At 63.4% G+C, this 56,099-nt stretch carries 53 protein-coding genes and 1 pseudogene (2 of these 54 only partly in view); 23 read left to right on the top strand and 31 right to left on the bottom strand.

The features are described 5' to 3' along the window. Positions 1-1,077 carry the 3' portion of an alanine racemase gene (locus tag AC5RVN_RS09725; RefSeq protein ID WP_494137785.1) on the top strand. It extends 21 nt beyond the left edge of the window, so the window shows 1,077 of its 1,098 coding nt (coding positions 22-1,098); the start codon falls outside the window, past its left edge; it ends in the stop codon at positions 1,075-1,077. Between the two features lie 10 nt (positions 1,078-1,087). On the opposite strand, the gene gdhA is transcribed toward AC5RVN_RS09725, so the two are convergent. Next, a complete protein-coding gene (gene gdhA, locus AC5RVN_RS09720; RefSeq protein ID WP_494137784.1) occupies positions 1,088-2,425 on the bottom strand; it encodes an NADP-specific glutamate dehydrogenase in 1,338 nt (445 codons plus the stop codon). Between the two features lie 197 nt (positions 2,426-2,622). Here gdhA and AC5RVN_RS09715 point away from each other — a divergent pair, with 197 nt between their 5' ends. The 3 genes from AC5RVN_RS09715 (at position 2,623) to AC5RVN_RS09705 (ending at position 6,147) form a co-directional block, all read left to right on the top strand. After that, a complete protein-coding gene (locus AC5RVN_RS09715; RefSeq protein WP_494137783.1) occupies positions 2,623-3,249 on the top strand; it encodes an AmiS/UreI family transporter in 627 nt (208 codons plus the stop codon). 47 nt (positions 3,250-3,296) lie between these two features. Beyond that, positions 3,297-5,192, top strand: a complete 1,896-nt coding sequence (locus tag AC5RVN_RS09710) for an amylosucrase (RefSeq protein ID WP_494137782.1) — start codon at positions 3,297-3,299, stop codon at positions 5,190-5,192. A 97-nt stretch (positions 5,193-5,289) separates the two neighbouring features. Continuing rightward, a complete protein-coding gene (locus AC5RVN_RS09705) occupies positions 5,290-6,147 on the top strand; it encodes a prephenate dehydratase (RefSeq protein ID WP_494137781.1) in 858 nt (285 codons plus the stop codon). On the opposite strand, the gene AC5RVN_RS09700 is transcribed toward AC5RVN_RS09705, so the two are convergent. Then, complete coding sequence (locus AC5RVN_RS09700) at positions 6,129-8,039, bottom strand: FAD-binding monooxygenase (protein ID WP_494137780.1); 1,911 nt, start codon at positions 8,037-8,039, stop codon at positions 6,129-6,131. The two genes, AC5RVN_RS09705 and AC5RVN_RS09700, sit on opposite strands and share 19 nt — an antisense overlap. A 219-nt stretch (positions 8,040-8,258) precedes the next feature. Here AC5RVN_RS09700 and AC5RVN_RS09695 point away from each other — a divergent pair, with 219 nt between their 5' ends. The 6 genes from AC5RVN_RS09695 (at position 8,259) to AC5RVN_RS09670 (ending at position 14,766) form a co-directional block, all read left to right on the top strand. Beyond that, positions 8,259-9,737 carry a fumarylacetoacetate hydrolase family protein gene (locus AC5RVN_RS09695; protein WP_494137779.1) on the top strand — a complete coding sequence of 493 codons (1,479 nt, stop codon included), beginning with the start codon at positions 8,259-8,261 and terminating at the stop codon, positions 9,735-9,737. Further along, a complete protein-coding gene (locus tag AC5RVN_RS09690) occupies positions 9,730-10,413 on the top strand; it encodes a GntR family transcriptional regulator (RefSeq protein ID WP_494137778.1) in 684 nt (227 codons plus the stop codon). The genes AC5RVN_RS09695 and AC5RVN_RS09690 overlap by 8 nt, the downstream gene beginning before the upstream one ends. Before the next feature lie 10 nt (positions 10,414-10,423). Beyond that, on the top strand, positions 10,424-11,962 hold the full coding sequence (gene hpaE / locus AC5RVN_RS09685) for a 5-carboxymethyl-2-hydroxymuconate semialdehyde dehydrogenase (RefSeq protein WP_494137777.1): 1,539 nt from the start codon (positions 10,424-10,426) through the stop codon (positions 11,960-11,962). 124 nt (positions 11,963-12,086) lie between these two features. After that, entirely contained in the window at positions 12,087-13,172 is a 1,086-nt protein-coding gene (hpaD, locus tag AC5RVN_RS09680) for a 3,4-dihydroxyphenylacetate 2,3-dioxygenase (RefSeq protein WP_494137776.1), read from the top strand. Positions 13,173-13,174: 2 nt separating this feature from the next. Further along, the gene (gene hpaH / locus AC5RVN_RS09675; RefSeq protein ID WP_494137775.1) at positions 13,175-13,960 is read left to right on the top strand and encodes a 2-oxo-hept-4-ene-1,7-dioate hydratase; all 786 of its coding nucleotides are present in this window, start codon (positions 13,175-13,177) and stop codon (positions 13,958-13,960) included. Then, positions 13,945-14,766: an HpcH/HpaI aldolase family protein gene (locus AC5RVN_RS09670; protein WP_494137774.1), complete on the top strand. Its 822-nt coding sequence runs from the start codon at positions 13,945-13,947 to the stop codon at positions 14,764-14,766. Before hpaH ends, AC5RVN_RS09670 begins: the two co-directional genes overlap by 16 nt. Positions 14,767-14,864: 98 nt before the next feature. Here AC5RVN_RS09670 and AC5RVN_RS09665 read toward each other — a convergent pair whose 3' ends face one another. Next, complete coding sequence (locus tag AC5RVN_RS09665; protein ID WP_494105004.1) at positions 14,865-16,166, bottom strand: Nramp family divalent metal transporter; 1,302 nt, start codon at positions 16,164-16,166, stop codon at positions 14,865-14,867. Positions 16,167-16,290: 124 nt separating this feature from the next. Then, positions 16,291-17,226: a dihydrodipicolinate synthase family protein gene (locus AC5RVN_RS09660; protein WP_494105003.1), complete on the bottom strand. Its 936-nt coding sequence runs from the start codon at positions 17,224-17,226 to the stop codon at positions 16,291-16,293. A 166-nt stretch (positions 17,227-17,392) separates the two neighbouring features. Here AC5RVN_RS09660 and AC5RVN_RS09655 point away from each other — a divergent pair, with 166 nt between their 5' ends. Next, positions 17,393-18,403 carry a LacI family DNA-binding transcriptional regulator gene (locus AC5RVN_RS09655; protein WP_494042532.1) on the top strand — a complete coding sequence of 337 codons (1,011 nt, stop codon included), beginning with the start codon at positions 17,393-17,395 and terminating at the stop codon, positions 18,401-18,403. On the opposite strand, the gene AC5RVN_RS09650 is transcribed toward AC5RVN_RS09655, so the two are convergent. After that, on the bottom strand, positions 18,366-19,676 hold the full coding sequence (locus AC5RVN_RS09650) for a saccharopine dehydrogenase family protein (RefSeq protein WP_494105002.1): 1,311 nt from the start codon (positions 19,674-19,676) through the stop codon (positions 18,366-18,368). The genes AC5RVN_RS09655 and AC5RVN_RS09650 overlap by 38 nt on opposite strands. Before the next feature lie 380 nt (positions 19,677-20,056). Between AC5RVN_RS09650 and AC5RVN_RS09645 the strand changes: the two genes are divergently transcribed. After that, positions 20,057-20,491: a DUF4192 family protein gene (locus tag AC5RVN_RS09645; protein WP_494105001.1), complete on the top strand. Its 435-nt coding sequence runs from the start codon at positions 20,057-20,059 to the stop codon at positions 20,489-20,491. Between the two features lie 138 nt (positions 20,492-20,629). Here AC5RVN_RS09645 and AC5RVN_RS09640 read toward each other — a convergent pair whose 3' ends face one another. Continuing rightward, the gene (locus tag AC5RVN_RS09640; protein ID WP_494137773.1) at positions 20,630-21,235 is read right to left on the bottom strand and encodes a recombinase family protein; all 606 of its coding nucleotides are present in this window, start codon (positions 21,233-21,235) and stop codon (positions 20,630-20,632) included. A 481-nt stretch (positions 21,236-21,716) separates the two neighbouring features. Between AC5RVN_RS09640 and AC5RVN_RS09635 the strand changes: the two genes are divergently transcribed. The 3 genes from AC5RVN_RS09635 (at position 21,717) to AC5RVN_RS09625 (ending at position 23,920) form a co-directional block, all read left to right on the top strand. Next, positions 21,717-22,496 (top strand): hypothetical protein, encoded by a 780-nt coding sequence (locus tag AC5RVN_RS09635; protein ID WP_494137772.1) that lies wholly within the window; start codon positions 21,717-21,719, stop codon positions 22,494-22,496. Between the two features lie 741 nt (positions 22,497-23,237). Further along, positions 23,238-23,642, top strand: coding sequence for a VOC family protein (locus tag AC5RVN_RS09630; protein ID WP_494137771.1), 405 nt, complete (start codon positions 23,238-23,240; stop codon positions 23,640-23,642). Then, a complete protein-coding gene (locus AC5RVN_RS09625; RefSeq protein ID WP_493969088.1) occupies positions 23,639-23,920 on the top strand; it encodes a winged helix-turn-helix transcriptional regulator in 282 nt (93 codons plus the stop codon). Before AC5RVN_RS09630 ends, AC5RVN_RS09625 begins: the two co-directional genes overlap by 4 nt. Here AC5RVN_RS09625 and AC5RVN_RS09620 read toward each other — a convergent pair. From AC5RVN_RS09620 to AC5RVN_RS09610, 3 genes and pseudogenes are all read right to left on the bottom strand, one after another. Further along, a complete protein-coding gene (locus AC5RVN_RS09620; protein WP_494137917.1) occupies positions 23,891-24,385 on the bottom strand; it encodes a transposase in 495 nt (164 codons plus the stop codon). The two genes, AC5RVN_RS09625 and AC5RVN_RS09620, sit on opposite strands and share 30 nt — an antisense overlap. Before the next feature lie 231 nt (positions 24,386-24,616). Next, a pseudogene (locus tag AC5RVN_RS09615) lies at positions 24,617-24,775 on the bottom strand (IS110 family transposase); the annotation flags it as partial. Positions 24,776-25,361: 586 nt separating this feature from the next. Further along, positions 25,362-26,303 (bottom strand): LysR family transcriptional regulator, encoded by a 942-nt coding sequence (locus tag AC5RVN_RS09610; protein ID WP_494137770.1) that lies wholly within the window; start codon positions 26,301-26,303, stop codon positions 25,362-25,364. A gap of 120 nt (positions 26,304-26,423) precedes the next feature. Here AC5RVN_RS09610 and AC5RVN_RS09605 point away from each other — a divergent pair, with 120 nt between their 5' ends. From AC5RVN_RS09605 to AC5RVN_RS09590, 4 genes are all read left to right on the top strand, one after another. After that, entirely contained in the window at positions 26,424-27,416 is a 993-nt protein-coding gene (locus AC5RVN_RS09605; protein WP_494137769.1) for a DUF1852 domain-containing protein, read from the top strand. Positions 27,417-27,436: 20 nt separating this feature from the next. After that, positions 27,437-28,483, top strand: coding sequence for a methionine synthase (locus AC5RVN_RS09600; protein ID WP_494137768.1), 1,047 nt, complete (start codon positions 27,437-27,439; stop codon positions 28,481-28,483). Positions 28,484-28,485: 2 nt separating this feature from the next. Next, positions 28,486-29,058, top strand: a complete 573-nt coding sequence (locus AC5RVN_RS09595; RefSeq protein WP_494042523.1) for a flavin reductase family protein — start codon at positions 28,486-28,488, stop codon at positions 29,056-29,058. A gap of 278 nt (positions 29,059-29,336) precedes the next feature. Further along, a complete protein-coding gene (locus AC5RVN_RS09590) occupies positions 29,337-30,101 on the top strand; it encodes a YoaK family protein (RefSeq protein WP_494137767.1) in 765 nt (254 codons plus the stop codon). A gap of 651 nt (positions 30,102-30,752) precedes the next feature. Here AC5RVN_RS09590 and AC5RVN_RS09585 read toward each other — a convergent pair. Further along, complete coding sequence (locus AC5RVN_RS09585; protein WP_494137766.1) at positions 30,753-31,490, bottom strand: GAF and ANTAR domain-containing protein; 738 nt, start codon at positions 31,488-31,490, stop codon at positions 30,753-30,755. A gap of 236 nt (positions 31,491-31,726) precedes the next feature. Between AC5RVN_RS09585 and AC5RVN_RS09580 the strand changes: the two genes are divergently transcribed. Both AC5RVN_RS09580 and AC5RVN_RS09575 read left to right on the top strand, forming a co-directional pair. Beyond that, positions 31,727-31,906 (top strand): hypothetical protein, encoded by a 180-nt coding sequence (locus AC5RVN_RS09580; protein WP_494137765.1) that lies wholly within the window; start codon positions 31,727-31,729, stop codon positions 31,904-31,906. Between the two features lie 154 nt (positions 31,907-32,060). Beyond that, positions 32,061-32,276: a hypothetical protein gene (locus tag AC5RVN_RS09575; RefSeq protein ID WP_494137764.1), complete on the top strand. Its 216-nt coding sequence runs from the start codon at positions 32,061-32,063 to the stop codon at positions 32,274-32,276. A gap of 448 nt (positions 32,277-32,724) precedes the next feature. Here the strand turns inward: AC5RVN_RS09575 and AC5RVN_RS09570 are convergent, their stop codons facing one another. The 13 genes from AC5RVN_RS09570 to AC5RVN_RS09510 all read right to left on the bottom strand — a co-directional run bounded on the left by AC5RVN_RS09570 (position 32,725) and on the right by AC5RVN_RS09510 (position 45,138). Then, positions 32,725-33,255 carry a gluconokinase gene (locus tag AC5RVN_RS09570; protein WP_494137763.1) on the bottom strand — a complete coding sequence of 177 codons (531 nt, stop codon included), beginning with the start codon at positions 33,253-33,255 and terminating at the stop codon, positions 32,725-32,727. Further along, complete coding sequence (locus AC5RVN_RS09565; RefSeq protein ID WP_494137762.1) at positions 33,252-34,364, bottom strand: L-idonate 5-dehydrogenase; 1,113 nt, start codon at positions 34,362-34,364, stop codon at positions 33,252-33,254. Before AC5RVN_RS09565 ends, AC5RVN_RS09570 begins: the two co-directional genes overlap by 4 nt. Continuing rightward, complete coding sequence (locus AC5RVN_RS09560; RefSeq protein ID WP_494104985.1) at positions 34,364-35,134, bottom strand: SDR family oxidoreductase; 771 nt, start codon at positions 35,132-35,134, stop codon at positions 34,364-34,366. The genes AC5RVN_RS09565 and AC5RVN_RS09560 overlap by 1 nt, the downstream gene beginning before the upstream one ends. Next, on the bottom strand, positions 35,131-36,075 hold the full coding sequence (locus AC5RVN_RS09555) for a 2-hydroxyacid dehydrogenase (protein WP_494104984.1): 945 nt from the start codon (positions 36,073-36,075) through the stop codon (positions 35,131-35,133). The genes AC5RVN_RS09560 and AC5RVN_RS09555 overlap by 4 nt, the downstream gene beginning before the upstream one ends. Before the next feature lie 49 nt (positions 36,076-36,124). After that, complete coding sequence (locus AC5RVN_RS09550) at positions 36,125-36,874, bottom strand: SDR family oxidoreductase (RefSeq protein WP_494104983.1); 750 nt, start codon at positions 36,872-36,874, stop codon at positions 36,125-36,127. A gap of 48 nt (positions 36,875-36,922) precedes the next feature. Beyond that, entirely contained in the window at positions 36,923-38,260 is a 1,338-nt protein-coding gene (locus tag AC5RVN_RS09545; protein ID WP_494104982.1) for an MFS transporter, read from the bottom strand. Positions 38,261-38,315: 55 nt separating this feature from the next. After that, the gene (locus AC5RVN_RS09540; protein WP_494137761.1) at positions 38,316-39,329 is read right to left on the bottom strand and encodes a 5-oxoprolinase subunit C family protein; all 1,014 of its coding nucleotides are present in this window, start codon (positions 39,327-39,329) and stop codon (positions 38,316-38,318) included. After that, positions 39,326-40,057: a 5-oxoprolinase subunit B family protein gene (locus AC5RVN_RS09535; protein ID WP_494104980.1), complete on the bottom strand. Its 732-nt coding sequence runs from the start codon at positions 40,055-40,057 to the stop codon at positions 39,326-39,328. The genes AC5RVN_RS09540 and AC5RVN_RS09535 overlap by 4 nt, the downstream gene beginning before the upstream one ends. 1 nt (position 40,058) lies before the next feature. Then, complete coding sequence (locus AC5RVN_RS09530) at positions 40,059-40,847, bottom strand: LamB/YcsF family protein (RefSeq protein ID WP_494104979.1); 789 nt, start codon at positions 40,845-40,847, stop codon at positions 40,059-40,061. A 307-nt stretch (positions 40,848-41,154) separates the two neighbouring features. Then, entirely contained in the window at positions 41,155-41,970 is an 816-nt protein-coding gene (locus tag AC5RVN_RS09525) for an ABC transporter permease (protein WP_494104978.1), read from the bottom strand. Between the two features lie 4 nt (positions 41,971-41,974). Beyond that, on the bottom strand, positions 41,975-42,892 hold the full coding sequence (locus AC5RVN_RS09520; RefSeq protein WP_494104977.1) for an ABC transporter permease: 918 nt from the start codon (positions 42,890-42,892) through the stop codon (positions 41,975-41,977). Then, positions 42,889-44,007 carry an ABC transporter ATP-binding protein gene (locus AC5RVN_RS09515; RefSeq protein WP_494104976.1) on the bottom strand — a complete coding sequence of 373 codons (1,119 nt, stop codon included), beginning with the start codon at positions 44,005-44,007 and terminating at the stop codon, positions 42,889-42,891. Before AC5RVN_RS09515 ends, AC5RVN_RS09520 begins: the two co-directional genes overlap by 4 nt. 48 nt (positions 44,008-44,055) lie before the next feature. Next, positions 44,056-45,138 carry an ABC transporter substrate-binding protein gene (locus AC5RVN_RS09510; protein WP_494137760.1) on the bottom strand — a complete coding sequence of 361 codons (1,083 nt, stop codon included), beginning with the start codon at positions 45,136-45,138 and terminating at the stop codon, positions 44,056-44,058. A gap of 319 nt (positions 45,139-45,457) precedes the next feature. On the opposite strand from AC5RVN_RS09510, the gene AC5RVN_RS09505 reads away from it, so the two are divergent. Beyond that, positions 45,458-46,378 (top strand): LysR substrate-binding domain-containing protein, encoded by a 921-nt coding sequence (locus AC5RVN_RS09505; RefSeq protein ID WP_494104974.1) that lies wholly within the window; start codon positions 45,458-45,460, stop codon positions 46,376-46,378. A gap of 512 nt (positions 46,379-46,890) precedes the next feature. Here the strand turns inward: AC5RVN_RS09505 and AC5RVN_RS09500 are convergent. Both AC5RVN_RS09500 and AC5RVN_RS09495 read right to left on the bottom strand, forming a co-directional pair. Beyond that, positions 46,891-47,568, bottom strand: coding sequence for a 4-carboxy-4-hydroxy-2-oxoadipate aldolase/oxaloacetate decarboxylase (locus AC5RVN_RS09500; protein WP_494104973.1), 678 nt, complete (start codon positions 47,566-47,568; stop codon positions 46,891-46,893). A 25-nt stretch (positions 47,569-47,593) separates the two neighbouring features. Next, positions 47,594-48,802 carry an aspartate transaminase gene (locus AC5RVN_RS09495; RefSeq protein WP_494137759.1) on the bottom strand — a complete coding sequence of 403 codons (1,209 nt, stop codon included), beginning with the start codon at positions 48,800-48,802 and terminating at the stop codon, positions 47,594-47,596. A 233-nt stretch (positions 48,803-49,035) separates the two neighbouring features. On the opposite strand from AC5RVN_RS09495, the gene AC5RVN_RS09490 reads away from it, so the two are divergent. Further along, positions 49,036-49,548 carry a hypothetical protein gene (locus AC5RVN_RS09490; RefSeq protein ID WP_494104971.1) on the top strand — a complete coding sequence of 171 codons (513 nt, stop codon included), beginning with the start codon at positions 49,036-49,038 and terminating at the stop codon, positions 49,546-49,548. Positions 49,549-50,049: 501 nt separating this feature from the next. Here the strand turns inward: AC5RVN_RS09490 and AC5RVN_RS09485 are convergent. The 6 genes in view from AC5RVN_RS09485 to AC5RVN_RS09460 are tightly spaced (at most 57 nt apart) and all read right to left on the bottom strand, a layout consistent with a single transcriptional unit that may run on beyond the window. Continuing rightward, on the bottom strand, positions 50,050-50,586 hold the full coding sequence (locus tag AC5RVN_RS09485) for a hypothetical protein (protein ID WP_494137758.1): 537 nt from the start codon (positions 50,584-50,586) through the stop codon (positions 50,050-50,052). 13 nt (positions 50,587-50,599) lie between these two features. Further along, positions 50,600-52,078, bottom strand: a complete 1,479-nt coding sequence (locus AC5RVN_RS09480) for a mannitol dehydrogenase family protein (protein WP_494137757.1) — start codon at positions 52,076-52,078, stop codon at positions 50,600-50,602. Between the two features lie 12 nt (positions 52,079-52,090). Next, entirely contained in the window at positions 52,091-53,086 is a 996-nt protein-coding gene (locus AC5RVN_RS09475; protein ID WP_494104968.1) for a carbohydrate kinase family protein, read from the bottom strand. A 57-nt stretch (positions 53,087-53,143) separates the two neighbouring features. Continuing rightward, positions 53,144-54,202: an NAD(P)-dependent alcohol dehydrogenase gene (locus AC5RVN_RS09470; protein ID WP_494104967.1), complete on the bottom strand. Its 1,059-nt coding sequence runs from the start codon at positions 54,200-54,202 to the stop codon at positions 53,144-53,146. Between the two features lie 41 nt (positions 54,203-54,243). Then, positions 54,244-55,167: a carbohydrate ABC transporter permease gene (locus AC5RVN_RS09465; RefSeq protein ID WP_494104966.1), complete on the bottom strand. Its 924-nt coding sequence runs from the start codon at positions 55,165-55,167 to the stop codon at positions 54,244-54,246. Next, positions 55,164-56,099 carry the 3' portion of a carbohydrate ABC transporter permease gene (locus tag AC5RVN_RS09460; RefSeq protein ID WP_494137756.1) on the bottom strand. The gene runs 33 nt beyond the window's last position, so the window shows 936 of its 969 coding nt (coding positions 34-969); the start codon falls outside the window, past its right edge — the gene reads right to left on this strand; its stop codon occupies positions 55,164-55,166. The genes AC5RVN_RS09465 and AC5RVN_RS09460 overlap by 4 nt, the downstream gene beginning before the upstream one ends.

Here is a 56,099-nt window from a genome sequence, read left to right as displayed (position 1 = left end):
GATACCCCGGAAATCCTGGTGGACGTGGAGGTCCTGGACCGGAACATTGAACAGATGGCCCAGGCAGTCCGGGCCAAGGGCCTTGCCTTGCGGCCGCATGCCAAGACCCACAAAATCCCGGAGATAGCGGCGCGCCAACTCGCTGCCGGTGCAGTGGGGCTGACAGTGGCAACCATCGGCGAAGCGGAAGTTTTCGCATCGGCCGGGGTGCAGGACATCTTCATCGCCTACCCCTTGTGGCTGTCGCAGGTAAAGGCCGCCCGGCTGGCGCGCCTGGCGGAAAAGGTTACGGTCGCCGTCGGCGTGGACTCCCCGGCTGGCGCCGCCGCGCTGGGAGCCGCCCTGGGACACGTCGCGGAGAACGTCAGCGTGCTGGCGGAGATCGACAGCGGCCACCACCGCAGCGGGGTGGTGCCGGAAGCCGCGGCTGCGGTGGCGCGGGCAGCCTCCGACGCCGGCCTGCGGGTAGCAGGTGTGTTCACCTTCCCGGGCCACAGCTACGCCCCAGGAATGCCGGCCGAGGCTGCGGCGCAGGAGCAGGCAGCCCTGAGGCGGGCGGCAGAGGCACTTGCCGAAGCCGGGTTCGAGGCGCAGGTCCGCAGCGGTGGATCCACCCCCACGGCGCTGCTCACGGAAGAATCCGCTGCCACCGAGGTGCGTCCCGGCGTCTATGTTTTTGGTGACGCCCAGCAATTAGAGCTTGGCCGGTGCGCCCTGGAAGACATCGCCCTTACCGTCGCCGCCACCGTGGTCAGCCACCATGACACTCCGGCGGGAGCCCCTGCGCGCTTCATTATTGACGCCGGCAGCAAGATCCTGGGCAGTGACCGCCCATCCTGGGCAACTGGATTTGGCCGGCTGATCGATCACCCCGATGCCCGCATCATAGCCCTCTCGGAGCACCACGCCACGGTGGAATGGAACGGCCGCGGGGCACCACCGCCCATCGGCACCCGGCTGAGGGCCATCCCCAACCACGTGTGCCTGGCGATCAACCTCGTGGATGAGGTCGCCGTCGTAAAGCAAGGACAACTCGCAGGCCGGTGGAGTGTGGCTGCCAGGGGCAGGAACCGATGAGGGGTTCCCGCTAGATCAACCCCTGGGCCAGCATCGCGTCGGCCACTTTGACGAACCCGCCGATGTTGGCGCCGAGCACGTAGTTGCCCGGGTCACCGTACTCGTCCGCAGTGGACGCGCAGCGGTGGTGGATGCCCACCATGATTTCGGTAAGCCGCTCCTCCGTATGCTCAAAGGACCAGGAGTCACGGCTGGCGTTCTGCTGCATCTCCAGGGCCGATGTCGCCACGCCGCCCGCGTTGGCCGCCTTGCCCGGACCGAACAGCACACCGGATTCCTGGAACACTGCCACGGCGCCCCGGGTGGACGGCATGTTCGCACCCTCGCCGAGGGCGAGGAGCCCGTTGCGGACCAGCCGGGCGGCAGCATCGCCGTCGAGCTCGTTCTGGGTGGCGCAGGGCAACGCCACGGTGGCGTTTACGTCCCAGACTGTGCCGCCTTCGACGTAGGAGGTGCCGCCGCGGCGTTCGGCGTAGTCCTTCAGGCGGCCTCGTTCCACCTCCTTCACCTCGCGGAGCAGGGCCACGTCAATGCCGGCCTCATCCACCACATAACCGGACGAGTCCGAGCAGGCCACCACTGTGGCACCCAGCGCCTGAGCCTTGGCAATCGCGTTGATGGCCACGTTGCCGGAGCCGGAGACCACAACTCGCTGGCCATCAAAGGACGTGCCCCGCGTCTTCAGCATCTCCTGGGTGAAGATCACGGTGCCAAAACCCGTGGCTTCGGGTCTGACCAGCGAGCCGCCCCAGGAGATGCCCTTGCCCGTGAGCACACCGGACTCGTAGCGGTTGGTGATGCGCTTGTACTGGCCGAAAAGGTAGCCGATTTCGCGTCCGCCCACCCCGATGTCGCCGGCAGGAACGTCTGTGTATTCGCCGATATGGCGGTAAAGCTCGGTCATGAAGGATTGGCAGAACCGCATGACTTCACCGTCGCTGCGGCCGCGGGGGTCAAAGTCGGAACCGCCCTTGCCGCCGCCGATTGGCATGCCGGTGAGCGCGTTCTTGAAGATCTGCTCAAAGCCAAGGAATTTAACAATGCCCAGGTAGACGGAGCGGTGGAACCGCAGGCCGCCTTTGTACGGTCCCAGGGCGGAACTGAACTCCACCCGGAAGCCGCGGTTGATCTGCACGCGTCCCGCATCGTCAGTCCACGGCACCCGGAAGATGATCTGCCGTTCCGGTTCGCAGAGCCGCTCCAGGATGGCCGCTTCGAGAAATTCGGGGTGTCTGTCGTGGACCGGCTCCAGGCTTTCGAAGACCTCTGTAATGGCTTGGTGGAATTCCGCCTCGCCGGGGTTACGGGCCAGGACCGTGTCCCTGATGGCCTCCAACCGTGCGTCCATGAACTATTCCTTACTGGGCCTGGCACGGGACGGCGAAGCGAGGCAGCGCTGTCCCGGTCTGGGTTTCGACTTATCCGATTACGACTTGAGCTCGTTAGGCGAGCACCCGAGCCCACAGCTAACCTCCATAATGTGATCACAAAATTCCACTTTATGAAACCCGCAGCGGCTGGGCCGGAAGGCGAGGGCGGGTTCTGATGCCGCACATATGCCTCCTCCTCTCCGGCGCCGCACTGCTGGTTAATGGCCTCGCCCTGCTGGGGCACCTGCCGCGCCGCGACGCGGCCGTGCTGAGCCTGGTGGTGGGCTCCATCCAACTGGTGCTGGCCGTCGTTTTCCTGGCTGAAGGCGGCCCTGCCGCCACTTTGCCCACCGCAGCGGGCATGGTTCTGTTCGGCCTGACGTACGTCTACGTGGGTTTGGACGTCCTGCTGAACCTGGGCTCGAAGGGATTGGGGTGGTTCTGCGGCATGGTTGCGTTTGTCGGGCTGCTGCTGGCCGCTTCCTGGCGTGGGACTGATCCCTTGCTGGCCGTATTGTGGCTGGCGTGGGCAGTTCTCTGGGCCTTGATGTTCGGATCAATGGCTTTGGGGCTGGGACGCCTGGAGCCGCTCATCGGGTGGGCCTTGGTCCTGGCCAGCCCGGCGACTGCCACGGTCCCCGCTTTCCTTGGCCTGGCGGGGATCTGGCCCCGAACCGTTGAGGGGGCCTGGCTGGCAGCGGTTGTCCTGGTAGCACTCTTTGCATCCGCATTGGTTCTGGCGCGTCGTGGAGCCGCTGCCCCGCTCGCGCACAGTGCCGCCCGCCGTGGCATACTGCCGTAACCAGTGCATGCCGGATCAGCCGGCCGGAGTGCGGAAGGGGAAAAGCAATGCAGGAATCCGTCAGCGTGGACGAAACGGCGCGGCAGCACGTCGTCCGCGCACTTGCAGGAGCGCACCTCACCGCAGGAGCTGACTTCGAGCAGCGGTTCCACCGGCACTTTCCTGACCTCTGCCGCCTTTTCCACTCGCTGTACGGCTCCCGCGCCGACTGGCTGGACCAGCTAACGGCGCTGGTCCTGCAAAGCGCCCGCTCCTGGCAGGAACGTCCGGAGGAGCTGAAGGTCCTCGACGCCGAACGGGAGGCCAAAAGCGGCTGGTTCCTGTCCAACGACATGCTGGGCGGGGTCTGCTACGTGGACCGGTACGCGGAAAGCCTGGAAGGAGTCCGCGCCCGCATCCCATACTTCAAGGAACTCGGGCTCACTTACCTGCACCTCATGCCGCTGTTCCTGGCCCCCGAGCCGCACTCGGACGGCGGCTACGCGGTCTCCAGCTACCGCGACGTGAACCCGAAGCTGGGAACGATGGAACAGCTGCGGTCACTGGCCGCCGAGCTGAGGGCGAACGGCATCAGCCTGGTAGTGGACTTCATCTTCAACCACACCTCCGACGAACACGAGTGGGCCAGGCGCGCCGCAGCCGGCGATCCGGAATACAGCGGCTACTACTGGATCTTCCCGGACCGGACCATGCCGGACGCCTACGAGCAGAACGTGCGTGAAATTTTTCCTGAGAACCACCCGGGATCCTTCATTCAGATGGAGGACGGGCGCTGGGTCTGGGCCACCTTCCACACCTACCAGTGGGACCTGAACTACGCCAACCCCGCGGTCTTCCGCGCCATGGCCGGCGAGATGCTGTTCCTGGCCAACCAGGGCGTGGACATCCTGCGCATGGATGCCGTGGCCTTCATCTGGAAAAAGCTCGGCACGCCGTGCGAAAACCTCCCGGAAGCCCACACCTTGCTCCAGGGCTTCAACGCGGTGTGCAGGCTGGCTGCCCCGTCGCTGCTGTTCAAGTCCGAGGCGATCGTCCATCCGGATGAGGTGGCGCTCTACATCGACCCCGCTGAGTGCCAAATCTCCTACAACCCGCTGCAGATGGCCCTGATCTGGGAATCCCTGGCCACCCGCGACGTCTCACTGCTGGCACAGGCACTGGAGCGCCGCCACAACATCCCCGAGGGCACGTCCTGGGTCAACTACGTCCGCAGCCACGATGACATCGGCTGGACATTCGCCGACGAGGACGCCGCAGAACTGGGCATCAACGGCTACGACCACCGCCGCTTCCTGAATTCCTTCTACGTCAACCGCTTCCCCGGCAGCTTCGCCCGCGGGGTTCCTTTCCAGGACAACCCCAAAACCGGTGACTGCAGGATTTCGGGTACGACGGCGTCGCTGTGCGGCATGGAGGTCAGCCCGGCTGAGGCGGTGGAGCGGATCCTCCTGGCCCACTCGATTGCCTTCAGCACAGGCGGGATCCCCCTGCTGTACCTGGGCGACGAGGTGGGCCAGGTCAACGACTACGGTTACGACCGGGAGGAGGGCCACGAAGCTGACAGCCGTTGGGTCCACCGGCCCCGCTTCCCCGAAGAGCAATACGAGCACCGGTTGGACCCGTCCACTCCGGAAGGTGCAATCTACGCCGGCATGAAACGCATGATCGAGGTCCGGGCAGCCACTCCTGAGCTGGCCGGCACCCGGCTGATCGACTTCGCCACCAACAACCGCTCCGTCCTGGCCTACCAGCGGCCCGGCGGGCCTACCCTGATTCTGGCACTTGCCAACTTCAGCGATGTGCCGCAGACCCTGCCGCCAGAAACCTTCGCACGTTACTCAGCTGCCGCCGTCGACCTCCTCTCCGAGGCCGTGCTGCAGCTGGACGAAGGCGTCACGCTCCTGCCACGGCAATACGTCTGGCTGCGCGTCACCTCCATCTGAGCGCCTCCCCAACAGGCCCTGGCGTTTTGACGCTCAAAAACGACACTTAGCGCTGCCAGTTGGGTCTGCAGGTGCGGGCCGTGAAACCATACGGATCATGCCTCAGAAGATTGCGTACCAGGGTGAGCCCGGCGCCAACTCCAATATCGCCTGCCAGCAGATGTTCCCCGGACTGGAAAGCGTGCCGTGCGCGAGCTTTGAGGACGCCTTCGAACTGGTGTCCGGCGGCGAGGCGGACTTGGCCATGATCCCCATTGAGAATTCGATCGCCGGCAGGGTGGCGGACATCCACGTTCTGCTGCCCCAGTCCAACCTGCAGATTGTGGGCGAGTTCTTCCTGCCCATCCACTTCGACCTGCTGGGCATCCCGGGCAGCACCATCGAGGACGCCACTGAAGTCCACAGCCATATCCATGCCCTTGGCCAGTGCCGCCGCCTCATCCGGAAGCACGGGCTCAAGCCTGTCATCGCCGGTGACACCGCCGGTTCCGCGCGCGAAGTCAGCGAGTGGAACGATCCCCGCAAGCTGTCCCTCGCTCCCCCGCTGGCCGCCCAGATCTACGGCCTGGAAGTGCTGGCCTCACGGGTGGAGGACGATCCCTCCAACACCACCCGGTTTGTGGTCCTTGCCCGGGAAACGGAACTGCCGGGACGGAACGAACTGCCCGGGCCGGCAGTCACCAGCTTTGTGTTCCGTGTCCGGAATGTCCCTTCCGCCCTGTACAAAGCTCTGGGCGGGTTCGCCACGAACGGCGTGAACATGACCCGGCTCGAAAGCTACATGGTGGGCAACGAGTTCGCGGCCACCATGTTCATGGCCGACGTTGAAGGACACCCCGAGGACCTGCCCCTGAAGCTGGCCCTCGAGGAACTGGACTTTTTCACCACCGAGGTGCGCGTCCTCGGCGTGTATGCGGCCGCCGAGTACAGGACACGTCAGACCGTCAGCGGCTGATCTGCTGTGTGGCGCGGCTTCAGCAGGGGTGCGAAAAATTCGCCCAGCTCAACCGTTGCCGACAGCGGCAGCACGTTCGCCACGTACTGGTCCGGCCGCACCACTACCACCACGCCGCCGCGGTCCAGGCCGCGCAGTTCGAAGATGTCGGCGGCCGGATCCGTGGCGTACACCTTTTCGTAGTCGGTCAGCTTGAACGGGCCCACCTGCGGCTTGAACACCGCGGGAACTGCGCTAATGTCCACGGCGGTGTGCGGCTGCTGGTAAATCACCTTCACGTCGAACCAAGCGTCAGGATCAGCGTCCGACGGCGTTGCGGCCAGCGGCGATTCCGGCGAGTCCGCGAGCCACCCGGCAAAGTCAGCCACACCTGTTGCCTCCCCCGCCGGCGCGGCGTCGGCGAAGACATAGATCCGCCACCTGCCGTCCGCCGTGGCGTGGTGGCCCAGGTGGATCGGGTTGGTGTCACCCACCCGTACAACGGGAGCGGACTTGAAGCGCTTGCCTACTGGGAAGCCGGTGGCCAGCTCTTGGTGGTGTGCGGTGCCCACCAGCATGGACGGCGCGTATTGGGTCATGAATCCGGCAGGGAATTCGGCGGTGCGGACGTAGAAGTCCTCCAGGTCCGAGGGGTTTTCGAACTCTTCGGGCTTCTTGGCCATCATGGCGGACCACTCTTTGTCGAAGTCGATGAGGTTCCTGGCCACCACCTGCCTCTCCTGGGAGTAGGTGGCCAACAGGCTTTCGGGGCTGCGGCCTTCAAGGACGTGACCCAGCTTCCAGGCAATGTTGAAACCGTCCTGCATGGAGACGTTCATGCCCTGGCCGGCCTTGGCACTGTGGGTGTGGCAGGCATCCCCGGTGATGAACACCCGCGGGGTGCGGGTGCCACGGTCCTCCGGCAGGACGTCGTCGAACCTGTCGGTAAGGCGGTGGCCCACCTCGTACACGCTGTGCCAGGCGACGTTGCGGACATCCAGGATGTAGGGGTGCAAAATGGCGTTGGCCTTGGCGATGATCTCCTCAATGGTGGTGTTGCGCACCGCGTGGTGAGTGGCGGGGTCTACCTGTCCCAGATCCACGTACATGCGGAACAGGTGCCCGCCTTCCCGGGGGATCAGCAGGATGCTGCCCTCGGCGCCCTGGATGGCGCACTTGGTGCGGATGTCCGGGAAATCTGTGACGGCGAGGGCGTCCATGACGCCCCAGGCGTGGTTGGCGGCGTCACCGGCGAGGGTACAGCCGATGGCCTGGCGCACCTTGCTGCGCGCGCCGTCGGCTCCCACCACGTATTTGGCCCGCACGATCCGCTCCTGGCCCTCGTTGGGACCGGCTGTCTGGAGGAGGGTCACGGCGACCGGGTAGTCGCCGCCGTCGGTGACCTCCAAACCTTGGAATTCGTAGCCGTAGTCGGGTTTCATCCGCGTAGGTGAATTGGCCATGACCTCGGCGAAGTAGTCGAGCACACGGGCCTGGTTGACGATGAGGTGCGGGAACTCGCTGATGCCCATCTCGTCGTCAACGGTGCGGGCGGTCCGGATGATGTTGGAGTGGTGGGCCGGGTCCGGCTTCCAGAAGGCCATCTCGGTGATCCGGTAGGCCTCGGCGATAATACGCTCGGCGAAACCGAAGGCCTGGAATGTTTCCACACTGCGGGCCTGAATGCCATCGGCCTGGCCGATTGCGAGCCGGCCGGGACGGCGCTCGATGATACGAGTGGTGATGTTCGGAAACTGGGAGAGCTGCGCGGCGGCGAGCATTCCTGCCGGGCCGGTCCCGACGATCAGCACGTCCACTTCGTCCGGAAGCCCGGCGGGGCGGTCGATGCCGACGCCGGCGGCGGGCTTTATCCGCGGGTCTCCGGATACATAACCGTGGTGGTGAAACTGCACGGAATTCCTCACTTCATTGTGCGGCTTTGCGGCCGGAAGGTTGTTCGATAATGGAATTTGTATTTCCATATGAGAAAAGCTGCTGCCGACCAACACTGTACGTCACGTGTGATGTGGACGACAAGGAAGCTAAAACGAGGCAGGGTGAAGGGGGTTGACGGGCCGCGCTTGGGAAGCGATAGTGATCGTATACGATTTCGCACTGATCAAGGAGACGTTTTGAAGCAGGTCGATGGGGACACCTTGGCAGCAGCACGGAAAGTGATCGCCGTCCATATCAACTACCCCAGCCGCGCCGCCCAGCGGGGGCGGACTCCGGCCCAGCCGTCCTACTTCCTCAAGCCCCCAAGTTCTTTGGCCGTGACCGGCAGCACAGTAGAACGTCCTGCCGGCTGCGAGCTCCTTGGCTACGAGGGTGAGATTGCCCTGATCATCGGCAAGGCTGCGCGCAGGGTAGGAATCGAGGACGCCTGGAGCCACGTCGGGGCCGTTACCGCCTCCAATGACCTCGGTGTCTATGACCTGCGCTGGGCGGACAAGGGCTCGAACCTCCGTTCCAAGGGCGGCGACGGCTTCACCCCGGTGGGCCCGGCACTGATCCCGGCAGACGCCGTGGACCCCGCCAAACTGCGCATCCGCACCTGGCACAACGGCGAGCTGGTTCAGGACGACTCCACCGAGGACCTGCTCTTCCCGTTCGCCCGCCTGGTGGCGGACCTGTCCCAGCTGCTCACCCTCGAGGAGGGCGACATCATACTCACCGGCACCCCCGCGGGCGCTTCCGTGGCCAAGCCGGGAGACGTCCTGGAGGTGGAGGTCTCCGCAGGGGACCTCACCACAGGCCGCCTGGTCACCCGGGTGGAGGAAGGCACGACGCCGTTCGCGGACTTTGGTGCCGGCCCCAAGGTTGATGACCTGCAGCGGGAAGAGGCCTACGGCTCCCGCGCAGCCGCGGGGCTCCCCGCCGTCGGACCTGTCCTTACCCCTGGGTTGAAGGCCAAGCTTGAGAGCGTCGCCACCGCCACCCTGTCTTCCCAGCTGCGCAAGCGCGGCCTGAACAACGTGAGCATTGACGGTCTCCAGGCCACCCGGCCGGACCGGCGCGTGGTGGGCCTGGCCCGGACCCTGCGTTACGTGCCCAACCGCGAGGACCTCTTCAAGACCTACGGCGGCGGGTTCAACGCCCAAAAGAAGGCCATCGACTCCGTCAAAGAAGGCGAAATCCTGGTCATGGAAGCCCGCGGCGAAAAAGGTACCGGAACCGTGGGCGACATCCTCGCCCTCCGAGCCCAGGTCCGTGGCGCCGCGGCCATCATCACCGACGGCGGCGTCCGGGACTACACCGCCGTCGCCGGGCTGGACATGCCCACGTACTTCGCCAACCCGCACCCCGCGGTGCTCGGCCGCCGCCACATCCCCTGGGATACGGACATCACCATCGCCTGCGGCGGCGCAACGGTTCAGCCCGGTGACATCATCGTGGCTGACTCGGACGGCATCCTGGTGATCCCACCAGCGATGGCGGAGGAACTGGTGGATGACTGCATCCAGCAGGAAAAGGAAGAAACCTTCATCTTCGAGATGGTCCGGCAGGGCCACAGCGTGGACGGCCTGTACCCGATGAACGCGGACTGGCAGGCCAGATATAAGGAATGGGAAGCACTCAACCTTCCAGCGGAACAGGCATCTGATGACTGAAGCAGCGCTGACCCGCCTTCCGGTGGCCGCCGTCGGCAGCAAATCCCAACAGGCCTACGAAGCAGTGAAGGCCCGCATCGTGGAAGGAACGTACACCCCTGGGTACCGCCTGGTCCTGGGCAGCATCGCCAAGGACCTCGGCTTCAGTGTGGTTCCGGTCCGAGAGGCCATCCGCCGCTTGGAGGCCGAAGGGCTGGTGACGTTCGAACGGAACGTCGGTGCAACCGTAGCCGGCATCGACCCCACGGAGTACCTCTACACGATGCAGACCCTGAGCATCGTGGAAGGGGCCGCCACTGCGCTGTCCGCCCCGTTGATCGATGCAGAGGCCATCGCCCGTGCCCGTGCGGTGAACGAGGAGATGCGGGAGTGCCTGGACCACTTCGACCCTGTCCGGTTCACCCAGCTGAACCGAGACTTCCACAGCGTCCTGTTCGAGCAATGCCCCAACCCGCACATCCTGGACCTGGTGCACCGCGGCTGGAACCGGCTGGCAGCAATACGGTCCTCCACCTTCCGCTTCGTTCCCGGCCGTGCGCATGACTCGGTGGACGAGCACGAGGCCCTGCTGAAGCTCTTCGAAACCGGCGCCGACGCCGACACCATCGAAAAAGCCGCCCGTCTCCACCGTTCCGCCACCCTGGACGCCTACCTTGCCCGAACCAAACACATTTAGGACTTCAATGATGACGACCTCAACAGAGACCTCCAAGCACTACGTTCCTGAAGACCTTCCCACCCATATCCAGCACTACATCAACGGCCACTTCGTTGATTCCGTGGGCGGTAAGACCTTCGACGTCCTGGACCCTGTCTCCAACCGGAACTACGCCACTGCTGCGGCCGGCCAGAAAGAGGACATCGACCTCGCCGTCGCCGCCGCACGTGAGGCCTTCGTCAACGGCCCATGGCCGAAGATGAAGCCCCGTGAACGCGCCCGCATCCTGAACAGGATCGCCGACGCCGTCGAGGCCCAGGAAGCCCGCCTCGCAGAACTGGAAACGTTCGACACCGGCCTGCCAATCACCCAGGCCAAGGGCCAGGCGCTGCGTGCGGCCGAGAACTTCCGCTTCTTCGCGGACCTGATCGTGGCGCAGTTCGACGACGCCATGAAGGTCCCCGGCTCGCAGATCAACTACGTCAACCGCAAGCCGATCGGCGTCGCGGGCCTGATCACCCCGTGGAACACCCCGTTTATGCTGGAGTCCTGGAAGCTCGCCCCGGCGCTGGCCACCGGCAACACCGTGGTCCTCAAGCCCGCCGAGTTCACCCCGCTGTCCGCCTCGCTGTGGGCCACGATCTTCAAGGACGCGGGACTGCCCGACGGCGTCTTCAACCTGGTCAACGGTCTCGGCGAGGAAGCTGGCGACGCGCTGGTCAAGCACCCGGACGTGCCGCTGATCTCCTTCACCGGCGAGACCACCACCGGCCAGACGATCTTCCGGAACGCGGCTGAGAACCTCAAGGGCCTGTCCATGGAGCTCGGCGGGAAGTCCCCCTGTGTGGTGTTCGCTGACGCAGACCTGGACGCCGCGATCGATTCGGCCCTGTTCGGGGTCTTTTCACTCAACGGCGAACGCTGCACCGCCGGTTCCCGCATCCTGGTCGAACGCGCCATTTACGACGAGTTCTGCGAGAAGTATGCCGCCCGCGCCAAGAACATCGTGGTGGGTGATCCGCACGACCCCAAGACCCAGGTGGGCGCCCTGGTCCACCCGGAGCACTTCGAAAAGGTGGCCTCCTACGTGGAGATCGGCAAGTCCGAAGGCCGGCTCCTGGCCGGCGGCGGCCGCCCGGACCACCTGCCCGAAGGCAACTACATCGCACCCACCGTGTTCGCCGACGTCGCCCCCGACGCCCGGATCTTCCAGGAGGAAATCTTCGGCCCCGTCGTGGCGATCACCCCGTTCAACACTGACGACGAAGCCCTCGCCCTGGCCAACAACACCAAATACGGCCTCGCCGCCTACATCTGGACCCAGAACCTCACCCGCGCGCACAACTTCTCCCAGAACGTCGAGGCCGGCATGGTGTGGCTGAACAGCCACAACGTCCGCGACCTGCGCACCCCGTTCGGCGGCGTCAAAGCCTCAGGCCTGGGCCACGAAGGCGGCTACCGCTCCATCGACTTCTACACCGACCAGCAAGCCGTCCACATCACCCTCGGCACCGTCCACACCCCCAAATTCGGCAGCATCGAAACCTCCGCCGCCAACGAAGGCTAACCACCCAACCAGGCCCTGGCAGCCCAAGTAGCTCACATTTGTTGTCGTTTTGAGGCTCCAAAACGACACCTACTGCGAGTCAGTTGGGTCCCCACAAACCTGCTTTCGAAGAAGAGAGACCATCATGACCAGCTTTGTTCCCACCCCTTCTGTTACGGCCCCGGATATCGTCCGTTGTGCCTATATGGAGATCGTGGTCACGGACCTCGCCAAGTCCCGCGAGTTCTACGTGGACGTCCTGGGCCTGCACGTCACAGGGGAAGACGAGAACGCGATCTACCTGCGTTCCCTGGAGGAGTTCATCCACCACAACCTGGTGCTGCGCAAGGGACCCATCGCCGCCGTCGCCGCTTTCGCCTACCGGGTGAAGTCCTCCGCCGAGGTGGACGCCGCCGAGGCCTACTACCGCGAGCTGGGCTGCCGGGTGGAGCGCCGCAAGGACGGGTTCACCAAGGGAGTCGGCGACTCCGTACGCGTGGAGGACCCGCTGGGCTTCCCGTACGAGTTCTTCTACGACGTGCAGCACGTCGAGCGCCTCACCCAGCGCTACGACCTCTACTCCGCCGGCGAACTGGTGCGCCTGGACCACTTCAACCAGGTCACCCCCGACGTCCCCCGCGGCCGCGCCTACCTGGAGGACCTCGGTTTCCGCGTCTCCGAGGACATCAAGGATTCCGACGGCGTCACCTACGCCGCGTGGATGCACCGCAAACAGACCGTCCACGACACCGCCCTCACCGGCGGCAACGGCCCCCGCATGCACCACGTCGCCTTCGCCACCCACGAGAAGCACAACATCATCCAGATCTGCGACAAGATGGGCGCCCTGCGCATCAGCGACCGCATCGAACGCGGGCCCGGCCGGCACGGCGTCTCCAACGCCTTCTACCTCTACATCCTGGACCCGGACGGCCACCGCATCGAGATCTACACCCAGGACTACTACACCGGCGACCCCGACAACCCCACCATCACCTGGGACGTCCACGACAACCAGCGCCGCGACTGGTGGGGCAACCCCGTCGTCCCGTCCTGGTACACCGAAGCCTCCCTCGTCCTGGACCTGGACGGCAACCCCCAACCGGTCATCGAACGCGAGGAAAAGAGTGAAATGGCCGTGACCGTGGGTGCGGACGGCTTCTCCTACACGCGCAAGGACGCTTCCCCGGACGGGGACCGGACCGGTTTCAAGCTGGGGGCGCAGCTGTAGCCATGCTCGATGCCCAGACGATTGAGGCCATCGCCGACGAACTGCTGGAGGCGGCCCGGACCCGGACCCCTGTTCCACGCCTGACGGCCCGGTACCCGGAGATGACCGTGGAGGATTCCTACGCCGTCCAGCAGTTGTGGCGCCGCCGGAACGAGGAGGCCGGAAGAACGCTGGTGGGCCGCAAGATCGGCCTTACGTCCAAGGCCATGCAGGACGCCACCGGTATCACCGAACCGGACTACGGGGCCATCTTCGGTGACATGGTGCTGGAATCCGGCTGCTCGGTGGAGTGGGACAGTTACACCCATCCGCGGGTTGAGGTGGAGCTGGCGTTTGTCCTCAAGGACGGGCTCAAGGGGCCCGGCGTCACCATTTTCGATGTCACGAAGTCCACCGACTATGTGGTCCCGGCCCTCGAGATCCTCGATTCGCGGATTGAGATGGAGGGCCGGACCATCGTGGACACTATCTCCGACAACGCCGCGATGGGCGCGATGGTGATTGGAGGGAACCCGGTGAAGCCGGACGCCGTGGACCTCCGCTGGGTCTCGGCCATCCTCTACAAGAACCAGACCGTGGAGGAAACCGGCGTCGCAGCCGGGGTCCTGGACCACCCGGCCAACGGCGTCCACTGGCTGGCGAACAAAATTGCCGCGCACGGGGACTCGCTAAAGGCCGGCGACATCATCCTCGCCGGATCCTTCACCCGCCCGCTCTGGGTTCACAAGGGCGACACCGTCCACGCCGACTACGGACCCCTCGGGAGTGTCACATGCCGCTTCGATTAGAACCCACCTTCCGCGACGCCCTCGCTGAGCAAAAGCAAAAGGGTCAGGCAGGCCGTCCGCTGGCCGGGATGTGGGTCTGCTCCGGCAGCCCACTCATTGCAGAACTGTGCGCCGGATCCGGGCTGGACTGGCTGCTGGTGGACGCGGAGCACTCCCCTAATGGGCTGGAATCCATCCTCGCCCAGCTCCAGGCCACCCATGGTTACCCGGTCCACACCCTCGTGCGGCCGCCGGTCAACGACACCGTGATCATCAAGCAATACCTGGACCTCGGCGTGCAGAACCTGCTCATCCCCATGATCAACTCGGTGGCCGAGGCAGAAGCCGCTGTCGCGGCCACCCGCTACCCGCCCGAAGGCATCCGCGGCGTTGGTTCCGCCCTTGCCCGGGCCGCCCGCTGGAACCGGGTCCCTGGCTACCTCGCCCGAGCGAATGAGACCATCAGCGTCACGGTCCAGATTGAGTCGACGACGGCGGTGGACGCGGTCGAGGACATCCTGAAGGTCGACGGCGTGGACGCCATCTTCGTTGGCCCGTCGGACCTTGCCGCATCCATGGGCCTGCTGGGACAGCAGGAACACCCCGAGGTGCGTGCCGCCGTCGAACACTGCCTATCTGCTGCCAAAGCCGCGGGCAAACCTGCCGGCGTCAACGCCTTCAACCCCGACACCGCCCGCCACTACCTTGCCAACGGCGCCAGGTTCATCCTGGTGGGCGCCGACGTCGCGCTCCTCGCCCGAGGCTCCGAGGCCCTCGCCGCCCAATACATCCAGCAAGCCGACGGCGGCACCCCCGCCAGCTACTGAGCGACCGCCTTTGGCAAAGAAGCAACCTGCATTTATGGACAGTAATGCCCCCACCATCGGGGGTGGGGGCATTACTTGTGTGGTTGTGCCGCGTTCAGCTAGCCGATCAGGGTGCTGATGAGCCGGAAAGACAGGGCGAAGATGGCGATGAGGCCGATGGCTCCGAAAAGGTTTTGCCACCACTTGTTGCGGAGGTCGCCCATGACGGCGGTTTTGTTGGCCATGGTGACGATCAGGACTCCGAGCAGGGGTGCGATGAGGACTGTGAGGGACTGGGCGATGACGATCAGGCCGACGGGTGAGGACTGGAATGAGAGGGTGATGATCAGGCCGAAGGCAAGGATCGCTGCGGTAAAAATGCGCGCTGCGGGGGATCCTGCTTTGGCACCGCGTCCGATGGCGTCGGAGAGCATGGTACCGCCTGCGGTGGCGTTGGCGATCATGGAGGAGAACGCTGCTCCGGAAAGTCCCAGGGCGAAGAGCATGGCCCCGGTGGGGCCGGCCAGCGGGGTGAAGATGGAGGCGAGGGCGTTGATGGTCCCGGCCTCGGCCCCGGTCTTTCCCAGTACGGCGGCGGCGACCATGATGACCAGGGCGGTCATGATGCCGGGGGCGACGATGCCGGGGATGGTGTCAACGAGGGTGATGTCCTTGTAGTCGGCGCGGGTGCGGCGGTGTTCCTTGATGCCGTAGGAGGTGTAGAAGGCGGCGTTGATGGAGAAGTTGGTGCCTACGAGGGCAATGATGAGGAGTTCGCTTCCGGCAGGCAGGCTTGGGACCATTCCTTCGAGGGACCGGTACCAGTCGGGCTGCGCGACGACGGTGCTGGCGATGAAGGCGATGCCCATCAGGACAACGATGACCAGGAGTGCTTTTTCGACGATGCCGTAGACGTTTTTGAAAGCCAGGACGATCGCGACGGCGATGGTGCAGACAACGGTCCACAGGACCGGGGAGCCGCCGAAGATCAGTGACAGGCCGAGGCCGGATCCGACGGCGTTGCCGACGGAGAACATGAGGGTGATACCGAAGACGCCAAAGCCTGCGAGCAGGCCGACCCATTTGCCGAGGTGGTCCTTGATCGAGGAGATCAAAGAGACGGGGGTGGCGATGCCGAGCCGGACGCTCATGTCCGTGAAGAAGATCATCAGGATCGTTGAGACTGCGATGACCCAGACGAGGCTGTAGTCGAACCGGCTTCCGGCCTGCACGGCGGTGGTGAGGTTTCCGGGGCCGAACTGCCAGGCTCCGACGACGAAGGCCGGGCCCATCAGGGCAAGGTACTGCAGGAAAGTCCGGTGCTTCTTCGCGGCCGCGGGGGCCTGGTTTCCTTGCTGGGTTGCCATCTGTTCTTCCCTGGTTTCCTGGTGGGTGATGGTCTTATTCTGCTGCTCGCGCATCGGCGAGTCCTCCTTATACAGCGACACTGCTGGGGGCGTCATTGGCCCGGGACGGAGAGTGAAAGTTAGGGCACGGGTGGCGGGCCAGGGGCACGCCACCCGTGAGGACCCGTAAAGGGTGGAATCAGGCGCTGACGGTGACCTTGCCGATGTTGGCGGCAGCGAAGGCTTCGGCAATTTCGGTTTCGGCGCCCTCGGGCAGGGGCAGGAGCGGGGTGCGCACCGTGGCGTGGTCAAGAATGCCGCGGTTCACCAGGCCCCACTTCAAGGCGACGGTGCCTTCCATGTGGGACCCGCGGTGGTAAACGTTCTTGGTCACGGGGAGCAGGCGCTCATGGATGGCGTGGGCACGCTTGTAGTCCTGCGCCTTGCCGGCTTCGATCAGTTCGACGAGCAGTTCGGGGGCGATGTTGCCGTAGCCGACGAGCAGACCGTCGACATCGAACATCGTTGGCAGCAGGTATTCGTCGTGGCAGGACAGCACCTGCAGTTCGGGGTACGCGGCGCGCAGTGCGGGGATCTCCGTGTACCACCGGCGCATGTTCCGGACACCGTTCTTCGTGGCAAAGACGCCCTCCTGGCCAGCGATCTCCAGCTGGGTGTCCAGGTTGTAGCTCGCCTTGGTGTTGTCCGGGTACTGGAACAGGATCAGCGGCAGACCGGACTCTTCATAGATCTCCTTGTAGCGCGTCTGCGGCGCGCCGTCCTGGTATCCGAAACGCAGCCACCCGTGCGAGGGGTAGACCAGACCGGCTGACGCGCCGGCCTCGACAGCTTTCTTTGCCTCTAGGGCCGCGGTCTTGTTGCCCTCCTTGGTGATGCCCGCCACGACCGGCACGCGGCCGTCGGTGGAGGCAACGAACGCGCGGATAACGTCAAGCTGCTCCTCTTCAGTAAGGAACGTGCCTTCGCCCGCGTGCCCCAGGACGACGAGGCTCTTAACGCCTTCAATCGAACCGAGCCACGAGCCAAGACGCTGGATCGCCGGGTAGTCGATAGCGCCATCTTCGGTGAACGGGGTGACAGGTGCGGGGCTGAGTCCGCGGAGATCGAGTGTCATTGCAGCTACCTCTTGTCTTCATTGATGGTCGGCAGTCCCGCTGTCATGAGAACGTTTGCGGGAACGTTTTCAAGTTTGCACGTGTCGCAGCTCACTGTCAAGAGAACGTTTGCAAGTCAGGAGGATTAGAGTGTCTGTTACACCCTTGCTGAAGAGGAGAACCCTTATGGATCCGGCCGCCACCGGCACTGTCGTCACGCTGAAGGACGTCGCAGCGGCCAGTGGCGTGAGCATTTCCACGGCCAGCCGCGCCCTGGATGAAAGGACCACGTCTCGCTCAGCAGCTGCAGCGAACGTCCGGAAAGTGGCCGAGGAGCTCGGTTACCGGAGGAACTCCTTCGCCTCCAGCCTGCGCCGCGGCGAAACCCGCACCCTGGGCGTCCTTGTCCCCCGCTTGAGCGACACCGTCATGGCCTTGATGTTCGAAGAACTCGAAAAAGCCGCATCCTCCCGCGGCTACTTCGCCATGGTTGCCACCAGCGGAGATGACCCTGACGAGGAACGCAGCGCAGCCGAAACCCTGCTCGACCGCAACGTGGACGGATTGATCCTGGCCACGGCCCGGCTCGACGACAAACTCCCCCGGCTCCTGCGTGAACGCCGGGTAGCGCATGCATTGGTACTGCGCACCGACGGCATCAGCCCATCCGCCCTCGGAGACGACGAAGTGGGCGGCTACCTCGCCGTGCGCCACCTCATCGACCTCGGACACCGCGAGATCGCTGTCGTCACCGGCCCTGACTTCACATCCTCCGGGAAAGCCCGTCTCGCCGGCGCCCGCAGAGCCATGGAAGAAGCCGGCATCAAACCGGCCGACAAATGGCTCATCGCCGCAGGCTACGGCATCGAAAACGGCTACACCGCCGGCGAAACACTCCTTAGCGCTGGCCATCGTCCCACAGCGGTCTTCGCGGCCAACGACAACATCGCCATGGGCGTGATGGCGGCAGCACACCGCAACGGCATCACCATCCCCGAAGACCTCGCACTGGTCGGGTACAACGACACACCCCTTTCGGCGCGGCTGCCCACACCCCTAAGCTCCGTCCACGTTCCCCTGGACCAGATCGCCGCCACCGCCATCGACCTCATCGTCAACCCCGCAACCGAACCCCTCATTCGGCGATCCATGCCTACCCTCATCCCCCGCCAATCCAGCGGAACACCCAAGCACTAGTCCACTTCCCTGCCTGCGCCGTCGATCTGCAGGATCTAGTTCCGACGAGTTTGGTGACCTCGTAAGTGTGGCCGGCCGCACGGAGTCGCTGTATGAGCACGTTGCCGAGTGCAGTGGCCGGTGTCAGTGACCCCTTCGCGGTTGGCAGCCGGTCACTGTCGAGGGCTAGAGCGAGTGCAGTCTCCCCTGCCATGACGGCGGTGGCGGCATAGCCGGGATCACCGGGGCCGGCAGCAATTGCCTGGTAACGGTGCCCGTCTTCGGTGCGGGCGGTTACCTGGGAGTGGAACCAGCCTGCGCGCTGCGTGCTGATGCTCGGACCTGCACCTGGTGCCGGCAGCCAGCGGTCGAGCACCCACCGGGTGGGCGGGAACGCCATCGCACCCACAAATGCCCGAAGCCCGAGCGCCGTTGCCCTGGCGAGAACCGCTCCTGCCGGTCCGCGGGCCATTCCCATCACCTCGCCGTACTGAAGGGAGCGGCCGTAGGCCCAGCCCTGCAATGCGTTGCTGCGGCGCACTATCCGAGTGTTGAATGGGGCCATGATGAAAGGCACGGTCCAGGTGCCGTCATCGGAACGGCGCACCGGACCGGCGTCAGGAGGCTGTTGTATCTCCGGCTCCCGTGCCCGGTCAGGGCTTAGAGCGAAGGGGTCTGCGGCCAATGACCTCAGGGCGGGGCTCGATCGCATCGCGTCGAGCTGCCCGCGCATCGACTCGAGCGTGCCTCCGCTGATGCCGGCCTTGGCCCTAGCAACTAGTTGAACCTGGAGCAGGCCGCCAGCGCCGTCGGCTTCTGCCGCCTGATGAAGCAGCAGTACGGCGAGGTCGGACGGCACGGAGTCATAGCCGCAGGAGTGCACAATCCTGGCCCCGCTCGTCTTGGCCAGGGCGTCGTAGCGATCGATCGCCTCCCGGATGAAGGACACCTCACCGGCGAGGTCGGCGTAGTGAGTACCGGCCCGTGCGCATGCCTCCACGACGGGTAGTCCGTGTTTCGCGTATGGACCGACGGTTGTGAACAGCACACGGGTGCCCGCGGCGAGGGCCGCGATAGTGTCCCCGGCCTCCGAGTCAGCTTCAATAAGGGCCCATCCGTGCGCCGCTTCCGGCAACTGCGACCGAACCGCCTCAAGCCTGGGTTTGGACCGGCCCGCGAGTCCGACCCGCATACCTGCCGGTGCATGCTCTGCGACGTAGGCGGCGATCAGCCGGCCAACGAACCCTGTCGCTCCATAGAGAACGAGGTCATGTTCCCGAGGTAAGTTTTCCATAACTGCAGCCTTTCACGGCGGCAACTCCAGGCCGACACCCGGCTCCTTGCTTGAGTCCCCGCAACGGGGACAATTCTCGTAGTTTATCCACGGCTACTGCTGCCAAGGAGCTACCCCAACGGCTCCTATTCCCCGCCGTAGATAGCCCGAATTGACCCCAATCATGAACGGGTCGAAACCGCCGCCGATTCCGGCCGCGTTGTCAGTAAGCACTTGTTTGCCTGACCGAGACAGCCTGACAGAAGGTCCATTATCGACGCTTCTATGTCTGTCAAGCGGGCGGGAAACGGGTGCGGACGCGGACCAAGTTGTCGCCTGGGGCGGCTTAGGTGACCACGAGCCGCCCCACCCACCAAATTCCTCAGCAAAGGACTTTCAACATGAACGACGCAATCCGCATCTCCAGCCCCGCCGACATCCTCGGTTTCATCCCGCACTCCCTCGGGTTCGTACCGCGGGAATCCTTTGTGTTCCTGACCATGCGGGGCAAGACGCTGGGCGCCACACTGCGGGTCGACGCCCCCGCGTTCGCGGAACCCGCCGGTTTCGCCCGCTCCCTGGTGGACTACCTCGCACTGGACACTCAGGCCACGGCGGTGCTGCTGGCCATCTACACGGCCAGCACCCCCCGCCCGGACAGCCCCGCCCCTTCCACGACCACGTCGAGGCCGTCATCGAGGCACTGGACAGCGCAGGTACCCCGCTGCAGGACGCGTGGCTGGTCACCCCGTCACACTGGCAGAACCTGCTGTGCGACAGCGACGCCGGGTGCTGCCCGCCCGAATCACTGGAAACCATCACCGACAAGCAACTGAACGCGGAACTGGTGTTCCGTGGCAGCAGCTACCAAAAGACGCCCGGCACCAGCTACGCACCGTTCGCAGGCCCGGCAGACAGGGAACGCTCCCACCCCCGCAACCCAGTCGGGGTCAACGTTGGCGCGAAAAAGCGGCCTATGTGGGGCTATATGCATCCTGCTGGTCGGCAAGGGCTCGTGACCGCCTGTAGGAAGTCGCCCGGGACATTCCCAGGTCCCTGGCAACCCGCGCCGCGGGCTCGCCACCTTTAACCAGGCGGACAGCATTCTGAATTTGGCTATCAGTGACCTGGCGGGGTCGGCCGCCAAGGCCGAGGCCAGCCTTGCGACGCTTGTTAATGGAGTCCGTGACACGTTCGCGCTTGATCTCGTGCTCCATCTGCGCGAGGGCGGCCATGATCGTGTACAACATTGCGCCCATCGGTGTTGCGGTGTCGACGTCGCCACCGCCCAGGTTCAGCACCCGCAGACCGGCGCCCCTGCCGCGGAGTTCATCGGCGAAGGCGAGCATGTTATGGGTGGATCGACCGAGCCGGTCCAAAGTCGTGATGACGAGAGTGTCACCCTGGATGAGCGCGTCGAGTGCCCGATCGAACTGTGGTCGCGAAGCACGCGCCCCGGAGACTCCATGGTCGATGTATAGGTCATCGGGTCGAACGCCGGCGGCGAGTAGATCTGCCTGTTGCCGGTCGGTGGACTGCTGCCGTGTCGAAACGCGTGCATAGCCAATAAGTTTCGACACGCCTGCCTCCGAATGTGTCTCGTAACTAATGATTAGTATGCCGATTCCACCAAGGGGTTCGAGACATAGTTATGAGAATGGCCTGGTGCTGGGAAAGCCATGTGATTCCACAGGAACCAGAACCTGCGAACGCGTTGCTTTCCTCAGCCTTGGGACGCCTCGCATCTCAAGGGTTTTGGAACGGTAGGAACTTGGAGTTTGGGGTCGGGCAGCGCCTCGCGCCTCCCCTAACCACGCTCAACCTGCAAAACCCTTCGGGGGAAGGTGTCGGTGTCGAGGGCAAGACGGTCGTTCCTGGCGGCGGGATATGCCTTCTTCGCAGGTGGGCTCGCAGCAGGGATGGACATCAGCGAAAAATGGGAATTGGCGGGTGTCCCGTCTACAGTCCGTTCTGGAAGCATTCAACTTAGAGCTACAGCACGTCTAGCTCATGCAAGTCGGGTTACTACTCGAGAATTTAGTTACAGGATGATTTTGTAATATGAAAGAGATGCAGACTTTTTCGTCGTACTTCCGTTTCTTCCGCGCAGCTTGGGCCCTGTGGGTGATGGCGTTTATTTTTGCGGCAGGGATATTTTTCTCCACCTTCTCATTGACTGGTGGCTCGAACGGTTTCGAAATCGGCATCTTACTCGCCGCCGGCATACTTGGGGGCGGTTTAATTCGGGGACTCGTCCGAGAAAGTTGGGTCACCATAATTTTTGTCCTCACTGTCGTCGCGGCAAGCTTCCTTCTTTCGCAGTTTCCTGCGCCTTGGTCTAAGCTCTGGCCAGTGGTAGTTCCCGCAAGCGCAATTGGCGTGATGGTCGGTAACATCATTCGCCTCGGACTACTTCACAGTAAACAGAGGACGCCCCGGGACGTGTGGGTTGTCAATGGTGTCGAGGTGCCGCCGACCGAGACAGCGAAGGCATCGTCACTGGCGGCGCTTTCGTCTTGGGACAGCGCTGAGGCGGGGCGTTTCTTTGTCGGACGTAGTGATCGATTGTTTGAGGCTATGGGAAGTCCTGCGACGGGTTTCATCGTGCACTGCACGGCTAATTCTCAAGACGAGAGTGCGTGGCGGGTGTTGGGCTTAATGAAGGGGAAAGCAGAGTCTGAGATTTTCATTCCTACGGGTCCTGCGTTCGCACCTAGCGGCGTTGTCGTCGATCTGGACACAGCAAGTTCCGCGTTGCGGGGATTTTTCCACTACCGGGGCCCTGATCCGGAGCTTTCCTGGACCTCAGGAAATACAGTACTTGATCTGAAATTCGGCTAGGCCCTGACGAGCGGCCCTTTGCTATACCCGGACCGGTGACGCGAGTATATCCGCAGTGAGGTTGCGTTTTGATGCGCGGAAGCCGTTCAAGCGACTGACCATGACTGCCATTCGACCGCGAACCCAAGGTGCTCGTTGAACGGGAGAGAATGCTGGGCCTCAAGATCGACGTCAAACTCGACTCACTTTTGAGATGCCGTGAGAGCGTCCTGCATTAGTGTCCGTAAGTCGACCGGCTAACGGGCACATCTCGATTGCGCCTTCGTGCGCTGATCACAACATGAGGGCGAGCGGCAAGGGAGAATGTAGGAATGAGTTCACAAATGCCGGTTGCCGTCCGAGCCGCGGCCTCATGGCGGAGGCGTCGCTGGTTGAAGAGTCGTTACCGCAGCATTCGGTATGACGCGCGATTCGCCGACGGACGCGAGGAGCACGGCGTCGATTTGAACGCCGTGCTTCAAGGATCCCGCTTCCCCGCGGACTACTGGTCCACGCGGAACGGCGCGGACCTGGCCTGCCCAGAAGAAGGCACCGGGCTATGGGTGGACTATCCCTATGGTCGGCCGCTCTAGCGAGCCAAAATAAAGAACCAGTGCCCGGTGAAGTATCCCCTTACGGGCACTTAAAACCTTCTACTGGCCGAGGCGACGTGTCTCATACTCAGGCGTCTCAAATCCTTAGGGATACGAGCCAACTAACTAGATCTTGACGTCGCACTTGCATTTTGCAAGTATGAGCCGCATGAGCCTTTTCATCACCTGCCCGGTCGAGAGCGTTCAGCGCTCGACAGCCTTCTATACCGCCCTCGGCTGGACCCTCGACCCGGAAATGTCCGATCACAACGTGTCATGCTTCGCGATCGCGCCCGAGCAGTACGTCATGCTCGGCAGCCGCGAAATGTATGCGAGCGTCGGCGGCGCCGAGGAGCTCGTCGGCGGACCCGACACCCCCTCGAAGGTCACGGTCTCATTCGACCTCGGCAGCCGTCAGGCGGTCGACGAGCTCGTCGAACGCGCCGGTGCCGCCGGCGGGCGGATCGGTGATACCGACGATTACCCCTTCATGTACCAGCGCCAGTTCGACGACCCCGACGGCTACCACTACTCGCCGTTTTGGATGAAGCCGGACGACGATCCGACCGAGTGAGCGATCTCGCCGCGGCCCTCGATATCGTTGGAGCGCGGTGGGCCTTGCTCATCGTGGAGCGGCTGCTCAACGGGCCGCAGCGCTACGGCGACCTGCAGCGCGACCTCGGAGTGCCGACGAACATACTCGCGACCCGCCTGCGCGAGCTTGAGACCGCCGGTGTACTGTCCCGCCTGCCCCTCCGGCACAACACCCGGGCCTACGCGCTGACCGATCGCGGGCTCGCCTTGCGTGAGGCGATCATCGCGCTAGGACGCTGGGGCAGCGATGAGGCCTAGGCCTGGCGCGGAATCGCGATACGCTCCGACGAGTTGGCTGGGCTCTGCCGCTGCAACATTTTGGTGGGCTGGATCTATAGAGGCGTAAAGGGTGTTGAGCTGACGGTAGAGGATTCGGGCAAGGTAGCGCTTGAGGGATCTTCGAATTTCCCGGTAGCCACGGCCTTCTTGAGTGCGTTTGGCAACGTACTCCCGCGTTTCGGGATGGTGGATCATTCTCGTCATGGTGATGATGTGCAGGGCACGATTGAGTCGCCTGTCACCGCCTCTGTTGAGCCTGTGCCGGACAGTGTTACCACTTGAGGCCGGCAGGGGATTCACCCCTGCCAGTGACGCGAAGGCAGCTACGCTGCGAACCCTTCCTGGATGCGACCAAGCTGTCAGGACGGCAGCGACTGAAACGGCCCCGGCGCCCACCATCTCCAGCAGCGGGGCGGCGGGACTTTGCTGTATCAGCTCAGTCATGCGTTTCTGATTAGCAGCCAGCTGAGTGGTCACTTCGAGAACGCGGCGCGCCAACCGAATCGCTTCCTCCCGCGCAATCGCTAGTTCCATCTGCTCGTGCCTTTCCCGCCATCTGGTGATCGTGTTGATCTGGGCGGGGACCAGAGGTTTACGGGCATCGATTCCAGGATCATGTGCCCGGAGGAGGGCAATAAGTGCATTGACATTCATTGTTCGTTCCCGCGTCAGTTGATCCCGGGCTGCACTCAGGATCCTGAGCCCGGCACGGGTTCCTTCATCCCGTCGCGGAACCCGTAGTTGGGACTCCTCCAAGCCCAGGACAGCGGCTCCGATGGCTGTGGCGTCCAATGGGTCCGATTTGCCCAGCCCTCGACGGCCTCGGGCGTTCATACGTGGAGCTTCGGCGACGTTGTCACCGGCGTCGGTTATTGCCCTGCCAGACGGGCTCCATACGAGCCGATACCCTCAACAGCCCACGAACGGGCGGGTGTGCGCAACGATAGTCAACGCGGCCACCCTCCTTTCTTTCGAATGGACAAGACAAGTCGCAGCACGACCGGCGCCGGACCTGGGAAGAGTCACTTCGAGGCAAAACTGTGATGAGCCACAACCTCAGAGGCTGAGCAAGCTTCTAATCAAGCCACCGACGTGGGAAAGATCAACGCCGACCGCTCCACCGAGCGCGGACAAATCGGGGGAAACGCACCCTCAAGGGCAATTGTTTTTTCGTGTCACGCGCCGGGCAGAACGACCGGCATCAACACTGCCACCTAGTCCCAGACCAGCCACGTAAAGACTCACAGGCGTTGAAGTGGGACGAGTAGAAGTAGAGGACCGTCCCAGTCAGTCTTTTAGTGTTTGCGCAGTTGAACAAACGCAGTCATAACTCGGCCGATACAGCAATACCAGCAACCCGCTCGGCTGCAACAAATACGTCCGATCACCGAAGGAGTAAAGACCGCCCGCTCAACTGCAGTCAGTCAAGCAGCGCTACGCCGAACTCAGCGACGACGGCCCGCAATTCCCTGAGGTAGCGCTGCGCTTGGTCGGTAAGTGGAATCGCGGCGTGGCCGATCCAGCCGATCTCGATGCGTTCGTCAACGTCGAGCGGGATGGCGACGATCTCCGGGTCGAGCTGCCCGCTGATGATGCCCGTCGAGATCGTGTAGCCGTGGAGCCCGATCATGAGGTTGAAGATCGTGGCACGGTCAGAGACCCGGATCTCCTGCTTGCTGGACATGGTGGAGAGAATCTCCTCGGCGAAGTAAAAGGAGTTGTTCGCGCCTTGATCGAAGGTTAGCCGCGGCAAGCCGGAGAGATCAGCGAGAGTCGCACGCTCTTTAGAGGCGAGCGGGTTGTTCCTTGAAATGAAAATGTGCGGATCGGCGAGGAAAAGCGGAGTGAACGCGAGCCCGGATTCCCGGAGCAGCTTGTCGATGACCTTCCGGTTGAAATCGTTCCGGTAAAGGATGCCTATCTCGCTGCGGAGCGTCCGGACATCCTCGATGATGTCCCAGGTACGGGACTCACGCAGCGAGAACTCATATTCGGCCACATCAGTGGCCTTGACCATCCGGACGAAGGCGTCCACTGCGAAGGAGTAGTGCTGCGTTGACACCCCGAGCAGACGTCGCCGCGGTGGCCTACCGAGATAGCGCTGCTCGAGGAGAGCGAACTGCTCTACGACCTGCCTCGCGTAGCCGAGGAACTCTACCCCGTCGGCGGTGAGGGTGACCCCGCGGGCGGAGCGAACCAGGAGCGAACGGCCAACCCGGGCCTCAAGGTCTTTCATCGCGGCCGACATTGTCGGCTGCGCGACGTAGAGAAGATCGGCGGCCGCGGAGATGGACCCCTCAGCTGCAACTTCTATGAAGTAACGGAGCTGCTGTAGGGTCAATCCGCTCGAAATCTGAGGCATAGGAGGATTCTATATGTATGCATAGTAACCACTAGTTACTTGATACCCCTCGGAAGGCTGCACCATAAATACATCCCCTTCGAAAAGGCCGGCCCCGGCCCACCAACGGATTGGCAGCGCATGGCAGACGACTTCACCTTCAGGATCACCACGACCCCCTTCGACGAGAACTACTCCCCGTCGGAGGGCTCGCGGATCACGACGAATTTCGCCAACCTGGCACGGGGCGAGCACCGCCAAGAGAACCTCCGCAACGCCTTGACCATGATTCGCCGCCGCTTCAACGATCTCGCAGACTGGGACAACCCGGACCGGGACCGTTACACGCTCGAGCTTGAGATCGTCTCTGTGCAGATAGCGTTCTCCGCGGAGGGTACGGATCAGCAGTTCCCGCTGTTCGAGGTTCTCGACATCCAGATCGACGACCAGCTGAACGGGGTCCGCCACCAAGGGATCGTGGGGAATAACTTCTCCTCCTATGTCCGCGACTTCGACTTCAGCGTCGTACTGCCGGCGGCAGCAGGGGACTCAGGCAAGCCCACCGTTCCCGGGGACTTCGGCGATCTTCACGGCAAACTGTTCCAGCACTTCCTCGATTCCCCGGCATGCCAGGAACGCTTCCCGCAGCCGCCAGTGGTCTGCATCAGCGTCTCCACGAGCAAGACGTACCGGCGAACGGAGAACCGTCACCCGGTCTTGGGCGTCGAGTACCAGCAGGACGAGTTCTCGCTGACGGACGCATACTTCGCAAAAATGGGGCTGCAGGTCCGGTACTTCATGCCACGCGGCAGCGTTGCGCCGCTCGCCTTCTATTTTCGCGGCGACCTGCTCAACGACTACTCCAACCTGCAGCTCATCGGCACGATCAGCACCATGGAGACGTTCCAGAAGATCTACCGCCCGGAGATTTACAACGCGAACTTCGCCGCCGCCCACGTCTACCAGCCGAGCCTGGGAGAGCAGGATTACTCGCGGACCCAGATCGCTTACGACCGGGTCGAGCGCAGTCAGCTCGCGATCACGCAGGCGAAGTACACGGAGGAACACTTCATCACGCCCCACAAGGATCTATTGGACCAGTGGACCGCCAAATACCCCGCTCTCGTCAATTGACCCACGGAGAATCGTCAATCATGAACACACTTTTGCCCACCACCGTTGTCGGAAGCCTGCCGAAACCATCGTGGCTCGCACAGCCCGAGACTCTGTGGTCCCCGTGGAAGCTGGAGGGAGATGCGCTGCTCGAGGGCAAGCAGGATGCTCTGCGCATCGCGCTCCACGAACAGAGCCGACGCGGCATCGACATCGTCAGCGACGGCGAGCAAACCCGCCAGCATTTCGTCACGACCTTCATCGAGCATCTCAGCGGGGTCGACTTTGAACAGCGCAAAACCGTGCGCATCCGTGATCGCTACGACGCGAGCGTGCCGACCGTCGTCGGAGCGGTGCGCCGCGAGCGGCCGGTATTCGTCGGAGATGCGAAGTTCCTCCGCGCAGCCACCGACCGGCCGATCAAATGGACTCTTCCCGGTCCGATGACGATGGTGGACACGCTTTACGATGACCACTACAAGAGCCGCGAGAAGCTGGCCTGGGAATTCGCCACGATCCTGAACCAGGAGGCGAAAGAACTAGAGGCGGCCGGCGTGGACATCATCCAGTTCGACGAGCCCGCGTTCAATGTCTTCCTCGATGAGGTCAAGGACTGGGGCGTGGCTGCGCTTGAGAGAGCGGCAGAAGGGCTGCGTGCGGAGACCGCCGTGCATATCTGCTACGGCTACGGGATCAAGGCGAATACTGACTGGAAGGCGACGCTCGGCTCACAGTGGCGGCAGTACGAGGAATCGTTCCCGCTGCTGCAGAGCTCCAGCATCGACATCATCTCGCTGGAATGCCAGAACTCCCACGTGCCCATGGACCTCATCGAGCTCCTCCGCGGCAAGAAAGTCATGCTCGGGGCAATTGACGTCGCAAGCGAGACCATCGAGACCCCGGAGGACGTCGCCAACACCCTCCGCAAGGCCCTGCAGTTCGTTGATGCGGACAAGCTCATCCCCAGCTCTAACTGCGGCATGGCACCGTTCCCCCGGGACGTCGCACTGGCCAAGCTGAGTGCTCTCAGCGCAGGGACGAACATCATTCGCGAGGAACTCGACCGCTCTACACCCAGGGTGTCATAACGATGTTTCACGCCTACCCCGCAGACACTTGGCTCGAAGCTCCGAAGCAAAGCTTCCCGCCCTCCCTCTCGGCCGACGAATTCAAAGCACTGTTCCGTGGCCACCCAGGAGGAGTCGCCGTCATCACGGCTGATGCCGGCGAAGGACCGGTGGCACTGACGGTATCGTCGGTCGTGTCAGTGAGTGCGGAACCTCCGTTGCTGATTTTCTCGGTGTCGGCACTGTCCTCCGCGTCCGAGGTGCTTTCGCGCGCCGAAACCGTCGTCGTGCACCTGCTGGACGCGCACGACGTCCACCTGGCGAAGTTTGGAGCGACCCCCGGCGCCGACCGCTTTGACCAGACGCACCGCTGGTCGGCCCTTGCAACCGGCGAAGCGGTGTATGACGATGTCCGCGCTTGGTTGCGCTGCGCCGTCATCAATCGCATGGAGATGGGGACCTCCACAATCATCGCCGTTCACGCCCTGGAGTCCCGCGTGATGCGTGACGTCCAAGCGGGCGAACCCGGCGACGCTCTGGTCTACCACAACCGTTCATGGCACCGTCTGGGCGAAGATTCCAAGCTTGAAGGCTGAGTGCCGCGCTAAAAATGCCAGGCAGCAAGCCGAACGGCTCACGACGGCGGGAGCGCAACTCCCGCCGTCGTCCTCGTCAACATCGGAGCGTCCATCGACTTCCTGAATGGCTCGGATGCAACCCTGTTCTACACGCATGCGACGCTTCGGTTCGCCCTCGAGAAGCTCCTACCGAAAGCCTTAACCCGGCGTAATTGTCCAGAGTTCTTTGGACAATTAACGACGGTCACACCTCCCGCCAGGCTGCAGCCCTTCAGAATCATTCAGGAGATTCAAAAATGACCACATCCCCCTATACCCCATCTGCCGCACTCGGTGCCGGACTTGGTAATCAAGCAGACGAAGCACAGGTCCTGGCCGAGAAGCACTGGAATGTGCAGTTGCTTGGGCTCCTAATGGTCCTGACTTTTGGGACTGGGATTGTCGATGCAGTCGGTTATCTCGCCCTTGATCACGTCTTCATCGGAAACATGACGGGGAACGTGGTGATACTGGGCATGGCCATGGCGGGAGCAGATGGCCTTCCAGTGTTAGGTCCTCTATCAGCGATGGTGTGTTTCTCAATCGGCGCCGCGGTGACCGGGCTGGTACTGAGAAAACGATCTGCGGAATGGCGCCTGCCAATCACGGTGCTGCTGCTTGTCGCAGGGCTCATTCTTTGCTCCGTCGGGGCCCTAGCCTCCCTGGTCGGTAGTAGCCTTTCCACCGATGTCCGAGTGATCATCTCTTCATTGGCGGCAGCTGCTATGGGAATTCAGGCATGTGTAGCCCGAAAGCTCGCGGTCCGGGAAATGACAACCGTGGTCGTCACCTCCACCTTAACCGCGTTGTCGGGTGAGCTTTTCCTCGTAAGGGGGCACAAGGGATTGCTGAACAGGAGAAGTGCTGCGATTGTTGTGCTTCTTCTTGGGGCGGCTCTTGGCGCGCTGCTTGCCGGCGCCGGAGCCGGCCCTGCTTTGATCGTTTCCGGAGCCCTGATAGGTGTTGTGGCATTGCTGGGGCAATGGGGAGCCCGGATTCATCGTTCCCGTCTATCTACCTGAGCGGGAGGCGCCGAAGAGGCAAAGAAGGGGCGGCCTCCACCAAGCGAAGCCAGTAGCCTCTGGTAAGGGCAAGTTGAAGCGTATTCGACTGCGACCGTTCCTGCCTTTCAATCACTGTTGGGGCCTCGTTTGGTAGAGCCCATACCGTTACCGCCTGAACTCGCTGAGTCCGGAAACCTAGTAGACCGGCGGAATATCCTCCGCTTAAAGCACACCCCAACCTGACAAAGGGCTCCTTGCTGGACTGCAGAAGCAGTGGGGAAACGATCCTGCGCTCCGCTGTAAAAAGTATGTTTGCCGCCGCCCACAGCCCGGGACAATCCTCATAGGTTATCCACCGCTACTGCTACCACGGAGCTACCCGAACGGCTCCCACTTCCAGCCGTGGATAACCTGAATTGACTTCAGCCATGGGCGGAATCAAAGTCGCCACAAGCTCCGGCCACGTGATCAGCAAGCACGGTTTGCCCTGCCGTGGCAGGTTGACGTAATTTCCATTATCGGCGTTCGAAATTGGGCGGGGGAGTGGCCCGAAAAGGGGCTGCGTCCGACACCGTTGCTCGGCCTTTTGGCCCGGAAGATGTGCCGCTAAAGGGGCGGTCAGCTAAGGCGGCGCGCCACGTGGTTATCTACCGGGTCCGCCCCGGTGTGTTAGTCCTGGAAACGGAGGGAACCGTCAGGAGTGACGCCCAGGCGGGCGATGATGTCCGCCGCCACATCGTGGAGTTTTTGGTTCCGGTGGCTGGACGCTTTGGCCAGGAGCTCGAACGCCTGGTCATGGCTGCAATGGTTTTGGGCCATAATCACGCCGCAGGCGGAATCGATCACGGTACGGGTCGCCATTGCAGTTTTTAGGTCAGCGTTCAGCTGCTCCACGGTCTCGATCCGGATGGCCAGGCGGAGGGTGCTGCCTGCAACGTGCGCGAACGCGGCTGCTTCGTTGATGACTTCGTCAGTGAACATGCCCGTAGTGGGGGCGAAAAAGTTCAGGACCGCCTCGGAAGTCTCCCCTAAATCCATCGGGACGCCCAGGGCGCTGTTGCACCCCTCGGTGGCCAAGGCCCGGCTGTAGTGGGGCCATTTTGTGTCGGTGGATACGTCAGCCAGGAGCACCGGGTGGCCCACGTCCAGGGCGTCAAGGCATGGTCCTTGGGCCAGGCTCTGTTCGATGTGGTCAAGCATGACAGCCTTGTCGCTGCTGCCTGCGACGGTGGCGGTGCGTTTACGCCGGCGCAGGGTCAGTGCACAGTCGATCGTTTCGCCGGCTGCCTTGCTGACCGCGTCCGCCGCAAAACCGGTTAGGCCGTTCAAAATCGTTTGAATGTCAGCACTGCCTGCCACCAGTTCGTGCAGGCTGATGATGTGCTCTGCGTGTCCGGTGGAGTTCATGAGCCTAATCGTAGGAACTCCCCTGCCCCAGGTCATCTCCCCGCACCCCCTAACCGTGCTCGTCGGTACCTTAGGACAGATGCGCTCCCCGGCCGGAATATTTTGCACTCCCTGTTGGCTGACGCACCGCAGTCCCGTACCCTCTAATTAGTAAGTATGCTGACCAACAGGCAGGCGCTGCCCGCCACGATGATCAGGTAACAGCGATAAGTGAGCCACGGCAGACGGCACGAGGCTTGATAGAACTCAACATCATCAGCATCGAAGGCCTTTGGTTGAGGTACTGGGGAAACGGCGGGAGAGCCGACGTCTTCGACTTCGAGGCCCACGTGTATGAGATTCAGGAACCTCCCCCGTTTGAACTCACCATTCTGGCCTGGGCAATGGAAGACCTGGAAGCAGACTTCCCACATTAACCTCCAACTAGGGACCCGGGACGGCGTCCATGAGGAAGACACAGCTGAAACTTCATCGACTGCCCTAAGCCCTGCACTTACAGCCCTGCACTTACAGCCCCGCATCGACCCGCTTTAGCCCGGTTCAAACTACAACCCCCACCGGGAGTGAGATGTGACTCGCCGCTTTCACCAATACCTCACTATTGAACAGGCAGCCAAAGCGCTGAACATCGACGTCAACGAAGTATTGGCAATGCTCAACAGCGGTCAGCTGCGCCGCTCCCCCAGCCGAGACGGCAAGGCGGATCTGGTCAATTCCACCGACACCGAACTGGCCAAGCAACGACTTGAAACCCTCCGCCACCTCGACGGCGACATACAGCAATAGAACCGCCCGCGTGGCAGGAATCAAGGGCCTGTTTCGGGCTTGGACAGGCTGACGGAGTATTTATTATCGGCGCTTGAAAATGGGTGGGGGAGTGCCCGTAGAAGGGGCTGGTTCCTGCCCTCATTTCGAGGAGTATTCGTCCGATGCTCCCTAGCCGCAGCCGCTCAGCAAGCGTCCGGTTCGCCGAGGTTTGTCAAGAGACAGGGCAAGCAGCCTCAAATGTCATCAAGGCCAAAAAGCCCGGAGGGTGATCGGACTTCGCCCTGCGTTTTCGCTCGGCGGTGGCGCGCTGCTCCTGAAATCGACGGACGGTGCCCTCAATGAAACGCCATGCCTTCGGTTCGGGCAGCCGTAAACAAACGGGACGGAATTGGCGATGTGGTAGCTGGACGAATGCCAAGGCCGAGCTGGGTGCTCGGGTACTGCGCTTCGCAACGTAAGGGTCCTGTCAAGAAGTGTGAACCTTGCCTGGCAAATCGACCAGCTGCCGCACGATTCGATTCACCAGCGACGCTGGATCCTGGTGGATGTCCACGGCAATGTGCGGTTCATCGGATCCGAGCGGTTCAAGAGTAGCGAGCTGGGAGGCGAGGAGGCTCCCTGGCATGTATTCGTGTTTCCTGCTGCTCAGCCGGTCTGAAATGGTTGCTGCGTCACCAGTGAGATGGATAAACACTGTATCAGGGGCGAAGTTGCGCAGCAGGTCCCGGTAACTGCGCTTAAGCGCGGAGCACGCGATGATGCATGACGCCGCTTCCCCGGCAGGGGTTGCCAGCGCCGTGCCGATTTCGGCGAGCCAGGGCCCGCGGTCATCGTCGTTCAGGGGAATTCCGCCGGCCATTTTGGCCTTGTTTGCGGTTGGGTGGAAGTCGTCGCCGTCGAAGAACGGAACGCCGAGCCGCTCCCCCAGTAGGGAACCGACGGTTGACTTCCCGCACCCCGAAACGCCCATTACCACCAGGGGCGGCAGCTGGCTCATGACGCGCTTCCCGCGCCGAAGCTGAGGAGTACTTTGCCGGATTCGGCGGAGTTCCGTGCGACGTCGAAGGCCTCGAGTGCCTGCTCCACGGGGTATTCGTGGGTGATGACGGGGTCGATGTGCAGGGTGCCGTCGGCGAGGGCGGCGATGACGTCGTCGATCTCGTCGTTGAACCGGAAGGAACCCTTCAGCTCCAGTTCCCGGGTGATCGCCAGGGAGATCAGCACCGGTTGCGGGCCGGTGGGCAGCAGGCCGACCATCACCACGGTGCCGCCGCGGGTTGCGCCCTGGATCGCGGAAGCCAGGCCGTGGTGGTTGCCGGAGGATTCGATGACGATATCGGCCTCGACGGCGGCGATGGCCTCAGCGTCGCCGGCCTGCAGCACGTGGTCCGCTCCCACGGCTGTGGCAATTTCTAGCGGCTTGTCGTGCATGTCGACGGCGGTGATGCGGCTCGCGCCGGCCCGTTTCAGGACCGCGACGGCGAGGGCGCCGATGGGGCCGCTGCCGATGACGAGTGCCGTTTTCCCGGCGATTTCCCCGGCCCGCGCCACGGCGTGCCAGGCCACGGAGGCCGGTTCGATCAGTGCGGCGGTGCGCAGGTCGATGCCGGGTGGCAGTGTCCGCAGCATCCGGGTGGGGAGGTTCACGTACCGGCTGAACGCGCCGTCTTTGTGCGGGAACCGGGCGGCACTGCCCAGGTAGGTGCAGCCCGGGGACAGGTTGGGCCGGTCCGCCGGGTACCGGGCAGCGCCCGGACCGGGTGTTGCCGGATGGACCGCGACTGGTGTTCCGGGAAGCGGCCCGGTTCCGTCGGCAGCGGCTTGGATAACCGTTCCGGAAATCTCATGCCCCAAGACCAGTGGTGCCTTGAGGATGGATTCGCCGGCGGCGCCGTGCAGCCAGTAGTGCAGGTCCGAGCCGCAGATGCCGCCGTAGTGCACCTCGATAACTGCTTCGTCCGGGGCCGGGGCGGTGAGGGTGAGTTCGTCGATCCGGAGGTCACCGGCGGCGTGGGCAACGACTGCAGGCCCGGTAACAGGAAGGACAGGGTTGGGAAGGGACTGCACGCTTACTCCTGGTTCCGGCAGGGCTTCGGTGAAGGCCATCAGACCACCACCGTCATTCCGCCGTCGATAAAGATGGTCTGGCCGTTGACGAAGTCCGAGCCGCTGGACGCCAACCAGACGGCGGGCCCGGCCAGGTCCTGGACCGTCCCCCAGCGGTTCGCGGGGGTCCGGCCGAGGATCCAGGAGTTGAAGGCCTCATCGTCCACCAGGTTCTGGGTCATCTCGGTGTGGATGTAGCCGGGTGCGATCCCGTTGATCTGCAGACCGGACGAAGCCCATTCAGCCGTCATGGCACGGGTGAGGTTCCGCAGTCCGCCCTTGGCCGCGATGTATGGGGCGATGGTGGGCCGGGCCAGGTCGGTCTGGACAGAGCAGATGTTGATGATCTTGCCGTGGCCGCGGGGAATCATAAAGCGCGCTGCTTCGCGGCCTACCAGGAAGGCACTGGTCAGGTCGGTGGAAATCACCCGTTCCCAGTCCTTGACGTCCAGGTCCAGCATGGGCACGCGGTGCTGGATGCCGGCGTTGTTGACCAGGATCTCCAGTGGCCCCACGTGTTCTTCCACCCACGCGACCCCGCGGGCGGCCTCGGCGTCGCTCGTGACATCGAACGCCACGCTGTGCACCCGGCCGGGGGCGAAATCGGCAGCCATGGCGGCAGTTGCAGCCTTGAGCCGCTCCTCGTTGATACCGTTCAGCACCACGGTGGCTCCCGCGTCGGCCAATGCCCGGGCCAGCGCGTTGCCGATCCCCCGGCTGGAGCCGGTGACCAGGGCGACCCGGCCCGTCAGGTCAAAAAGTGAGGTCATGAGAACGGGCCTGCCTGCACCAGGTTGACCGGGGTGTGTCCGGCGGCGAGGGCTTCGAGCTGCTTCCGGAGGAGTTTGATGATCCGCGGCTGGAACGCGGAGGCGTTGCCGCCGACGTGGGGCGTGATCAGGGCGTTAGTGGTGGACCACAGCGGGTGGTCCTGTGGCAGCGGCTCGGGATCGATGACGTCGATGGCGCACTGTAGGCGGCCGGAGAGGACTTCCTTGGTGAGGGCAGCGGTGTCGACAACGGAGCCGCGGCCTACGTTTACCACCAGGGCGCCGTCCGGCAGGGCCGCGAGGACCTCTTCGCCGATCAGCTGGTGGGTGTGTTCGTTCAGCGGGAGCACCGAAACGAGGATGTCGTGGGTGGCGGCAAGTGTGGTCAGTTCTGAGGACGCGTGCACCTCACCGTGCTCATCGGTGCGGGCTGAGCTCCCCACTCGGGTGACGGTGACTTCGAAGGGCTCGAGGCGGCGGGCGATCTCGTGTCCTATCCCGCCGATGCCGACCAGCAGCACGCGCCGGTCCGCGAGGGACTGGCGCCGTTCAGGCCGCCAGAGGCCGTATTGCTGGTCCCGGACTGCTTGGTCGATGCCGCGCAGTTTCGCCAGGATCAGCCCTATGGCGAGTTCCGCGGTCGCCGCCGCGTGGACTCCGGAGGCGTTGGCGACGCCGGCCGCCGGGCCGGCAGCCTCGATGACGCCGTCGTACCCGGTTGACTGCGTCTGAACGAATTTCAGCGACTCGACCTTGGCGAGGGATCCCAACACGGCGCCGGCATCGATGTACGGGAGGATGACGCCGTCGATTTCGCCCATTGTCCCGCCGTCGGGATCCGCCTTCAGGTCCCAGACCACTCCGCGCAGCCCTTCGGGAAGGGGTGAGAGATCGTCGAGGAGCTGCCGGTCGGGGAAGCTGACTGTACGGACTGTTTGCATCGGGAAACCTATCAGTCGGGCGGTTATCGGTGGAGGGGCAGGGCCGCGGTTAGCGCCTGTTGAAGGTGAGGCCGCCGGGAACCTGGAACGTGGGCATCAGCTCCAGCATGCCAACGTTTACGTGCCGGGGTGTTTCGATGGCGTAGTCCATGGCGTTGACGATGTCATCGGTGGTGAGCGATTCGTAGCCTTCGTAGTAGGTCTTCCATGCCTCTTCCATCGCTTCGGGCGTACCGCCCATGTTGCGGCCGAAGATCTCTGTCTCGACGCGTCCGGGGCAGATTTCGGTGACGCGGATGCGCCTGCCCACGGTGTCGTTGCGGAGCTGCCGGGAGACCTGGTGCACCGCGGCTTTAGTGGCGTGGTAGACCGTGTGGCCGTAGAAATTGTAGGTGCCTGCGATGGAGCTGACGTTGATGATGTGCCCCAGGTCGCGTTCCACCATGCCGGGCAGGACCAGCCGGGTCAGTTGGAGCAGGCCGCGGAGGTTGACGTCCACGAGTTCGTCGATGTCGCTCTCGCTCGAGTCCAGGATGTTGCCGGGGCGGGAGACGCCTGCACAGTTCACCAAAACATCCACCTCAAGGTTCCCGACGGCAGCGGTCAGCGCCGCGGTGTCCGTGAGGTCCACGACGTGGGGAACCGCCCCGGTATTGTCCGCCAGTTCCTTCAGGCGCCCTTCGTTGCGTGCCAGGGCGTGGACCGTGAGGCCGCGCTTGGACAGGCGTTCGGCTATCGCGGCGCCCATCCCGGTCGACGCGCCGGTGACGAGGGCAGTTGAGTAATCGGAAAAAGACATGGATAGCTCCTATGGTGCAGTCGAAAACTGCTGGATGAAGGTGGAAGGTTAGGCGTCGCGGAGGGGCAGGTGTGCCCGGTCCTTGACGGTGCTGACGGCGGCCAGCGTGCCCAGCGCGGTAATCACTGCGTAGAAGGCGGGCATGTAGATGTTGCCCGTGGAGGAGATCAGCCAGGTCATCAGCAGCGGCGCTGTACCGCCGAAGAGTGCCGAGGAGATGTTGTAGCCCAAGCCGTAGGCCGAGTACCGAACGCGGGTGGGAAAGAGTTCCACGATCAGGATGTGGATCACTGCCGTGTGTCCGGCGAAGACCACCGCCATGATCGAGGCACCTAGGATGGCGAAGGCCATCTGGCCGGTGGCGATCAGGGCGTAGGAGGGGATGCCCAGGACGGCCATGGCGATGGCCGAGCCGGCGATGACCTTCTTGCGGCCGACGCGGTCCGAGAGGGCGCCCATGAAGGGGATGGCGATGCAGATAACCACCAGGCTGCAGGCGGTGACCAGCAGGGCCTCACCGATGGTGAAGTTGAGCTGCTTGCCCTTCAGGAACGTGGGCATGTAGGAGAACAGGACGTAGTAGCCGGAGCCGTTCATCAGCGGGATGAAGAGGGCCAGCAGCATGGCGCGGCGGTGTTCCGCGGAGGCGAAGGCTTCCTTGAGCGGGTTGGCGGACAGCCCGCCTTCTTCCTTGAGCTTTTCGAAGTTGGGGGTGTCGCTGATGGCCTTGCGGATGTACCAGCCGATGATGCCCATCGGGATGGCCACCAGGAACGGGATGCGCCATGCGAACGCGCCGAATCCGCCGCCGTCGATGGCTGCCTGGGTGAGCCAGGGGGACATGGAGTAGGCAACCAGCGTGCCGGTGAGGAGTGCTGCGAAGGAGGCGATCTGGGCGTAGGAGGTGATGATGCCGCGCTTGCCTTCGGGTGCGTGCTCGGCGAGGAAGGTCATGGCGCCGGCGGCCTCACCGCCGACGGAGAAGCCCTGCAGCATGCGGAGTAGGACGAGCAGGATGGGGGCCGCGATGCCGATGGCGGCGTAGCCCGGCAGCAGCCCGATGCCAGCGGTGGCCACACTGATCAGGAGGATGACAAAGACCAATAGCTTTTGCCGCCCGATCCGGTCTCCCAGGTATCCGCAGACAACCGCCCCGAGGGGGCGGACGAAGAAGGAGACGGCGTAACCGGCGAAGACGAAGAGTAGGGCGTTGTCCGGGTTTCCGGGCGCCAGGAAGACGAGGGCGAGCGTTCCGGCCATGAAGGCGAAGATGCCGTTGTCGTAGAGTTCCACGAAAATACCGACGCAGCCGGCAGTGACGACCTTGCGGGTCTGCTTGTTGCTGAGCCGCTCTTGCGGCTGGGCCGCGTGCGTAGAGGTGGACATGTCTTTCCTTACTTAAGGGATGGTAACAATGCTTTGGGGGTGAGGCGAGGGGGTTTTAGCTTCCGGCGGCCGGTGCCAGTTGTTGCCAGCCGGGCTGGTTGTTCATGCCCAGGAGTGAGAACACGGTACTGACGGTGGATCGGAGGTTCTCCAGTTCGCGCAGCGCTGCCCGGTGTTTCGCTGTTGCTTCGGGGACGGTGGTTTTGCGGAACTTGATTTTGTGGCCCGGGCGGGCCTGGGCCAGGACGTCGAGGGAGCGGGTGGTGACGACGGCGAGGACGGGGTAGCCTGCGGTGACTCCGCGGCCGCGGTGCAGGACCAGGAGTTCCTCCCGCGATGGCACCTCGACGGCTCCCACCGGGACGCCCCGGGACAGTACCTCAGCGGTGGACTGGCGTTCCGGAAGCGCTCCGCCGAGCCGCAGGCCGATGTGGTTGCTCCGGCCGCTGACGGTGTATTCGGTGTTGTAGAGCAGGTCCGCGGTGCCCCCGAACTCATTCACGTCGGGGCCGTCCGTGACCTCCACTACTGCGGTACTGGTGAATTCCGGCCGGGTCAGGCCCAGGCGGAACAGCGGGAGGTCGAAGTACGGCTGCCGGATGGGCGGGACGCTGCGGAAAGCCTTCAGTTCGGTGCCTTCGGTGAGCCGCAGGCCGAATCCGACGACGGTGTCCGGGGCGCAGCTGCCGAGGAGGACCGGTGCCTGCACGGAGCCGTGAACGGCGATGTAGGCGCGCAGTCCGCCGTTGATCCCGCGCAGTGTCACGGTCTCCCCTGCCCGGACGGATACGGGCTCCCACTGCTGGCACTCGCGCCCGCCCACTGTGAGGTGCAGTGGTGCGCCGGTGACGGCAATAAGGATGTCAGTAGTGGCGCGCATGCGGAAGTCCAGGGCGGTGACCTCCAGCAGCGGCGCGTTATCGCCGTTCGCAACCAGGATGTTGGCCGCCCGGGCTGAGAACTGGTCCAGTGCGCCGTTCACGGGCAGCCCGAACCGCGGGCCACGGAAGCGTCCGAGATCTGTGACCACGGAGTGGCCGGGCTGCTGGATGATCAGGGAGCCGCTCATCGTGCTGCCTCCAACTTGCGGCCGGTGAAGGCCGCGAACTCTTCGGGCTGGATCTGGTGGAAGCGCAGCACATCGCCCGGGACATAGGGAACCAACGGCTCGACCGCGGCGTCGAGGACGGTGAGCGGGGTCTGGCCGATGACGCACCAGCCGCCGGGTGCCACTGCCGGGGCGATGACTGCCTGGCGCCCCGCTACCGATACCGCACCTGCAGGGACGGACACCCGGGGGTCCTTCAGCCGCGGCACGGGGAAGGGAAAATTGGGGCCGTCCATCATGGGCGAGCCGGCGGGTGCACCGAGACAGCGGATCACGTAGGACTTGGCTGTGTGAAGCTCGATGACCTTTTCGACGGATAGCTGCTGCTGCTCGGCTACGCACTCCAGGTCGGGGCCGTACTCGCCGCCATACACCACGGGGACGTTGAACTCTCTGGGTGTACGGGCAGGGGTTCCGGTGAATTCGAGCTGGCGCAGGCCCAACAGGATGAAAGCCCGGACCTGGCGTGCGGATGTGACGCCGGGATCAAATTCCACGAGCAGGGAGTCGTACGTCGGCACCGCGCCGTAGACGCCGTCGGCCCCCACCACCTCAAGCCATGCGGCGAGGGCGTGGACGGTGCCCCAATTGGCCTCCCGGTCCGGGGATGAAGCGACGACGCGCAGTGCGGCGTCCCCGGATTCGAACACCTCCACCGGAGGCAGCGCTGGAGCTGGCGTGGCGGGCATGTCAGACAGCTTCCACTTTGGCTGCCAGGACTTGGGCGAGGGGTGCGATGGTTACGCCTGCTCGTTCCAGTTCTGCGCGGACCTGCTTGGCCAGTTGAACCGCGCCCGGGGTGTCCCCGTGGAGCAGGATGGTGTCGGCGACGATCGGCAGGTCGGTTCCGGCGACGGTCTCGATCAGCCCTTCGCAGACCATACGGATGGTGCGGTCCACGATGATTGAGGAATCGTGGATGACAGCACCTGGGCGGCTGCGCGGCACGAGGGTACCGTCCGCCTCGTAGGCCCTGTCTGCGATTCCCACGATCCCTACCGGAAGCCGGCGGGCTGCGGCCGCGTCGGCAAGCTCGCCGTCCTGTGCCAGGACGATGAGGTCGGCGTTGATGCGGGCGGCGGCGTCAGCCACGGCTTCGGCGTAGTCGGCGCGGGTGGCTACGAGGTTGCCGAGGCGTCCGTGCGGGGCGAGGTGTGCGACGCCGGCGCCGTGGTAGGCGGCGAAGGCACTCAGGGCCCCGAACTGGTACAGGACGTCGTTGCGGACTTCGTCTGCGGTTAGGTCCATGGCGCGGCGGCCGAAGCCCCGCAGGTCCGGAAAGCTGGGGTGCGCCCCGATGCTGACGCCGCGGCGCACGCATTCAGCAACGGTGGCGTTCATGATGTCCGGGTCTCCGGCGTGGAAGCCGCAGGCGATGTTGGCGCTGGACACCACTTCGAGCAGGGCCGCGTCATCGCCCATGGAGTAGGCGCCGAAGCCTTCTCCGAGATCTGCAACGAGATCAACGATGGGTCCCATGTGAGCCCTCCTTCAGGGGTGTTGGCGCAGCGCTGGCACGAAGGCACAGCGTCAGATGCCGGAAGCGGAAGTTTCGGGACCAGCCGGGTGAAGCCTGGCTCCCGTGGCCCGGATTACCGGGCGTGTAGAAAAAGTCTGACACCGGGACTTTGATCACACAAAGACGTAATCGGTGTCACGGGATAGGTGCCAGTTATGACCTGCACCCGTCCTGGACGACGTCCTGCCCGGCCCGCTGTTGCGGACCGGGCAGGTTTTTTCGTTGTGCCGGTTGGGCAGGGGTTTTGGCTTTCGTTCGGACGGAGCCTTAGCGCAGGGCTTTGCGGAGTCCCATCACGCGTTCGACGACGACCACCACCGCGAGGGAGATCAGGATGAGGATCACGGACAGGGCGGCGACGGCGGCATCGGCGGAGTTTTCCACGTATCTCAGCACCTGAACGGGCAGGGTGGGCAGGCCTGATTCGGCCACGAACAGCGAGATCACGGCTTCGTCGAAGGAGACGATGAAGGCAATAACGCCGCCGGCGATCACGCCCGGCTGGATGATGGGCAGGGTCACGCGCCGGAAGACCGTCCAGGAGTCCGCACCGAGGATGCGGGCGGCCGCTTCACAGGATGTGTCGGTGGTGGCAAGGCTCATCAACGTGGTCCGGATGACGAACGGGATGGTGATGGCGACGTGGCCGATGATGATGCCGGCATAGGTGTTGTTCAGCTCCAGCGGACCGAACAGCAGTACCATGCCCAGGGCCAGGACGATGCTGGGGATCAGCAGCGGTGACAGGAAGAACGACTGGACGGCTGCCTTGGCCTTGAACTCGAACCTCTCCAGCGCCAGCGCTGCCGGTACGCCCAGGGCCAGGACGATGAGCGTGACGATGACGGCTACGATCAGGCTGACCTTCATGCCCTCCATGAACGTGCTTTCCTGCGGCAGCATCTCGTACCACTTCAAGGTGAACCCTTCCGGCGGGAAGGACAGGTACTGGTTGGAGGCGAAGGACACCACGAAGACGATCAGCAGTGGCGCCAGCAGGAACAGGTAGAGCAGGAACACCAGCAGCCCGAATGCTGGTTTGGCGGGGTTGAAGCGTGGCTTGAATACCTTGATGTCGCTCACGGTCTCAGCCTCCGATCTTCTTGGTGAGGCGCTGGTAGATTGCGATGATCAGGCCGAACAGCACCAGCAGGATGACGGACAGGGCGGCTGCAAACGGCCAGTTCAGCAGACCGGTGGTTTGGTCGTAGATCTCGGTGGCCAGGACCTGCACGCTGCCGCCGCCCAGGAGCCTCGGCGTGATGAACGTACTGATGGAAAGCACGAATACGAGCAGGAACGCGGTCAGCAGGCCCGGAAGGCACAGCGGGAGCGTGACCCGGGTGAAGACCTTGAACTTGCTGGCTCCCAGGGAACCGGCCGCCTCCTCGAGTTGGGGGCTGAGCCGGCCGAAGCCGGAGATCATGGCCAGGATGGCGTAGGGCATAAAGATTTCCACCAGGCCGATGGTCACGCCGGTCATGTTGTTGGTGAGCTTCAACGGGGTGTCGATCAGGCCGAGTCCGTCCAGGGAGGAATTGACCAGCCCGTTGGTTCCGAGGATGACCATCCAGCCGTAGGTGCGTACCACTGCCGAGGTAAGCAGCGGAGCGATGGCGATGGCGATGAGCAGGCCGCGGTACTTGCTGGTGCTGCGGGCCAGGAAGAGTGCCACCGGGTAGGACACCAGGACGCACAGGATGCCTACGGTGACGCCCATCTGGAAGGTGTCCAAGGTGACGCGCCAGTAGTAGGGGTCGGTCAGGGGCTGGATGTAGGTGTCCAGCGTGAACGTCTCAATGATGACACCGTCCGGGGCGCCCTCGTTGAAGGACATCCGGATCATGTAGGCCAGCGGGAAGACAAAGCTGACCAGCAGGCCGAGAAGACCGGGCAGCAGGAGCGCGAGGTAGGTGCGCCGGTTGCGCCGTTCGGTGGCTTTTTCCAGCTCTCCCTCGCCCCCGGCGGGGGGTTTGTGGATGACCGGAGTCTGGAGGAGGGTCATGCCGCGAGCCTTTCCGCGGGGGCTGGCAGGAGGTAGGCGTCTTCCGCTGCCCAGGAAAGGTAGGCGGCATCGCCGATCCGGGGCAGGTCACCGCTGTTGGTCAGCATTTGGGCCTGCAGTTGCTGGTCACCAACGCGTACGGCCACAGACAGCGCGTCACCGGTGTAACTCACCCGTTCTATGGCCCCGGTCATGGGTGCCCGGGCAGCTCCCGGCTGAAGTGCGACGCCCAGCCGGTGCGGCCGGATGACCAGTTCATGCGTGCTGCCGGAAAGCCCTGAAGCGCCTATGGCACCGAACTGGCCCAGGCCTTCCACGTCGACCTTGTAGTAGCTTTCACCGGACTGGTTTGCCGGTCCGGTTTCAGCGCCCACCCGGGCAGTGAGGAAGTTGGCCTGGCCGATGAAGTTAGCCACGAAATGTGTGCGGGGGCGTTCGTACACCTCTGTGGGGGAACCGAATTGTTCGATCAGGCCGCCGTTCATGACGGCGATCCGGTCGGCCATGTCCAGGGCCTCGTCCTGGTCGTGGGTAACGAAGAGCGTCGTAGCTTTGGTGCGCTGCTGGATGGACCGGATTTCGGTGCGCATGGTTTCGCGGAGCTTTGCGTCCAGGTTGGACAGCGGTTCGTCCAGCAGTAGCAGGGTGGGCTCCACTACCAGGGCGCGGGCCAGTGCGATGCGCTGCTGCTGCCCACCGGAGAGCTCCTTGGTTTGGCGCTTGCCAAGGTGGCCCAGCTGGACCATATCCAGGGCCGCTGCCACGCGGGCTTTTTGTTCTGATTTGGGGGTTTGGCGCATTTCCAGGCCGAAGGCCACGTTCTGTTCAACGTTCATGTGTGGGAAGAGGGCGTAGGACTGGAACACCATGCCCATTCCGCGTTTGTTGACGGGGGTATGCGTGATTTCCTTGCCGTCCACCACGATGGAGCCGGCGGTCGGGTCCATCAGGCCGGCAACCATCCGCAGGGTTGTTGTCTTGCCGCAGCCCGACGGGCCGAGGAGCGCCACCAGGTGCCCCTCCTCCACTTTCATGTTCAGGCGGTCGACGGCCGGCTCCAGACCTGCTGCATATCTTTTGGTCAGATTTTCGATCGACAGTTTTGATTCAGTCACGGGAATTCAGTTCTCCTGAAGGGAAAGTTGGGAGGGGCACCCGGGGTGCTATTTGGTGATGATTTCGCGCTTCCAGGTATCGGTCCACTTGTCGCGGGCCGAGGACAGGAATTCCACATCCAGCGGAACGACGTTCACGGAGCCGTCGGTGGGTACCACGCGGTCCTTCACATCTGCGGGCAGTTCCGCGTTGGTGACGGAGGGTGCGTAGAACAGAGCTTTGGCAAATGCGGTCTGTGCCTCAGCAGAGAGTGCGTAGTCCACAAATGTCTTGGCGGCCGCGGCTTGCGGGGCGTCCTTTACCAGGTTGATGGTGTTGATTTGGTAGACCGTGCCTTCCTCGGGGAAGGTGACGCCCATCTTCTTGTTGCTCTGGTCGCTGTAGAACTGGCCTCGCGCGTTCTGGCCAAGGCCGAGCACCGTCTGGCCGGTAATTACGTTCTGGTACTCGTCCGGGTTGGGCGCAAAGGTTTGAACACCTGGCGCCATCTCCTTCAGGCGGGTCACGGCGGCGTCGATGCTCTTGGTGTAGTCCTCACCTTCCATCTTCGAGGTGATGGCGGTCAGGGACAGTCCCAGCAGGGACGGCGGGGCGTTGACGTTGATTTTGCCCGCGTAGGCCGGATCCCACAGCACCTTCCAGCTCTCGGGCGCCGTCGGGAACGTGGCGGTGTCGTAGAGAAGCCCGACAGCGTCCAGCATGGCCACGGGGCCGTACCCTTCCTTGTCCCGGAACTTCTCAGGGACGTTCGCCAGGTTCGGAACGCTTGCCTCGTCCACTTTTTCAAACAGGCCCTGCTTGTTGCCGGTGGTGGAGACCGAGTTGTCCATGATCGCCACGTCGGTTGCGGGGTTGTTCTTTTGGCCCTGCAGTGCGCTGAGCATCTCAGCGGAGGACCGCTTGGACGAGTAGTTGATCTTGATGTCCGGGTACTTCGCCTGGAACGGTTCGATCACTGCGGCGGTGTACTGGTCCTGCCACACACCGGAGTAGGCGATCAGGTTCACTTCACCTGACGTGGCGCTGCCGCTGCTGGCGGCTTCGTTGCCGCCCCCGCAGGCAGACAGTGCCAGCACCGCCGCGGAAAGCGCGGCCACGGCTGCCATTTTGCCTTTGATTGTTGTTCGCATTTGTCATCTCTTTCTAAGGAAGAATCCGTTTACTGTTGCCGGCGGACTCTTGGGTGCTCCGATGTTATGGAGTGCATATTTCGGAAATGTTAAGGAAAACGTTTATGTCAGTAAAAGCCGCTTTTATGCAGAATGCATCTGACGCCATCACAGAATTGCATGTCTGCCCGGAGGGGTAGAATGTACTGCCAGTGAAATAGCGATCTGAACTCAACCTAGTGTCAGAGATGTGCATCACACAAAGACCAGTTGCATATCCCTTCATAGCATCCGGTTATGACCTATACGGGTTCAGGACGCCGCAGAGAGAGAAGGCGGCATGGATACGCGGAAGCTTGCGTACTTTGTGCAGATTGTGGACTCGGGAAGCATCACCAAGGCCGCGGCGGCGCTGCATGTGGCCCAGCCGGCACTGAGCCAGCAGGTGTCAGCGTTAGAGGCTGAGCTCAAGCAACGACTGCTGATCCGCAGCAAGCAGGGTGTAACACCCACTGCCGCCGGACGCACGCTGTACAGGCACGCCCAGTCCATCCTGCGCCTCGTCGACCAGGCGAGGCTGGACGTCGCCAAGTCCGGGGCAGCACCGTCAGGGCGCGTTTCCATTGCGATCGCGCCGTACAGCATGGCATCAAGTCTGACGCCCAGGATCATCACCGAAGTGGCCAGCAGGTACCCCGACATCACCCTGCACGTCACCGAAATCTATGGCGGCGTGCTCAGCGAAGCCATCAAGAACGGCCGGCTGGACATGGCGCTCATCTACGAGCCGGGCGCGATCCGCGGCGTCCAGTTCACCACGATGATCGTGGAAGATCTCCACTTTGTCGTCAACGCAAAAAGAGCAGACGTTAACCATGCAGACGGTCAGATCTCCCTTGAAGAGGTGGCCCGCCACGGGCTCTTCCTGCCCGAGCAAATCCACACCCTTCGCCAGGCCGTGGAAGCCGGTTTCACCAGCAAGGGCCTGAAGATCCTGCTCGTGGGTGAAGTGGAATCCGTTCCGTCGCTTGCCCGGCTGCTGCGGGCGGATTTGGGCGCCACCATCTTGCCCAAGTCCGCCGCGGACGCCCTCTTCCACGAAGAGGACTTCCATGTACTGCGCATCAAGGATCCGGCGCTTCAGTGCAAGATCGCCCTGTGCACGCCTGACCATGACCCTCTTTCCGAGGCGGCAGCCGCGGTTCTCCTGGTGCTGAAGGAAATGCTCCAGGAAATGCTCAGTACCAAATACGCAAGATAGCCGCTCCATACCGTTCGCTTATTGGGGCACGCATCATTCGTCTTAGCGCCCTTACGCTCCTGATCCTAAGATTAATTCATGACCGGGAAACAGCGGTCAATTCATTCTTTTAAGGATTAATTGGGAGTAAACCGTGAAAAAAATCAACACCCTCCGGAAAATTTCGGGAAACAGCCGGGGTTTGATGGCTAAAACCGGTTTCCACTGCCCCGCAAACGGTTTTTGGCGTCCGGAGGACCGCTCCATGGAACCTGTCTTCGTTTTCGAAGGCAGCATCATGCCAGCTGGCAGGGGTGGATCCACGCTATGGCTCCTCGAGGACGCCGTGGTCGGTCCTCCAACCCACGTGCTTCCACAGCGGTAAACCGCTACTTTGCACTACTTCTCCGGGGAGGGCCCGGTGTCTGTCCAAGGCGCCGGGCCTCCCTCTTGTGTTGGAGGGCGCGTCCAACAGGGAGGGCATGCCGGTGCCGCCGCCCGGGCATACCCGGACGGCGGCAGCACTGGTGCTGCTAGGCCTGTTCGACCAGCAGTCCCTTAACTTTCAGGACCTCGGTCAGGTTGCACAGGTCGATGGTGGTCCCCCCGGCCTTGTACAGGCCGATGAGCTCACGCTCGGCGTCTTCACGTTCCTGTGAGAGACGGATGACTTCCTCAATTTCTTCCTTGCGGACTACCACCACCCCGTCAGCATCCCCGCGAAGGACGTCGCCGGGGTAGATGATCTCGTCCCCGAAGACCACCGGGTGGTTGATGGGGCCGATGGTTTCCTTGACGGTGCCCTTAATGCAGATGCTGCCGGAGAAAACGGGAAGCCCAAGTTCAATGAGGTCCTGGGTGTCGCGGACGCCGGAATCCGTCACGAGGCCGGCCAGTCCTTTGGCTTTCATCGCGTTGCCAAGGACGTCGCCGAAGGTGCCGGCTTCCTCGTACTCCCCTGCGGCGGCCAGGATAACGTCACCGGGCTGTGCATAGTGGATGGCAACCTGCAGCATGAGGTTGTCCCTCGGTGCGCAGCGGACCGTGGTGGCGGGGCCGCAGAAGGACATGGACCTGTCGATGGGCTTGATCCGTGAACTGAGGGCTCCCTTGCGTCCCTGTGCCTCGTGGATGGTGGCTGACGAAAATTTCGCGAGCCGGCTGACGGCCTCCGCGTTGGGGCGGTCGATGGTGGTTTTGACGTGAATCACGGCGATTTTCCTTAGGTGGGTTGGGTCAGCTGAGGGCCTGGACGGCCTTGTCAATGGCAGCGATGGATTCTTCGATAATGTCCAGGCTCGTGGCGTAGGAGACGCGGAAGTACGGGCCCAGTCCGTAGGCAGATCCCTGGATGACCGCCACAGAGGCCTCATCGAGCAAGTACAGGACAAAGTCCTGGTCATCGCGGATCACGGTGCCGGCCGGAGTCGTCTTGCCGATGACCCCCGCACAGTTGACGTACGCATAAAACGCGCCATCCGGCGTCGTGCACGACAGGCCGTCCACCGCGTTCAAGGCTGCTACGGCGGTATCCCGGCGGCTGCGGTACGTTTCAACGCTTTCCTGGACAAAGCCTTGGTCGCCCGTGAGCGCAGCGGCCGCTGCTGCCTGGCTCACCGAAGAAGGGCAGGAGGAGATCTGGGACTGCAGCTTGTTGATTGCAGCAATCAGCGGCGCTGGACCGGCTGCATACCCGAGCCGCCAGCCGGTCATAGCGTAGGCCTTGGACACGCCGTTCACCGCCAGAACCCGGACCTTGAGTTCCTGGGCCACCTCAACCAAACTCGCAAGCTTGCCTTCGCTAAAGTAGATCTGGTCATAAATTTCGTCGGTCAGGACGTAGACCTGCGGGAAGGCGGCCAGAACGTCAGCGAGTGCCCGCAGTTCAGTCCGCGAGTAGACGGCGCCGGTCGGGTTGGACGGTGCGTTGAGGATGATCCACTTGGTGCGCTGGGTGATCGCGCTGGCCAAAGCGTCGGGCGTGAGCTTGAACCCCGTGTCCTCGCCACAGGGAACGATTACGGGTGTCCCTTCGTTGGCCAGGACCATGTCCGGGTAGGAGACCCAGTAGGGGGCGGGGATGATTACCTCATCACCGGCATTGAGGGAAGCCATGAAGGCTGTGAAGATGACCTGCTTTGCTCCACCACCGATGGTGATCTCAGCCGGCGTGTAGTGCAGACCGGTCCGGAGTTCAAGCGTCTGCAGGATCGCCTTCTGTAGGGCCGGGGTTCCCGTGACTGACGTGTACTTGGTTTCGCCACGGCGGATGGCTTCGACGGCGGCTGCCTTGATGTGCTCAGGGGTGTCAAAGTCAGGCTCACCGACTGTCAGGTCTAGGATGCGTCGCCCTTCTGCTTTCAGCTCACGCACACGGGCCGCGGCGGCCACGCTGGCGGATGACTTGATGCGGGATACTCGCGATGCAGGTTCAAATTTAGGCATGGTCTCTTCCTAAGGAGTCAGGAGCCGAGCGGTACTCGTTTCCTTCGACCCTAGGGACAACGGGCTGGTATGGATAAGACCTAAAGTGCGTGGACGGATAAGCGTCCCTTATGGCTAGCTGACCCACAGTTTCCGGTTATGGGTCCACGCACTATTGGTATTTCCGCGGGAACGTCCATCTGTCTAGCCTTTGAATTTGCCCATCCGGCAGTATCCGAAACCGAGGAGTGCTCTTGGCCGTAGAACATCACGCCGGGAGCGGTTATTACCGCTACCGGAGAAAACCCAAACCTGACAAGACAGCGCTTGAGGCGGAAAAGCTTCGGAAGCTGCTCAAGGCGAATCGGGCGCGGCTCGCCTTCATCGCAAGCAGCAGCCGCCCCCTGTCCGGGCGCCTAAACCAACACGTCGCGCAAGCACTCTGCGATGGAATGAAGGTCACTAGGTTAGCCAAAGCCGCGGGACTGTCGCGATGGACCATCAGGACCATTGGGCTGTCCTACGATGACCTCGTGCCATCAGGCGAACCGCCCGAAAATCAATGTCTCCTGATTGAGTCGCTCAGGGCCGAGCTGGCGCAGCTCGAGAAATCGAAGGCAGTCCTAGAGGGACAGCGGCTGAAGTTACTGGCTGCGGCACGGCGCCTTGGAGCTATGGACGACTTCGAACTCGCCGCACTTAGCGGACTCCACAACGAGGCCATCCGCAAGCTGACCCGGGGCCTTCAGCCTCAAACATTGGCGTAGGACGAAATGTGCAGTGCTTGGATGAGTTTTAGCTAAACACCACAGAGCCCACCAGAGCCAGTTACAAAACTCTGGTGCACCTCGCCGTCGACAACCAAGGCTTACGAAACTGCAGAAGCACTAGGAATTACTTCTCCGCTCTACCGTGAGACAGTACGGTGCCGCCACCCACAGCCGGGGACAATTCACATAGGTTATCCACCGCTACTGCTGCCGGGGAGCTACCCCAACGGCTCCGAATTCCCAGCCGTGGATAACCTGAATTGACCCCAGCCATGGACGGATTAGAGTCGCCACCAGTTCCGGCCGTGTGATCAGCAAGCACGGGTTTGCCCGGCCGAGGCAGGTTGACGGAATCACGGTTATCGGCTCTTCTAAAGACGGCTAGGGGAGAGGTCTAAGGCACTGGACGCCAGCGTCTGGGCCGCGCCCGGTCCTTGTTATTGGCGCGGTCGGAGAGCAGGAACGCCCGCGTGCTCGGATCTGCCCCGCAGGCGGTAATCACACGACTTGAAGGTGCTGTTGTTGAACGCGGAGGCGCTCCTCAATGATGCCGATATTCTTTAGGGTGACTGCCGAGCAGGAGAACGCTACCAAGCTGAATACGGTGGATGCCAAGGCACTCGCGAAGAAGAAGACGCGGCCGGCGGGGTACATGAAGAGGCCGTACATTTCCATGGCCAACACTGCCCCCGTGGCAGTTGGCAGGCTGCGGAGAATCATTTCCAGCAAAGCGCGGAGCCGGGAGAGCTCTCCGCTCCAATCGCTGAAGATGCTTGCGATTGGAAGCACTCCGGAGCGGATGGCGTAGCGGAAAACGTCGGCATGTGCATCCGGCAAAGCGCTGATCGGTTCGGGTGCCGGCGATGGCCGGACCAGTGCAAGGAACCCTCCGGCGAGCAGCGCGAACGTACCGGGCAGGTGGTCCAGGTACGTTGTGTCCGGATGGAGTTCAAGCTGCAATACCAAGCAGCAGGGAAGACCAAAGACGACCCCGGCAGCCAAAGCCCACTGCAGCATGACTGTGAACGTTTTCATCCGCCGTGATCTGTCAGGAGCCCGACACCACAGATGCCAAGGTCGCCCTGGCGCCCCCAGTGTGGAGGTCATCCAAAGCCGTCCCGAACGCGGCCACGAAACGTGCGTTGTCGATGAGATCACCGAAAAGTTCCCGGTTGGAGACGAAGGCCAGCGGTTCATCACGCTGACGCGCTGCCGCGGCCATCACGTCCGTCTTGAGCCGGTCCACCACGTCAATCGGGTTTCCCTGTTCGTCGGTACCTTCGGCGTATCGGGCCCAGCTGGCCACGATAGCGGCCGAGCGGTGGATCTGGCCGCCGTGTTCGAGGTTGATGCGGATGACCGGTAGCAGCCACTTGGGGATCCGGTCTGAGCTCTCGGCGCAGAGGCGCGCAAGGGTGTCCCGGACGTGTTCGGTGGAAAACCGCTCAATGAGGGTGCGCTTGTAATCGGTGAGGTCTATGCCCGGGACGGGGTGCAGGGTGGGGGTGGCTTCCTGGTCCATGTAGTCGAGCAGGAACTGGGCGAAGAGCGGGTCTTGGGCGACTTCGTGGGCGTAACGGTAGCCGGCGAGGTAGCCGAAGTAGCACATGCCCTGGTGGCTGGCGTTGAGCAGGCGGAGCTTCATCAGCTCGTAAGGCTCGACGTCCTCTACGAGCTGGACTCCGGCGTCTTCGAAGGGCGGGCGGCCGAGGCTGAAGTTATCCTCCAGTACCCACTGTTCGAACGGCTCGCACACCACAGGCCAGGCGTCCTCCACCTCGAACTCTTTGGCAATCGCCGTGCGGTCGGCGTCGGTGGTTACCGGGGTTATGCGGTCCACCATGCTGTTGGGGAAAGGGACGTGCTCCATCATCCACCTGCCCAGGCCCGGGTCCTTCAGGGTGGCGAACGCGGTGAACATCTTCCGCGCTACGTCACCGTTGCCCTGAATGTTGTCGCAGGACATTACGGTGAAGGGTGCCAGGCCGCGGGCACGACGGCGGGACAGGGCTTCGGCGATCAGGCCGAAGGTCGTCCGGGGTGCAGCTCCGGGCCGAAGGTCGTGGACCACGTCAGGATTCTCGGCGTCGAACTCCCCGGTGACGTGGTGGAAGTTGTAGCCACCCTCGGTCACGGTCAACGAGACGATGCGGACGGTCTCGGAAGCCATCTTCTCGATCACAGCTTCGGGGTCCTCGGGGGCGAAGAGGTACTCGATGATTGAGCCGATGACCCGTGCTTCACGGCTCCCATCCGGGCTCTTGACCATCAGGGTGTACAGGCAGTCCTGGCTTTCCATGACCTGCTTCATCCGGGCGTCCCCGGGCAGAACGCCCACCCCACAGATAGCCCAGTCGTAAGCCTTGCCGGCGCTCATCAGCCGGTCCAGGTACAACGCCTGATGTGCGCGGTGGAAACCACCGACACCGAAATGGACGATCCCGGCAGTGAGTTTCGTTCGGTCATAGGCAGGTTTTGCCACAGTTTCAGGCAGCGCGCGAAGTAAGCCGGCGGTGAGTGTGGGCATTTTGGCGTCCTCCTAAGCCGTGTGCGTTGCGGTCAATGGGTGCAGTTCCGCGGTGGTGGGTGGATTGGCGCCCTGCCGCGAGCAGGTAATGGCTGCCGCTTTGTTCGCATAGGCGGCCAGCGCCTGCAGATCCGATGATGCAAGACTGCGAAGGCGTGACCTGGCGGAGGCGCCTAGGAGGTCCAGCTGTGCAAGGCCGGAGATGAGGGCGGCCATGAAGGAATCCCCCGCCCCTACGGTGTCTGCCACGACGATGGCCTCCCCTGGCAGTTCCACACGGCCCTGCCTGCTCAGGAGTACGGGCCCCTCTGCGCCGCGGGTCAGGGCCACCAGCGACGGGCCGAGCTCCAGCCAGGCAGCCAATGACTCGTCCGGGGTCCTGTTGGGGTAGAGCCACTGCAGGTCCTCATCACTGGCCTTGACGATGTCACTGACGGCGACAAAATCTTCAGCAGCCTGCCGGGCATGGGCGACGTCGCTGCTGATGGCCGGTCGACTGTTGGGGTCGAAGCTGATGGTGGCGTGAGGGCGTGCCGCCTCGACCAGGTTCCGTACTGTTTTGTCCCCGGGGGACAAAACAGTGGCAATCGAGCCGGTGTGGACATGGTGCGAGCCTTCCACTGCTGCTAGGGCGGGAATGGAGGCTCCGTTGATGTCCCAGCCGATGGAGAACCGATATGTGGCGGCGCCCGCCGCGTCGAGGGAAGCTACCGCGGTTGAGGTGGGCAGGGAACCGCTCACCAGGGTGTCCACCCCGTTGCTGCTGAGGTGCCCGGCGATGAGCCGCCCGTGCGGGTCGTCGGAGAAGTGCGTGACGAGTTTGGTACTGAGGCCCAGCCGGGCGCATCCGACCGCCACGTTCAGAGGACTGCCACCGGGTTGGACCTCCCGCGCATTGGCCCCCTGTCCCGGGTCCTCGATGATGTCCACCAGGGATTCGCCGATAACGGTCACCAATGATTGATCATCGGCATCCCCGGCCACAAGGGGGTTCTGTCGTTTTTGCATGGCTGCTTCCTCGCAGGTCAGTGCTTGATGTTCTTGCCGGTACTCCGGGTTGCGTGCTTAGCGGCCGGGGTAGACGACGGCTTTGAGCTGGCCGGGCTGCTTGCCGGCCTTGAGCGCCTCTTCCGACTCGGCGAGGGAGAACTTGCCGGTGACCAGGATGTCCAGGTCCACCTTCCCGTCCGCAATCAGCTGGATGGCCAGAGGCCAGGTGTTGGTGTAGCGGAATACGCCGGAGAGCCAGATTTCGCGGTTCTGGAGGTAGGAGACCGGTAGTTCGACGTCATCGGCCCCCAGGCCGACAAGGATAACGCGGCCGGCCGGAGCTACGGCCTTGATGCCTGACCGGACCGCCTGTGGCGCGCCGGAGGCATCGATGAAGGCGTCGACGTCGAGCCCTTCGACACTGTCGGTCCTGGCGTTGAGCGCGTGCGTAGCGCCGTGTTCGAGGGCGAACGCGAGGCGGTCTTCGGCGATGTCGCTGATGTAGATTTCGGTTGCACCAAAGGCGCGGGCGGCCTGGGCAGCGATGATGCCGATGGGACCGGCGCCGGCAATCAGCACCCGGCTCCCGGGGCGGATCTCGGCGCGTTCGCAGGCCCAGAGGCCCACGGAAAGCGGTTCGATGAGGGCGGCTGCTTCGTCGCTGACGCTGTCGGGGATGTCGTAAGCGAAGTCGGACTGGATGGTGACGTACTCGGCAAATGCACCGTCGATCGGCGGGGTGGCGTAGAACTCGATGTCCGGGCAGAGGTTGTAGCGGCCAGCCTTGCATTGCTTGCACGTCCGACAGGGGCGCTGTGGTTCAACGGCGACGCGCTGGCCGATGCGGGCGGGGTCAACAGCGGTGCCGACGGCGGCGATCCGTCCGGAGAGTTCGTGTCCGAGGATGAGCGGGTGGTCCACGACGTAGGGGCCGATCCGGCCGTGTTCGTAGTAGTGCACGTCGCTTCCGCAGACGCCGACGGCGGCGACTTGGACCAGGACCTGGTCGGCGTCGAGCTGCGGGAGGGGCAGGGTTTCCATCGCCATGTCGCCCTGGCTCTTGAGGATGTTGGCCCGCATAGTTGCGGGCAAGCCGGAACCGGTGGCGGCTGACTGGGTGGTTGTTGTTGTCATCGAAGTATTCCTTGAGAAGAGTTTGGCGGGGAACCGGCTGACTATTTGACGGCGCCGAGGGAGAGTCCCTGGACGAGTTTGTCCTGGGCGGCGAAGCCTGCGAACAGCACTGGAAGGGAGATGACGACGGCGGCGGCGCAGACCTGGGCGAGGAACAGGCCCTGGCCGGAGACGAAGCCGGTGAGGAACACCGGGGCGGTGCCTGCCACGACGCCGGTTAGAACCCGGGCCAACAGGAGTTCGTTCCAGCTGAAGATGAAGCAGATCAGGGCGGTGGCGGCGATGCCCGGCATCGCGACAGGGGCGATGATTTTGCGGAGGATGAGCAGGAGGTTGGCGCCGTCGATCTGTGCGGCTTCCAGCATCTCTTCCGGGACTTCGGCGAGGAAGGAGCGCATCATCCAGACGGCGATGGGCAGGTTCATGGAGGTGTACATCAGGATCAGGAACCAGATGTTGTCCAGGGCTCCGACGGTTCGTGCGAAGAGGTAGAGCGGCAGGATGGCCGCGACCACGGGCATCATCTTGGTGGAGAGGAAGAAGAACATCACGTCGGTCCACTTCTTCACCGGCCGGATGGAGAGCGCATATGCGGCGGGGAAGGCCAGGAGCAGCACGAGGACCGTGGACAGGATCGAGGCGGTGGCGGAGTTGATCAGCGACGGCCAGGGGCTAACGCCGGAGGTTTCGCCGAAGAATTCCCGGTACGCGTCCAGGGTCAGGTTCGCTGCGATGGAGGGCGGGTTCGTGGCCGCGTCGGTTTCGGAGTGGAACGAGGTGAGGATCATCCACAGGACCGGGACTGCGAAGAGCAGCGCGAGCAGCCAGGCCGCGATGCCGGCAGCGGTGTTGTTGCGGGTGGGGTCCATGCGTGCTTTGCCGCGGCGGCGTGGGGTGCGGCCGGTGTTCAGCGCGGTGGGGCCGGGAGGGGTGCTCTGCGGTGCAGCGGGGGTGAGGGTGCTCATCGTGCTGGCTCCTTCTTGAAGAGTGAAAAGACGGTGCGGAGTGCGAAGGTAGCCACGATGATGGTGCCGATGACCACTACGACGCCGGCGGCGGACGCCAGGCCGTATTCGTTGGCGAAGTAAAACGTCTGGTAGATCGCGTAGGGCAGGTTGGCCGTGCCGAGGCCACCTGCGGTGAGCGTGAAGACGGCGTCGAAGTTCTGCACGATGTAGATCGCTCCGAGCAGCCCGCCGAGTTCCAGGTACTGGCGCAGGTGCGGCAGGGTCAGGTGGCGGAAGATCGCCCAGGGTGTAGCGCCGTCCATCTGGGCAGCTTCCACGGTGTCCATGGGGCGGGACTGCAGTCCGGCCAGCAGGATCAGCATCATGAACGGCGTCCACTGCCAGACCAGGGAGAGGATCACTGCCATCATGGGTGCCTGCGAAAGCAGATCCAGCTGCGGTGCCGCGGCGCTGCCGAACAGGGACCACACCCAGGTGAGGATGCCGTTGATCAGCCCGTAGGTGGGGTTGAGCAGGGCGTGCTTCCAGATCAGGGCCGCTGCCACGGGAACCACCAGGAACGGCGCGATCAGCAAGGTCCGGGCCAAGCCGCGGCCGATAAACTTCTTGTCCAGCAGCAGGGCCAGCCCCAGGCCGATGAGCAGACTGATCAGCACCACGGAAACAGTGAGGAGGATCGTGGTGAAGATCGCCTGGCGCAGGTCAGGATCCGTGAGAACGGTGGCGTAGTTCTCGAAGCCGGCGAAGGCGGTCTTGTCCGGGCTGAGGCTGTTCCAGTTCATGAACGAGATGATCAGCGTCACCACGAACGGAAGCTGGGTGACCAGGATGAGGAAGACCAGGGCCGGGAGCAGCGGTGCACGCCGTGCCCAGGCCAGGGCGCGTTCGCGCGACTTGGCGTCTCGTGAGGGTTTGACTGCATTGCGTCC

The sequence above is a fragment of the Arthrobacter sp. sptzw32 genome (genome assembly GCF_059089735.1).
The sequence above is the reverse complement of the archived record's forward strand: the minus strand, read 5'-3'. Positions and strand labels throughout refer to the sequence as shown.

Bases quoted from the DNA above. Each gene is read 5' to 3' on its own strand.
- AC5RVN_RS09550 (WP_494104983.1), bottom strand. From the start codon at position 36,874: ATGTCTTTTTCCGATTACTCAACTGCCCTCGTCACCGGCGCGTCGACC.
- AC5RVN_RS09710 (WP_494137782.1), top strand. From the start codon at position 3,297: ATGCAGGAATCCGTCAGCGTGGACGAAACGGCGCGGCAGCACGTCGTC.
- AC5RVN_RS09485 (WP_494137758.1), bottom strand. From the start codon at position 50,586: ATGAAAACGTTCACAGTCATGCTGCAGTGGGCTTTGGCTGCCGGGGTC.
- AC5RVN_RS09510 (WP_494137760.1), bottom strand. From the start codon at position 45,138: ATGCGAACAACAATCAAAGGCAAAATGGCAGCCGTGGCCGCGCTTTCC.
- AC5RVN_RS09590 (WP_494137767.1), top strand. From the start codon at position 29,337: ATGACCACATCCCCCTATACCCCATCTGCCGCACTCGGTGCCGGACTT.
- AC5RVN_RS09635 (WP_494137772.1), top strand. From the start codon at position 21,717: ATGAAAGAGATGCAGACTTTTTCGTCGTACTTCCGTTTCTTCCGCGCA.
- AC5RVN_RS09555 (WP_494104984.1), bottom strand. From the start codon at position 36,075: ATGCAAACAGTCCGTACAGTCAGCTTCCCCGACCGGCAGCTCCTCGAC.
- AC5RVN_RS09655 (WP_494042532.1), top strand. From the start codon at position 17,393: ATGGATCCGGCCGCCACCGGCACTGTCGTCACGCTGAAGGACGTCGCA.
- AC5RVN_RS09480 (WP_494137757.1), bottom strand. From the start codon at position 52,078: ATGCCCACACTCACCGCCGGCTTACTTCGCGCGCTGCCTGAAACTGTG.
- AC5RVN_RS09560 (WP_494104985.1), bottom strand. From the start codon at position 35,134: ATGACCTCACTTTTTGACCTGACGGGCCGGGTCGCCCTGGTCACCGGC.
- AC5RVN_RS09475 (WP_494104968.1), bottom strand. From the start codon at position 53,086: ATGCAAAAACGACAGAACCCCCTTGTGGCCGGGGATGCCGATGATCAA.
- AC5RVN_RS09645 (WP_494105001.1), top strand. From the start codon at position 20,057: ATGAACGACGCAATCCGCATCTCCAGCCCCGCCGACATCCTCGGTTTC.
- AC5RVN_RS09535 (WP_494104980.1), bottom strand. From the start codon at position 40,057: ATGCCCGCCACGCCAGCTCCAGCGCTGCCTCCGGTGGAGGTGTTCGAA.
- AC5RVN_RS09715 (WP_494137783.1), top strand. From the start codon at position 2,623: ATGCCGCACATATGCCTCCTCCTCTCCGGCGCCGCACTGCTGGTTAAT.
- AC5RVN_RS09545 (WP_494104982.1), bottom strand. From the start codon at position 38,260: ATGTCCACCTCTACGCACGCGGCCCAGCCGCAAGAGCGGCTCAGCAAC.
- AC5RVN_RS09620 (WP_494137917.1), bottom strand. From the start codon at position 24,385: ATGACTGAGCTGATACAGCAAAGTCCCGCCGCCCCGCTGCTGGAGATG.
- AC5RVN_RS09660 (WP_494105003.1), bottom strand. From the start codon at position 17,226: ATGACACTCGATCTCCGCGGACTCAGCCCCGCACCTGTCACCCCGTTC.
- hpaH (WP_494137775.1), top strand. From the start codon at position 13,175: ATGCTCGATGCCCAGACGATTGAGGCCATCGCCGACGAACTGCTGGAG.
- AC5RVN_RS09565 (WP_494137762.1), bottom strand. From the start codon at position 34,364: ATGGCCTTCACCGAAGCCCTGCCGGAACCAGGAGTAAGCGTGCAGTCC.
- AC5RVN_RS09650 (WP_494105002.1), bottom strand. From the start codon at position 19,676: ATGGAAAACTTACCTCGGGAACATGACCTCGTTCTCTATGGAGCGACA.
- AC5RVN_RS09585 (WP_494137766.1), bottom strand. From the start codon at position 31,490: ATGAACTCCACCGGACACGCAGAGCACATCATCAGCCTGCACGAACTG.
- AC5RVN_RS09470 (WP_494104967.1), bottom strand. From the start codon at position 54,202: ATGACAACAACAACCACCCAGTCAGCCGCCACCGGTTCCGGCTTGCCC.
- AC5RVN_RS09630 (WP_494137771.1), top strand. From the start codon at position 23,238: ATGAGCCTTTTCATCACCTGCCCGGTCGAGAGCGTTCAGCGCTCGACA.
- AC5RVN_RS09690 (WP_494137778.1), top strand. From the start codon at position 9,730: ATGACTGAAGCAGCGCTGACCCGCCTTCCGGTGGCCGCCGTCGGCAGC.
- AC5RVN_RS09540 (WP_494137761.1), bottom strand. From the start codon at position 39,329: ATGAGCGGCTCCCTGATCATCCAGCAGCCCGGCCACTCCGTGGTCACA.
- gdhA (WP_494137784.1), bottom strand. From the start codon at position 2,425: ATGGACGCACGGTTGGAGGCCATCAGGGACACGGTCCTGGCCCGTAAC.
- AC5RVN_RS09570 (WP_494137763.1), bottom strand. From the start codon at position 33,255: ATGAGCCAGCTGCCGCCCCTGGTGGTAATGGGCGTTTCGGGGTGCGGG.
- hpaE (WP_494137777.1), top strand. From the start codon at position 10,424: ATGACGACCTCAACAGAGACCTCCAAGCACTACGTTCCTGAAGACCTT.
- AC5RVN_RS09610 (WP_494137770.1), bottom strand. From the start codon at position 26,303: ATGCCTCAGATTTCGAGCGGATTGACCCTACAGCAGCTCCGTTACTTC.
- hpaD (WP_494137776.1), top strand. From the start codon at position 12,087: ATGACCAGCTTTGTTCCCACCCCTTCTGTTACGGCCCCGGATATCGTC.
- AC5RVN_RS09705 (WP_494137781.1), top strand. From the start codon at position 5,290: ATGCCTCAGAAGATTGCGTACCAGGGTGAGCCCGGCGCCAACTCCAAT.
- AC5RVN_RS09530 (WP_494104979.1), bottom strand. From the start codon at position 40,847: ATGGGACCCATCGTTGATCTCGTTGCAGATCTCGGAGAAGGCTTCGGC.
- AC5RVN_RS09600 (WP_494137768.1), top strand. From the start codon at position 27,437: ATGAACACACTTTTGCCCACCACCGTTGTCGGAAGCCTGCCGAAACCA.
- AC5RVN_RS09670 (WP_494137774.1), top strand. From the start codon at position 13,945: ATGCCGCTTCGATTAGAACCCACCTTCCGCGACGCCCTCGCTGAGCAA.
- AC5RVN_RS09505 (WP_494104974.1), top strand. From the start codon at position 45,458: ATGGATACGCGGAAGCTTGCGTACTTTGTGCAGATTGTGGACTCGGGA.
- AC5RVN_RS09495 (WP_494137759.1), bottom strand. From the start codon at position 48,802: ATGCCTAAATTTGAACCTGCATCGCGAGTATCCCGCATCAAGTCATCC.
- AC5RVN_RS09595 (WP_494042523.1), top strand. From the start codon at position 28,486: ATGTTTCACGCCTACCCCGCAGACACTTGGCTCGAAGCTCCGAAGCAA.
- AC5RVN_RS09465 (WP_494104966.1), bottom strand. From the start codon at position 55,167: ATGAGCACCCTCACCCCCGCTGCACCGCAGAGCACCCCTCCCGGCCCC.
- AC5RVN_RS09520 (WP_494104977.1), bottom strand. From the start codon at position 42,892: ATGACCCTCCTCCAGACTCCGGTCATCCACAAACCCCCCGCCGGGGGC.
- AC5RVN_RS09665 (WP_494105004.1), bottom strand. From the start codon at position 16,166: ATGCGCGAGCAGCAGAATAAGACCATCACCCACCAGGAAACCAGGGAA.
- AC5RVN_RS09605 (WP_494137769.1), top strand. From the start codon at position 26,424: ATGGCAGACGACTTCACCTTCAGGATCACCACGACCCCCTTCGACGAG.